This is a genomic window from Cryobacterium sp. Y29, from assembly GCF_002929825.1.
In the GTDB taxonomy this organism is placed as follows: Bacteria; Actinomycetota; Actinomycetes; order Actinomycetales; family Microbacteriaceae; genus Cryobacterium.
The window spans coordinates 57672-115342 of record NZ_PJJN01000027.1 but is presented as its reverse complement, the minus strand read 5'-3'; the positions used below and the strand labels follow the sequence as shown (position 1 = coordinate 115342).

At 64.9% G+C, this 57671-nt stretch carries 52 protein-coding genes (2 of these 52 cut by a window edge); 18 read left to right on the top strand and 34 right to left on the bottom strand.

Going from position 1 to position 57671, the window contains the following annotated elements; translation table 11 throughout:
- The 3 genes from CXY74_RS04040 to CXY74_RS04030 form a co-directional block, all read right to left on the bottom strand.
- A protein-coding gene (locus tag CXY74_RS04040; RefSeq protein WP_233193210.1) for an alpha/beta fold hydrolase crosses the window boundary here: on the bottom strand, positions 1-874 show its beginning. 1991 nt of this gene lie to the left of the window's left edge; only the first 874 of its 2865 coding nucleotides appear in the window; its start codon is at positions 872-874; its stop codon lies beyond the left edge, outside the window.
- A 2-nt stretch (positions 875-876) separates the two neighbouring features.
- On the bottom strand, positions 877-1839 hold the full coding sequence (locus CXY74_RS04035; protein WP_233193205.1) for a 3-oxoacyl-ACP synthase III: 963 nt from the start codon (positions 1837-1839) through the stop codon (positions 877-879).
- A gap of 180 nt (positions 1840-2019) precedes the next feature.
- Positions 2020-5601, bottom strand: a complete 3582-nt coding sequence (locus CXY74_RS04030; RefSeq protein WP_104199286.1) for a bifunctional proline dehydrogenase/L-glutamate gamma-semialdehyde dehydrogenase — start codon at positions 5599-5601, stop codon at positions 2020-2022.
- A 157-nt stretch (positions 5602-5758) separates the two neighbouring features.
- On the opposite strand from CXY74_RS04030, the gene CXY74_RS04025 reads away from it, so the two are divergent.
- Positions 5759-6718: a LysR family transcriptional regulator gene (locus CXY74_RS04025; protein WP_104199232.1), complete on the top strand. Its 960-nt coding sequence runs from the start codon at positions 5759-5761 to the stop codon at positions 6716-6718.
- Positions 6719-6782: 64 nt separating this feature from the next.
- Here CXY74_RS04025 and CXY74_RS04020 read toward each other — a convergent pair whose 3' ends face one another.
- Positions 6783-10499: a choice-of-anchor I family protein gene (locus tag CXY74_RS04020; protein ID WP_104199231.1), complete on the bottom strand. Its 3717-nt coding sequence runs from the start codon at positions 10497-10499 to the stop codon at positions 6783-6785.
- Between the two features lie 104 nt (positions 10500-10603).
- Between CXY74_RS04020 and CXY74_RS18170 the strand changes: the two genes are divergently transcribed.
- Entirely contained in the window at positions 10604-10729 is a 126-nt protein-coding gene (locus CXY74_RS18170) for a hypothetical protein (RefSeq protein ID WP_255409511.1), read from the top strand.
- Between the two features lie 71 nt (positions 10730-10800).
- Entirely contained in the window at positions 10801-11307 is a 507-nt protein-coding gene (locus CXY74_RS04015) for an SRPBCC domain-containing protein (protein ID WP_104199230.1), read from the top strand.
- A gap of 124 nt (positions 11308-11431) precedes the next feature.
- Here CXY74_RS04015 and CXY74_RS04010 read toward each other — a convergent pair whose 3' ends face one another.
- On the bottom strand, positions 11432-11854 hold the full coding sequence (locus tag CXY74_RS04010) for a YkvA family protein (RefSeq protein WP_104199229.1): 423 nt from the start codon (positions 11852-11854) through the stop codon (positions 11432-11434).
- Positions 11851-12162, bottom strand: a complete 312-nt coding sequence (locus CXY74_RS04005) for a hypothetical protein (protein ID WP_104199228.1) — start codon at positions 12160-12162, stop codon at positions 11851-11853. Before CXY74_RS04005 ends, CXY74_RS04010 begins: the two co-directional genes overlap by 4 nt.
- Before the next feature lie 225 nt (positions 12163-12387).
- On the opposite strand from CXY74_RS04005, the gene CXY74_RS18165 reads away from it, so the two are divergent.
- Positions 12388-12639 carry an SDR family oxidoreductase gene (locus CXY74_RS18165; protein ID WP_255409513.1) on the top strand — a complete coding sequence of 84 codons (252 nt, stop codon included), beginning with the start codon at positions 12388-12390 and terminating at the stop codon, positions 12637-12639.
- Positions 12640-12705: 66 nt separating this feature from the next.
- On the opposite strand, the gene cynR is transcribed toward CXY74_RS18165, so the two are convergent.
- Positions 12706-13581, bottom strand: a complete 876-nt coding sequence (gene cynR, locus CXY74_RS03995) for a transcriptional regulator CynR (protein WP_104199227.1) — start codon at positions 13579-13581, stop codon at positions 12706-12708.
- A gap of 112 nt (positions 13582-13693) precedes the next feature.
- Between cynR and CXY74_RS03990 the strand changes: the two genes are divergently transcribed.
- The gene (locus CXY74_RS03990; protein ID WP_104199226.1) at positions 13694-14353 is read left to right on the top strand and encodes a carbonic anhydrase; all 660 of its coding nucleotides are present in this window, start codon (positions 13694-13696) and stop codon (positions 14351-14353) included.
- Between the two features lie 34 nt (positions 14354-14387).
- The gene (gene cynS, locus CXY74_RS03985; RefSeq protein WP_104199225.1) at positions 14388-14858 is read left to right on the top strand and encodes a cyanase; all 471 of its coding nucleotides are present in this window, start codon (positions 14388-14390) and stop codon (positions 14856-14858) included.
- A 411-nt stretch (positions 14859-15269) separates the two neighbouring features.
- On the opposite strand, the gene CXY74_RS03980 is transcribed toward cynS, so the two are convergent.
- The 3 genes from CXY74_RS03980 to CXY74_RS03970 all read right to left on the bottom strand — a co-directional run bounded on the left by CXY74_RS03980 (position 15270) and on the right by CXY74_RS03970 (position 17683).
- Positions 15270-15827, bottom strand: coding sequence for a thioesterase family protein (locus tag CXY74_RS03980; protein ID WP_104199224.1), 558 nt, complete (start codon positions 15825-15827; stop codon positions 15270-15272).
- Between the two features lie 110 nt (positions 15828-15937).
- Positions 15938-17065 (bottom strand): alpha/beta hydrolase, encoded by a 1128-nt coding sequence (locus CXY74_RS03975; protein WP_233193204.1) that lies wholly within the window; start codon positions 17063-17065, stop codon positions 15938-15940.
- A 93-nt stretch (positions 17066-17158) separates the two neighbouring features.
- The gene (locus CXY74_RS03970; RefSeq protein WP_104199223.1) at positions 17159-17683 is read right to left on the bottom strand and encodes a YbhB/YbcL family Raf kinase inhibitor-like protein; all 525 of its coding nucleotides are present in this window, start codon (positions 17681-17683) and stop codon (positions 17159-17161) included.
- Between the two features lie 199 nt (positions 17684-17882).
- Here CXY74_RS03970 and CXY74_RS03965 point away from each other — a divergent pair, with 199 nt between their 5' ends.
- Positions 17883-18794, top strand: coding sequence for a rhodanese-related sulfurtransferase (locus CXY74_RS03965; RefSeq protein WP_104199222.1), 912 nt, complete (start codon positions 17883-17885; stop codon positions 18792-18794).
- 253 nt (positions 18795-19047) lie between these two features.
- Positions 19048-22992 (top strand): LamG-like jellyroll fold domain-containing protein, encoded by a 3945-nt coding sequence (locus CXY74_RS03960; protein WP_233193203.1) that lies wholly within the window; start codon positions 19048-19050, stop codon positions 22990-22992.
- 74 nt (positions 22993-23066) lie between these two features.
- Here CXY74_RS03960 and CXY74_RS03950 read toward each other — a convergent pair whose 3' ends face one another.
- From CXY74_RS03950 to hemE, 12 genes are all read right to left on the bottom strand, one after another.
- Complete coding sequence (locus CXY74_RS03950; protein WP_104128816.1) at positions 23067-23417, bottom strand: hypothetical protein; 351 nt, start codon at positions 23415-23417, stop codon at positions 23067-23069.
- Between the two features lie 129 nt (positions 23418-23546).
- Positions 23547-24920 (bottom strand): glutamate-1-semialdehyde 2,1-aminomutase, encoded by a 1374-nt coding sequence (hemL, locus tag CXY74_RS03945; RefSeq protein WP_233193202.1) that lies wholly within the window; start codon positions 24918-24920, stop codon positions 23547-23549.
- The gene (gene hemB, locus CXY74_RS03940; RefSeq protein WP_104199220.1) at positions 24917-25900 is read right to left on the bottom strand and encodes a porphobilinogen synthase; all 984 of its coding nucleotides are present in this window, start codon (positions 25898-25900) and stop codon (positions 24917-24919) included. The genes hemL and hemB overlap by 4 nt, the downstream gene beginning before the upstream one ends.
- A gap of 57 nt (positions 25901-25957) precedes the next feature.
- Positions 25958-26746, bottom strand: a complete 789-nt coding sequence (locus CXY74_RS03935; RefSeq protein WP_104199219.1) for a uroporphyrinogen-III synthase — start codon at positions 26744-26746, stop codon at positions 25958-25960.
- A gap of 4 nt (positions 26747-26750) precedes the next feature.
- Positions 26751-27704, bottom strand: coding sequence for a hydroxymethylbilane synthase (gene hemC, locus CXY74_RS03930; protein ID WP_104199218.1), 954 nt, complete (start codon positions 27702-27704; stop codon positions 26751-26753).
- Entirely contained in the window at positions 27701-28825 is a 1125-nt protein-coding gene (locus CXY74_RS03925) for a ferrochelatase (RefSeq protein WP_104199217.1), read from the bottom strand. The genes hemC and CXY74_RS03925 overlap by 4 nt, the downstream gene beginning before the upstream one ends.
- Positions 28825-29577 (bottom strand): hydrogen peroxide-dependent heme synthase, encoded by a 753-nt coding sequence (hemQ, locus tag CXY74_RS03920; protein WP_104199216.1) that lies wholly within the window; start codon positions 29575-29577, stop codon positions 28825-28827. The genes CXY74_RS03925 and hemQ overlap by 1 nt, the downstream gene beginning before the upstream one ends.
- 84 nt (positions 29578-29661) lie before the next feature.
- Positions 29662-29955 (bottom strand): DUF3618 domain-containing protein, encoded by a 294-nt coding sequence (locus CXY74_RS03915; RefSeq protein ID WP_233193201.1) that lies wholly within the window; start codon positions 29953-29955, stop codon positions 29662-29664.
- A complete protein-coding gene (locus CXY74_RS03910; protein ID WP_104197202.1) occupies positions 29942-30361 on the bottom strand; it encodes a phage holin family protein in 420 nt (139 codons plus the stop codon). Before CXY74_RS03910 ends, CXY74_RS03915 begins: the two co-directional genes overlap by 14 nt.
- A gap of 66 nt (positions 30362-30427) precedes the next feature.
- Positions 30428-30808, bottom strand: coding sequence for a hypothetical protein (locus tag CXY74_RS03905; RefSeq protein ID WP_104199215.1), 381 nt, complete (start codon positions 30806-30808; stop codon positions 30428-30430).
- A 114-nt stretch (positions 30809-30922) separates the two neighbouring features.
- Positions 30923-32512 (bottom strand): NAD(P)/FAD-dependent oxidoreductase, encoded by a 1590-nt coding sequence (locus tag CXY74_RS03900; protein ID WP_104199214.1) that lies wholly within the window; start codon positions 32510-32512, stop codon positions 30923-30925.
- Between the two features lie 10 nt (positions 32513-32522).
- Positions 32523-33644, bottom strand: coding sequence for a uroporphyrinogen decarboxylase (gene hemE / locus CXY74_RS03895; RefSeq protein WP_370446121.1), 1122 nt, complete (start codon positions 33642-33644; stop codon positions 32523-32525).
- Between the two features lie 72 nt (positions 33645-33716).
- Between hemE and CXY74_RS03890 the strand changes: the two genes are divergently transcribed.
- Complete coding sequence (locus tag CXY74_RS03890) at positions 33717-35090, top strand: glutamyl-tRNA reductase (RefSeq protein WP_104199213.1); 1374 nt, start codon at positions 33717-33719, stop codon at positions 35088-35090.
- Here the strand turns inward: CXY74_RS03890 and CXY74_RS03885 are convergent.
- Together CXY74_RS03885 and CXY74_RS03880 are read right to left on the bottom strand one after the other, a co-directional pair.
- Positions 35087-36127, bottom strand: coding sequence for an alcohol dehydrogenase catalytic domain-containing protein (locus tag CXY74_RS03885; protein ID WP_104199281.1), 1041 nt, complete (start codon positions 36125-36127; stop codon positions 35087-35089). The genes CXY74_RS03890 and CXY74_RS03885 overlap by 4 nt on opposite strands.
- A gap of 47 nt (positions 36128-36174) precedes the next feature.
- Positions 36175-37560 carry a glycine--tRNA ligase gene (locus CXY74_RS03880; RefSeq protein WP_104199212.1) on the bottom strand — a complete coding sequence of 462 codons (1386 nt, stop codon included), beginning with the start codon at positions 37558-37560 and terminating at the stop codon, positions 36175-36177.
- A 163-nt stretch (positions 37561-37723) separates the two neighbouring features.
- Here CXY74_RS03880 and CXY74_RS03875 point away from each other — a divergent pair, with 163 nt between their 5' ends.
- Genes CXY74_RS03875 through CXY74_RS17880 form a run of 4 tightly spaced genes read left to right on the top strand, consistent with a single transcriptional unit; the run spans position 37724 to position 41124 of the window.
- Positions 37724-40009 carry a carbon starvation CstA family protein gene (locus CXY74_RS03875; protein ID WP_233193199.1) on the top strand — a complete coding sequence of 762 codons (2286 nt, stop codon included), beginning with the start codon at positions 37724-37726 and terminating at the stop codon, positions 40007-40009.
- Positions 40009-40236: a YbdD/YjiX family protein gene (locus CXY74_RS03870; RefSeq protein ID WP_104199211.1), complete on the top strand. Its 228-nt coding sequence runs from the start codon at positions 40009-40011 to the stop codon at positions 40234-40236. The genes CXY74_RS03875 and CXY74_RS03870 overlap by 1 nt, the downstream gene beginning before the upstream one ends.
- Before the next feature lie 28 nt (positions 40237-40264).
- Complete coding sequence (locus tag CXY74_RS17885; RefSeq protein ID WP_233193198.1) at positions 40265-40651, top strand: hypothetical protein; 387 nt, start codon at positions 40265-40267, stop codon at positions 40649-40651.
- Positions 40648-41124 (top strand): hypothetical protein, encoded by a 477-nt coding sequence (locus CXY74_RS17880; protein ID WP_233193197.1) that lies wholly within the window; start codon positions 40648-40650, stop codon positions 41122-41124. The genes CXY74_RS17885 and CXY74_RS17880 overlap by 4 nt, the downstream gene beginning before the upstream one ends.
- Before the next feature lie 10 nt (positions 41125-41134).
- Here CXY74_RS17880 and xylB read toward each other — a convergent pair whose 3' ends face one another.
- From xylB to CXY74_RS03830, 7 genes are all read right to left on the bottom strand, one after another.
- Positions 41135-42544 carry a xylulokinase gene (xylB, locus tag CXY74_RS03860; protein ID WP_370446118.1) on the bottom strand — a complete coding sequence of 470 codons (1410 nt, stop codon included), beginning with the start codon at positions 42542-42544 and terminating at the stop codon, positions 41135-41137.
- Positions 42545-42634: 90 nt separating this feature from the next.
- Entirely contained in the window at positions 42635-43399 is a 765-nt protein-coding gene (locus CXY74_RS03855) for a hypothetical protein (protein WP_104199210.1), read from the bottom strand.
- Between the two features lie 28 nt (positions 43400-43427).
- Positions 43428-44282: a hypothetical protein gene (locus CXY74_RS03850; RefSeq protein ID WP_146070049.1), complete on the bottom strand. Its 855-nt coding sequence runs from the start codon at positions 44280-44282 to the stop codon at positions 43428-43430.
- Positions 44279-44623 (bottom strand): PadR family transcriptional regulator, encoded by a 345-nt coding sequence (locus CXY74_RS03845; protein ID WP_104199208.1) that lies wholly within the window; start codon positions 44621-44623, stop codon positions 44279-44281. Before CXY74_RS03845 ends, CXY74_RS03850 begins: the two co-directional genes overlap by 4 nt.
- 73 nt (positions 44624-44696) lie before the next feature.
- A complete protein-coding gene (mmsB, locus tag CXY74_RS03840) occupies positions 44697-45590 on the bottom strand; it encodes a 3-hydroxyisobutyrate dehydrogenase (protein ID WP_104199207.1) in 894 nt (297 codons plus the stop codon).
- Positions 45591-45661: 71 nt separating this feature from the next.
- A complete protein-coding gene (locus tag CXY74_RS03835; protein WP_233193196.1) occupies positions 45662-46609 on the bottom strand; it encodes a serine hydrolase in 948 nt (315 codons plus the stop codon).
- Between the two features lie 98 nt (positions 46610-46707).
- A complete protein-coding gene (locus CXY74_RS03830) occupies positions 46708-48672 on the bottom strand; it encodes a M13 family metallopeptidase (RefSeq protein ID WP_104199206.1) in 1965 nt (654 codons plus the stop codon).
- 439 nt (positions 48673-49111) lie between these two features.
- Here CXY74_RS03830 and CXY74_RS03825 point away from each other — a divergent pair, with 439 nt between their 5' ends.
- The 3 genes from CXY74_RS03825 (at position 49112) to CXY74_RS03815 (ending at position 53021) form a co-directional block, all read left to right on the top strand.
- On the top strand, positions 49112-50179 hold the full coding sequence (locus CXY74_RS03825) for an extracellular solute-binding protein (protein ID WP_104199205.1): 1068 nt from the start codon (positions 49112-49114) through the stop codon (positions 50177-50179).
- Positions 50180-50269: 90 nt separating this feature from the next.
- Entirely contained in the window at positions 50270-51283 is a 1014-nt protein-coding gene (locus CXY74_RS03820; protein WP_104199277.1) for an ABC transporter ATP-binding protein, read from the top strand.
- A 1-nt stretch (position 51284) separates the two neighbouring features.
- Positions 51285-53021 carry an iron ABC transporter permease gene (locus tag CXY74_RS03815; RefSeq protein WP_104199204.1) on the top strand — a complete coding sequence of 579 codons (1737 nt, stop codon included), beginning with the start codon at positions 51285-51287 and terminating at the stop codon, positions 53019-53021.
- A 191-nt stretch (positions 53022-53212) separates the two neighbouring features.
- On the opposite strand, the gene CXY74_RS03810 is transcribed toward CXY74_RS03815, so the two are convergent.
- The gene (locus tag CXY74_RS03810) at positions 53213-53569 is read right to left on the bottom strand and encodes a DsrE family protein (protein ID WP_104199203.1); all 357 of its coding nucleotides are present in this window, start codon (positions 53567-53569) and stop codon (positions 53213-53215) included.
- Positions 53570-53640: 71 nt separating this feature from the next.
- Between CXY74_RS03810 and CXY74_RS03805 the strand changes: the two genes are divergently transcribed.
- A complete protein-coding gene (locus CXY74_RS03805; RefSeq protein ID WP_104199202.1) occupies positions 53641-54270 on the top strand; it encodes a TetR/AcrR family transcriptional regulator in 630 nt (209 codons plus the stop codon).
- Positions 54271-54317: 47 nt separating this feature from the next.
- On the opposite strand, the gene CXY74_RS03800 is transcribed toward CXY74_RS03805, so the two are convergent.
- Positions 54318-55289, bottom strand: a complete 972-nt coding sequence (locus CXY74_RS03800; protein WP_104199201.1) for a bile acid:sodium symporter family protein — start codon at positions 55287-55289, stop codon at positions 54318-54320.
- Between the two features lie 242 nt (positions 55290-55531).
- Here CXY74_RS03800 and CXY74_RS03795 point away from each other — a divergent pair, with 242 nt between their 5' ends.
- Positions 55532-56854 (top strand): MATE family efflux transporter, encoded by a 1323-nt coding sequence (locus CXY74_RS03795; RefSeq protein ID WP_104199200.1) that lies wholly within the window; start codon positions 55532-55534, stop codon positions 56852-56854.
- Between the two features lie 56 nt (positions 56855-56910).
- Here the strand turns inward: CXY74_RS03795 and CXY74_RS03790 are convergent, their stop codons facing one another.
- A protein-coding gene (locus CXY74_RS03790) for an amino acid permease (RefSeq protein WP_104199199.1) crosses the window boundary here: on the bottom strand, positions 56911-57671 show its 3' portion. It continues 691 nt past the right edge of the window; 761 of the gene's 1452 nt are visible here — the last part of the coding sequence; its start codon lies beyond the right edge, outside the window; the stop codon is at positions 56911-56913.

Below are 57671 nucleotides of genomic sequence, written 5' to 3'. Positions count from 1 at the left end.
GTTCGACCAGGTCGTCGAGGTAGCGGTCGCTGAAAATCGGATCGCGCGGTCCCCACAGCAGCAGAGTGGGCACCGTGACCGAGCGCACGCCCTCGGCGATGCGGTCGAGTTCAGCCCGGCTCTCGTGCGCGAGGGCAACCGGGATATCGGCGACGAAACCGCCGATACCGCCGCGGCGGGCGCTGGTTCGGTACGGCGCGCGGTAGCCGCGCTTCACCGCGGCAGACAGCGGCGGATGCGCCAGGGCCAGCGTCGTGGCGAGGAAGGCGGGCGTGGCAATGGTTGCCGGGCCGAGGATGCCGCGCCCGAGCGCGAGCCGCAGCGGCGCCGGAATCGGATCGCCGGCCGGCTGGTGCACCGCGGTGTTCAGCAGCATGACGCCGGCCAGCAGCTCGGGGTGATCGACGGCCCAGCCGAGGGACACCACTCCGCCCCAGTCGTGGCCGAGAGTGATCACCGAACCAGCCAGTTCGAGGGCGTCTGTCAGGTCGGCGAGGTCCTGCACCCGGCGGGCGAGCGGGCGAAACCTTCCGGTGCGTGCCGAGAAGCCCATATCGAGCTGGTCGACGGCGATCACGCGCCAGGCTGGCGCGCCCGACGCCGCGGCCTCCGTTGCCGAAGCCAGCAGGGTGCGCCAGAGGTAGGACCAGGTCGGGTTGCCGTGCACACACAGAATTGTGCCGACCGGAATCACGCCGAGCGCGTCAAGCTCTGGGCCATTGTCGAGCAGGTGCCAGCCGTGGGTCACGCCGCCAGCGCTGCCGCTCTCCGTGACCTCGATCAGTCGCGACCACACCGGGTTCAGTCCGGGCAGGCCTAACGGTGGCAATGCGGCCGGGTCCGAGATGGCGACGGGAAGGCGCCGGGGGCCCACCCTCACCAAACGAGTTCCATCATGGCGGTGTTCAGGCCAGAGCCGACGCCCATGAGCAGCACCCGGTTGCCCGACTTCAGCGTTGACGCCTCCTGCGCGAGCGTGATCGGAATCGACGCCGGGCCGACGTTGCCGAGGGTGGGAAAGGTCAGCGGAATCTTGGTCTTGTCCATACCGGTGGCCTTGATGATGGCGTTGGTGTGCACGCTTGAGACCTGGTGCAGGATGTAGCGATCCATGTTTGACCAGCTCCAGTCCCGTTTGGCTTCGGTCCAGGCCGAAACGACGAGTTCCATACCGCCCCTGAGCAACGCTTTCGCGTCGGTGAACATGCCGTCGACACTGCCAACGCACAGGTCATTGAATTGGGTTGCCGCGCGGGTGACACCGCCGAGGATGCGGTGCCCGCCGGGGTGCGCATCCGCCGGGCCGAGCACTGCGGCGGCTGCGCCGGAGCCGAGGGTGAGGCTCGCGAACTCGCTCATAAAGTCTTTGCGCTTGATGCCCGGGCGGCCGAGGCGTTCGATCGTGTTGGACTGAATCTCGTCGGCGTCTTCGCCGTCGATGATCACTGCGTACTTGATCTGGCCGGAGTCGATGAGCTGCGCTGCGAGGGTCATGCCGTTGACGAAACCGAGGCAGGCGTTTGCAATGTCAAAGTTGATCGCCGACGACGGCAGGCCGAGTCCGTGGTGGATGCGCACGGCGACCGAGGGTTCAAGGTGTTTGCGGGTGACCGAAGTGTTGATCAGCAGGCCAACGTCGCTGGGCTTGATGCCGGCCTCTCTCAACGCGATTTCACCGGCCTTGACCGCGGCGTCGTCGAAGGTCTCGTTCGGGCCCCAGTTGCGTCGCTCGTAGACGCCGGCCACGCGCTGCAGCAACCCGGTGGGCAGCTTGAGACGCGTTAAAACAGGCTTCAACCGTCGGTCGATTTCTTCGGACGTCGTAATGAGGGGTGCCATGAGACTGGCTACCGACAACAAAGCGACGTTGCGATGCGTCGTCGTCGCATTTCCGTTCAAGCGTCAACCCCTGTCGAATTGTGGACAGCGGTAATTATACGTCCCCTACCAGTTTGCCCCACTAATCACTATGCCAATAGCTCCTAACCGGTGCGCCGAGGCGAGGCGCACCGGCTTTTTTTAGATCACGCCCTGCGAGAGCGTGCTCGGGTTGCCGAACCGATGCGCGGTGATCGAGATGGCCTGTTCGCGCAGGAACGGCAGCACCTCGATGCGGCCGGCCTGGGTGACAGCGTTGGAATACACGGCAATGTCCGGGCTGCCGTTCGTGGCCTCAGCAAGAGCGGATGCCGCCTCTGCCGCGCCCAGCACCGGGTCACTGCCGATGAGACGCACGCGGCTGGCCGTGATTTTGCCCGAGCGGGCCCGGTCGAGCCACTCCTCGTCACTCTCGATGACCACCAGGGTCTCGCGCTCGGCGAGGATATTGCGCACGGCGGGCGGCACCGGAATGGCGCTGGATACGTCGAAGCGCGATCTGGACAGGGTCGCGGCGGCGATCACGCGCAGCAGTTGGGCGAGCGTGCCGGTTTCGGTCAGGCGTACGGTGACCGGCAACGCGCGGTAGCGGAACAGGTTACGCTCCACGCCGAGGTCGGTCGCGTCGCGCACGACGTTGAACTCCTCGCGCCAGGCCAGCGCGTCACTCACCGCCGAGCGGCGCAGTACGTCGAAGTCGGTGTAGTCGAGAAAAGGCTGGCTGGCCTCGATGATATCGGTGACGCGCTGCTCGAGGCCGCGCAGGTGCAGCGTCGAGCTGTTGCGGCCCGGTTCGTTGACCCAGCTGCCGAGGCCAAGCAGGTAGTTCGGTCCGCCGGCCTTGGTTCCGGCCCCCACTGCGGAGCGCTTCCACCCGCCGAACGGCTGACGCTGCACGATGGCGCCGGTGATGCCGCGGTTGACGTAGAGGTTGCCGGCCTCAACAGAGTCAACCCAGAGGGCCAGTTCGTCGGCGTCGAGCGAGTGCAGCCCGGTGGTCAGGCCATAGTCGACGGCGTTTTGAAAGCGGATGGCTTCTTCCAGATTGCGCGCGTGCATCACTCCGAGAACCGGTCCGAAGAACTCGGTGAGGTGAAAGTATGATCCGGGCGCGACGCCGGTGCGGATGCCGGGTGACCAGAGTTTGCCGGTCTCATCGAGCTGCTTCGGCTCGACCAGCCACTTTTCTTCAGCGCCCAGGGTTGTCAGAGCGTGCAGTAGTTTGCCGTCGGCCGGCGACATGATCGGGCCCATCTGGGTGACCGGATCACTGGCCGGTCCGACCTTGATCGAGGTCGCGGCGTCGACCAGCTGGCCGAGGAACCTCTCCGACTTCGCGACCGATCCGACCAGGATCACCAGGCTCGCGGCCGAGCACTTCTGGCCGGCGTGGCCGAAAGCACTCTTGACAACGTCAGCGGCGGCCAGGTCGAAGTCGGCCGAGGGGGTGACGATGACGGCGTTCTTGCCGCTGGTTTCGGCGAGCAGCGGGAGGTCCGGGCGGAACGAGCGAAACAGCTCGGCCGTCTCGTAGCCGCCGGTGAGAATGACCCGGTCGACCGCGGGGTGCGCGATGAGCTTAGCGCCGAGCTCTCGGTCAGGCAGGTTGACGAGCGCAAGAAGTTCGCGCGGAATGCCTGCCTCCCACAGCGCCTCGACGACGACGGCACCGGTGCGTTGGGCTATGGTGGCGGGCTTGACGACGACGCCAGCACCGGAGGCGAGGGCGGCGAGCATGCCACCGGCCGGGATGGCGGTCGGGAAGTTCCACGGCGGGGTGACCACGATGAGTTTGGAGGGCACGAAGATGGCGCCCTGCACGCGGTCGAGGTCTTTGGCACGTTCGGCATAGTAGTTGGCGAAGTCGATGGCTTCGCTCACCTCAGCGTCACCCTCGGTGATCGTTTTGCCGCACTCGCTTGCCATGACCTCGATCAGGCGGTCGCGTCTGGAAGCGAGCGCCAGTCCGGCGCGATGCAGTACGGCGGCCCGCTCGGCGCCGGTCTTCTGGCCCCACGCGGCCCCGGCGGCTAGCACGCCGTCGATGATGGAATTGAGGGCGGCCTCATCGGGAACTGCGGCGGCCTCAATGGTGTCGGTGCCGAGAACGGATGCCTCGGCGCGGGCCAGGATGCCGCGGCCCCAGGCCCGGTTGGCCGGTAGTGACGGGTCGGTGTCGGGCTCATTGCGGAAGCTCGAGTGTGTGGGAACCGATCCGCGGGTGATGCCGAGCAGGGCTTCGGTCAGCTGCGGGTCGGAATCGGAGGCGGTCTCGACGCTCTGGCGGCGGGCATCCGGGCGGGCGGCGGCGAAGCGATCGAGGTCATAGCTGCTCGAGCGGTCCTGCACGCGCCTGGGGGCAGGAACCCGGTCATCGAGCGCGTCGAGGGAGGCCTGAAAACGGGCCTTCTCGCGGTTGAACAGCTCCGGGCTGCTGGTCAGCTCGAACACGGCCGACATGAAGTTCTCCTGGCTCGCGTTTTCTTCGAGGCGGCGAATGAGGTAGCTGATCGCCACGTCGAAGTGCGCGGGGTCGACGACCGGGGTATAGAGCAGCAGCTGCCCGACGTCCTGCCGCACGGCCTGGGCCTGCCCGGTGGCCATGCCCAGCAGCATCTCGAAATCGACCCGGTCATCAACGCCACGAGCGACGCTGAGCAGGTGCGCCCAGGCCACGTCGAACAGGTTGTGGCCAGCGATTCCGAGCTTGACGGCGTCGGTATTCTGCGGGGTCAGCGCCCAATTGAGCACCCGCTTGTAGTTGGTGTCGCTGTCCTGCTTGGTCGAGAACGTGGCGAGCGGCCAGTCGTGCACGGCGGCGTCGACGTGCTCCATGGCGAGGTTGGCGCCCTTAACGAGGCGCACCTTGATCGCAGCTCCCCCGGCCGCGCGGCGGTTCTGGGCCCAGTGGGTCAGGCCTTGGATGGCACTGAGGGCGTCGGGCAGGTAGGCCTGCAGCACAATGCCGGCCTCAAGCTGGGCGAGTTGCGGCTGGTCAAGCAGCCCTTCAAAGACCGCGATGGTGAGGTCGAGGTCGCGGTACTCTTCCATGTCGAGGTTGATGAATTTCGGAGTAGCGGATGCCGCGGCGAACTCAAACAACGGCGTCAGCCGTTCGACCACCCGGGTGACGGTCTCGTCAAAGGCCCACATCGACAGCTGGCTGGCGATCGAGGACACCTTGATCGAGACGTAGTCGACGTCTGGGCGTTCGAGGATGCGCTTGGTGCCCTCGAGCCGTTCGCGCGCTTCCTTCTCGCCGAGCACCGATTCGCCGAGCAGGTTGATGTTGAGGCGGTTGCCGCCCTCTTTCAGATGAGCCAGTGCGGGCCCCAGCTTGTCGGGGGTGGCGTCGACGACGAGGTGGCCGACCATCTGGCGAAGCACCGTGCGGGCTGCAGGAATGACTACCCAAGGCAGCACCGGACCGAGAATGCCGCCGAGTCCGATGGCCGCGCGCATGGGCACCGGCAGAAAGCCGGGTGCCTTCTTGGCGACCTTCGCGAGGCTGTAACCGGCAACCATCTTGTCTTCGGGGCGCATGACGCCGTCCACGAAGCCGACCGTGAAGTCCAGGCCGTTGGGGTCCTTCAGCACGCCGGCGAGCCGCTCGGCCGCGGCATCCGCTGGGATGGTGGCGCTTTCGTCGAGCCATTTCTTAACGAGCTTGACGACCTCCGCGCTGAAATCCTCGTTGGCGGGGCGGGTGGAGGCGTTGGTCATGGTCACGAGACTAGTCTTTCGTTCGCGGATGGGGTGCTTTGGTGTGTCAAGTCTGGGACCAGCTTATATTTAGCAAAAGCAATTGTTTATGCAGGGTATTCGTTATAATTTCTAATGGTTTGGTTTTCGGTGGGCTGATGGGTGTAGGGAGTAGCACATGCTGGATGTCAGGCGGTTGCGGCTGCTGCGTGAACTGAAGATTCGCGGCACCCTGGCCGGGGTCGCCGCGGCCCTCGCGTACAGCCCGTCCGCGGTGTCGCAACAGCTCGCGCTGCTCGAAAAAGAGGCCGGCGTCGTATTGCTCAAGAAAGTCGGTCGCCGGGTGCAGCTCACCCCGCAGGCCGAGATTCTGGTCGAGCACACCACGCATCTGCTGGAGCGGCTCGAGCTCGCCGAGGCCGACCTGCGTGCCAGCACAACGACCGTGTCTGGCACCGTGCGGGTGGCTGTGTTCCAGTCGGCGGCCCTGGCCGTGATTCCGCGGGCGCTCACTTTTCTCACCGAGGAATTTCCAGCCCTGCGGGTCGAAGTGACCGAGCGTGAGCCCGAGCGTGGCCTGTTCGACGTCGCGGCACGGGACTTCGACCTCGTGCTGGCCGAGCAATATCCCGGCCACACCCGCGCGCACTGGCCCGACCTCGACCGGGTCAACCTCGCAACGGATGCATTACGGCTCGCGGTGCCGCCCGCGGAGAACTCCCGCGTTGGCGCCGACAGGCTCGAGGACACTGCCGGCCTGCCCTGGGTGATGGAACCGGTCGGCACCGCCTCGCGCCAGTGGGCCACACAACTGTGCCGTTCGGCCGGGTTCGAACCCGACGTTCGGTTTGAAACCGCCGACCTGATCGCACACATCCGCTTGATTGAATCGGGCAATGCCGTCGGGATTCTGCCCGATTTGGTCTGGGCCGGTCGCATGCCGGCCGTGCAACTGCACGATCTGCCGGGCACACCACATCGCACCCTGTTTTCGGCCGCGCGTCGTTCGAGTGCCGGGCGTCCCGGCGTCGTCGCGGTGCGCGGCGCTCTCGACCGGGCAGTGAGCAAGGTGGCCACGCTCACCGAATCCGACCCGCTCGAGCCGCCACGCCCGTTCGAGCCCCTCGCGCCGGTGTGACACGCCCACGCGATAACAGACGGATGCCCCGGCCACGAAAGCCGGGGCATCCGTCTCTCTGACGCTAGGCCGCCAGGGCCTGGCGCTTGCGGCGGGCCAGGATCAGGCCGCCGCCGAGCAGCAGGAGCAGCGCGGCGAGGCCAGCCGGGGCGAGTGACGCACCGAGCGCCGGGAGGGCGCTCACGCCACTCGCACCCGCGCCCGCGGACCCGGGTGCAACGACGGCGACCGCGATGCTGATCGGCTCGAGACCGATGGAGGTGATCACGAGCGTATGCGCCCCGACCGGCGTGTTGGTCGGGATCATCGCCGAGAACGTGGCAATTCCAGCGGCGTTGGCCGCGAAGGTGCCGAGGTTCACCGGTGTGGAGTAGAGCGTGCCGGTGATCTCTTGCCCGGGGTTCAGCCCGGAGACCGTGACAGTGACCCGCTCGCCCGGGGTGAACACGGCGTCGCCGACCTCAACACTGGCCCAGTCGGTGCCCGCCAGCACGGCGCGGCCAAGCGGTGCCGGGGCGACGAGTGCGTGCTGCTCGAAGTACGAGACAGTGGCGGTGAGATCGACCTGGCCAGTATCCGTAGCGTTGATTCCGGCGGCGAAGGTCGTGAATTTATCACCGCCCGCGGCGAGGAACGAGTTCGTCGTGACGCGAAAAACTGCGGCCGGGGAGATCGCCACACCGTTCAGGGACATGCCGACGATGTGCTCGCCCGGTGCGGCGTCGGGCTCGTAGAGATAGCTGAAGCCCTCCGAGACACCCAGGTGCAGCTTGGAACGGCTGGGCTGCCACTGCTCCTCGAGCACCGCGCGCAACTGGGCTCCGGTGAGGTCCATCGTGACGAGGGTGTTGGCGAACGGCTGCACGGTGGCGACCTCTTTGTACGTCACCTTTCCGTCTTCGCCGAAGCTGAGGTCGGTACGCACACCGCCAGGGTTCATGAAGGCGATCTCGGCCGGCTCGCCGCCAAAGTCAGCGTTCGAGGTGGCCCAGAGCTGAATGTCGGCGACGAGGTTGCCGAGGGTCGATTCTGAACCGCGATCTTCTGCCACACCCTTGTAGGCCCGGGTGATGTCGGCGCTGATGGCCCCGACTTCGACCGACCCGACGATAGCAGCCTCGGTCGCCGCATCCGCTACGATCTGCGCCACGGTCTGGTCGGCCGGGAACAGGCCGGTCGTCCCGTCGTGCAGATCGACGAGGGAGCTGGTCAGCGAGACAACCGCCTTGCTGACCGGGTCGACCACGATGTTCACCCGGTCAAGGTTCATGCCGTACTGGCCGCTCTGCATCACCGGGCGTTCGAGCCCCTCGGTCCAGCCGTCGACCGGGTAAGAGCAGTTGTAGGTGGCGTGGGTGTGGCCGGAGAGGATCGCGTCGATATTCGCCGATGCGCCGCGAATGAGGTCGCCGTACAGGGTGTCGGCGGCCCCGATCGCGGCGCAGTCGGTTCCGACGCCACCCTCGTGGGTGAGCAGCACCAGGACATCGGCTTCACCGTTGCCCGTGTTGCCGTCCTGCAGCTGCGCGGCCACCCGGTTGGCGGCTTCGAGCTGGTCGCCGAACTCGACGTCGGCGATGCCGGCCGGGGAGACCATCGAAGCGGTCTGAGCGGTGACAGTGCCGATGAAACCGACCCGTATCCCGTCGACCTCTTTCACCCAGTACTCACTCAGGGCGGGAGTTTTCGTGCCCTTCAGGTAGACGTTGGCACCGAGCGCATAGCGCGGGTCGCCAAACGATGACCTGACCCGGTTCTCGAGGTCGTCCCAGCCGGCGTCGAACTCGTGGTTTCCGACAACGGATGCGTCCAGCCCGGCTGCGAGGAGGGCGTCGATGGTCGGTTCGTCCTGCTGCGAGAACGACGTGAAGGTGGAGGCGCCAATGTTGTCGCCCGCGGAGACGAACAGGGTGTTCGGGTTCTCGGTCTTCAGCTGGGCGACGGCTCCGGCGAGCACGGCAGCGCCGGCCTCCTGGTTTCTGGTGTTGGCTTCGAGGCGACCGTGAAAGTCGTTGATGCCGAGCACCTGGATCTCGGTGGTGACCGGAGCGACGATGGTGTTGATCGAGAAGATCGTGGTGGTTCCGGATACCTCGTTGCCGACGGCGAGCATAGGCTCACCGGTGGGTGACTTCTCGGCCGAGATGAACGTGACGCCCTCGGGGCCGAGGTCACCAGCCGCCGACAGGCCGGTGATGGCATCGGCGGTGAAGTCACGATTGTTGAGGTAGGTCACGAACTGCGCGTTGGTCGGGTCGGTGATGTCGTAGGCCATGATTCCGCCGACGCGTTCGAGGCCGATGAAGGCGTAGGTGCGGCCGTCGATGGCGCCGATGGCGAGGTTCTCCGGCTCGGGGCCCTTGTCGTCACTGCGACCCTCGAGGTTGGACTCGCTGTGGGTGGAGTTGAAGTACGCGGGGTTCGCCGCGGCGGTGATGCGTTCGAAGTCGTCTCCGGAGTCGAAGGCCTGCGTGCCGTTCGTGTTCCAGATGGAGAACGAGCGCGAGCCGAAGGAGTAGAGCTCGTCGTAGCAGCTGTTAGTGGCGTTGAAACCGTTTTCCATGGTCACATTCAGGCGCCCGAGGTCGGCGTCGGTGTTTTTGCCGAAGAGCGGGCTGTCGGCGCAGATCGTGAGAGTGCTGGCACGCGTACCCTCCACGTAGTCACCCCACTCGCGGGCATCACCCTCGTTGGCGGTGACCAGGTAGGTGGCGTCCGACCCGGTGGAAGCATCCGTCGCCGTGTACGCGTTCATGCCGTCGGGCATGTACACGCCGTTGAGTCCTTCGTAGTTCTGGATGTTGACCGTCGAGTCCCTGTCGGAAGCGTCGATTCCCTTGCCTTCGACTCCATGGTCTTGGAAGCCGAGCGGCCAGACATCGGTGATTTTCGCTGTGGCCAGGTCGACGACGGCGACGGCGTTGGCCTCCTGCAGGGCAACGTAGGCGGTGACTCCGTCAATCGCTACATATTCGGGTTCGAGGTTTGCCGAGATCGGGAACGCCGTGTTGACCGTCGGGCCGAAGACGCGCACGTCCTCGTGCAACGTCCTGCCGCCGTTGGCTTCGTAGGCGTGAAAATCGGCCGTCGTAACGGCAGACTGTGCCGGTGCGGCCAGCGTGCCGGGCAGTGTGACGACGCTCACGGAACCTTCGGGGTCGATCGTGTAGGCGTCGTTCGGCTCACCCTCGTTGGCCACGACGGCGTAGCTGCCGTCGGCCGAGATGCTGACCATGTCGGGCAGGGCTCCCACCGTGACGGCACCGAGAATTGTGGGCGCCGCGGCGGTGGCATCGAAGAAGACGAGCCAGCCGGTATCCGTTTTGGTGGGCGATTCGATGGCCATCGCGCCGAGGCCGTCGGTGCGCACGGCCACGGAGTTGGCGGTTGACCCGGCCGGGATGAGCTCACTGCCGCCATTGATCGGGGCACCCTCAGCGTTGAGGGCGAACAGCTTGGTCGGCGTGGTGGCATCGGTGATGCTCAGCACATCGACGGCGCCCTGTTCGGCATTCACCACGAAGAGTCGCTTACTGCCGGCGTGGTAGGTGACGATTTCGGCGGCTGACTTGTCGAACGTGCCGGTCTCGTAGCTGCCGAGCGGCGCCATCTCGAAGTAGGGGTCGGTTCCGTTCGCGGTAATAGGCGCCGTGACGATGGCAGCGGATGCCGTCGGCACCGCCGACACGAGGGGCGCGGCCGCGAGCGCGGCGCAGGCAACGACAGCCGCCATGGTGACTATGGGAACTCGGCGTCGGGCGGGGCGTCTCAAGGCGCTCATGCGGTGATCCTCCTGGGAACAGACATTGGATGCCTCTGTGTAGCGTTCCCAGGTGTCTGGCAGGTGAATACGAGGTGACTCCACGCCCTCGATAGGCTCTGGTCATGACGGATGCCGCCGGTCACCCCCGCATCGAAACCCAAATCGGTGGGGCCGGAGCCCGTCGCTGCCGCGGGGTCAGTGGACCGGGCGGCCACAACGCCGCCATGGCCGTTCCGGAGGGCCTCTGACATATAGCCGAGGGGCGCAAAGTGGCCTAGCCTGAGGTAAGACTCGCGTTTCACCCACAGTGGAGGTCACCATGTCAGCCAAGCCCACCGGACGCCTCGTTCACCGCGAGGACGGCCTGTATCTCATGCTGAATCGGTTGTTCAACGCGCCGATCGAAAAAGTGTGGGCGAGCCTGACCCGCCCGGCCGAGCTCGAGAAGTGGATCGGCACTTACACCGGTTCACCGGCCACCGGCGCCGTCAAGTTCAGGATGACGGCGGAGCCGGACGCCAAGTGGGAGTACGTGAGCATTCGCGAGTGCCAGGCGCCGCACCGCTTCAGCGGCGATTTCGGCGAGGGCGAGGATTCCTGGCGCGCGCTGTTCCACCTGGTCGAGGGCGACGGCATGACCAACCTCACGTTCGGGCAGCGCTTGCGTTCCCCCTCGGAGGTCGCCACGATGGGGCCGGGCTGGGACTTCTACCTCGATCGACTGGTCGCTTCCCGCGCCGGCCTGCCGTTGCCCGAGTGGGAGCACTACTATCCAGCGCACGCGCAGTTCTACAAGGACCTCATCGTTCCGGTGCGCACCGCCTGATCGGCCACTTCATGCTGCGGCAGCTTTTGGCAGTGGCGAGAAGCGCTCCGCAGAAGGTCCCTGAGGGGAACTGCCACTGGGACGCCTGCTCGGCGGGTTTCGGATCGTCCAGTGAACGCGAGCATTAGGCCGAGGGTTTCAAGCCAGCCAGTCGGAGCACGGCTGAGAGCCCTTCGGGGGTTCCCGGCCAATGTCGCTTGACCGCATCGCTGCCCGCCCGACGAGTCGCGAATCGTAGAGCGATCGCGACAACGATGGCGTCGTCGGCGTAACCGAGAACGGGTATGAAATCCGGAATTAGGTCGATCGGCGACAGCAGGTAGAGCAAAAGAACCGCGAGCCAGATTCGAACGCCGATCGACACGGTTCGATCGGCGGCCAGGCGTTTGAGTAGCCGGGCGACGTCGGGCGCGAGGCGCAGCAGATCACGAAGTGACGCTCCGCCAGGCTGCCGGCGTTGCTCAATCCAGAGAACGAGAACAAGAACCAGCCACAGCACCAGCAATCCGCCGAGCACGCTCAGGACAACGGTCCACCCGGTCGTCATGAGCTACCCCCGTTCAAACGAAAGATACTAAGGGCTTCGCGAGCCGCGTAATAGACGATGACACAACCCGCGAGAGGGTCGGCCCACCACCATCCGCGTGTCAGCTCGAGCACCAAGCCGAGGAGCACCGCGCTGGCGAGGAGACCGTCGATGAACGCCACCCGTCCTTCGGAGACCCGGGCCACCAAAGCCGCCACGGTCGCGAGGAAGGCCAGCACGATGACACCGATGGGGTTCCACCCCAGCGTGATCCAGTCGAGGGCCTTCCCCCGCCCAACGAGTCTCGCCGCACGATCGGTGGAAGTCATGCATTGATTCTCGCAGTCCGCGATCGGATTCGCCTGCTGACAAGACAGCCGCGGTTGCGCTGCAGTGAGGCATCACGGCCGTCAGAAAAACGACCGCGAGTGGAACCTTCCATCGAACTCGTAGGAAGTGGGAGATCACCTAGATATCGACACCCCGACTTGCGGACGAATGATTTTGTGGGTTGACAGAAACCACGTCTTACTCAGCCTCGCAATGCTCGTGCTCTGGTTGGCAAACGCAGTGATCCGAATAATCGTGATCGCGAACGCAGACGCGGGAACCAACGAAGGGCATGTTTTGGCCTCGTTCTCGCATTATCGAAAGAGGCCATGAACTTTTACAGTCGCTCTCTCGCCGCCGAAGTCGGGCCGAAAGGCGTGCGGGTGGTCAACGTCTTGCCTGGCTTGATCGCCACGGTCGGCGCCGCCGAGCACCACAGTGCGACGGCCGCCGAGCGCTGCGTTGGTTTTCTGTAAAACGAATCGGTGGTGTTGGACAGGTCCTTTGAGGGTGACTTCGTTGGCCGTGGCGGGGTCAGGCGGCTAGCTCCACATCGATATCAGCTCGGTAAAGGCCCTGCTGGCTGCGCTCATGTACGCACCCTGCCTTCTGAGCAGGGCTGCGGTGCGGTGTGGAATGGCAGGCAGTACGGCAACCGGGTTGAGCCCGTGCTGTTCGCGGGCAATAGCTTCGGGCAGCATGGTGGCGAGCTGGCCACGACGAATGATTTCCATGATCGCGCTGACGGAGTTGACTTCGATCGCGATGCGGGGGGCAACGCCGTGGTCCCGAAAATGCAGGTCGATGTGGCGCCGGGTCGCAAAGTCGCTACTGAGCAGCACAAGTTCCTCCTGTTCCAGCTCCCGCAGGGTCATGGGTGCCTGCTGTCCGGCGCGGGGGTGGTTGTTGCCGACAACCAAGCTGAGGGTTTCGACGAACAATGCCTGGGTCTCGATCTCGGACGAACGCACCTCGGCAAATGCGATACCCAGGTCGAGGGTGTCCTCGGCCAGTGCCGCCTCGATGCGGTCCTGGGTCATCTCCTGCAGGCTCAAGGTGATTCCGGGATAGCGGATGCCGAAGCGTTCGACCAGCGGACCGATCAGGTATGCGGTGAACGTGGGAGTCATCGCTAACCGGAGCGATCCACGGCTCAGGTCCTGCACGTCGTGGATAGCCCGGGTTCCGGCGTCAAGTTCGCGCAGGGCGCGGCGGGTGTAGCGCAGGAAGGTCTCGCCAGCGTCTGTCAGCCGCACGGTCCGTCCGGACCGATCCAAGAGCTGAACGTTTAACGAGTTCTCCAGTTGCTTGATCTGTTGCGACAGCGTCGGTTGAGAGACGTGGAGCGCCTCGGCCGCGCGAGTGAAGTTCTGGTGTTCCGCCACCGCGGCCAGGTAACGCATGTGGCGCAACGTCATGATTCTCCAACTATAGAAATTATCTATTGATTCCATCATAAAAAGGTCTTGGACACTATAGATAGTTTCCGTCATCCTTGAGGCATCCCCCAAAACATCGAGAGGACAGCCCATGCAAAACATCATTGAAGGCTTTCTGAAATTCCAACGAGAGGCCTTTCCGGCGCGTACTGAACTCTTCAAGGAGCTGGCCACCGCCCAGAACCCTGAGGCCCTGTTCATTGCCTGCTCGGACAGCCGGGTCGTGCCAGAGCTGCTGACCCAGCAGGAACCGGGTGACCTGTTCGTGATGCGCAACGCCGGCAACATCGTGCCCGCCTACGGCCCGGAGCCCGGCGGTGTCTCCGCGACAGTCGAGTACGCGGTCGCCGTCCTGGGCGTCACGGACATCATCATCTGTGGCCATTCCGACTGCGGAGCGATGACTGCCATCTCGACCGACATGAACCTGGACCACTTGCCGGCCGTGGCCAATTGGCTCGCCCACGCCGACGCAGCGAAGGCCGTCAATGCCGCCCGCACCCACGAATCGCCCCAGGAGTCGTTGAAGGCCATGGTCCGCGGGAACGTCATCGCCCAGCTGACCAACATCAGGACCCATCCCTCCGTCGCCTTGGCCCTGGATCAGAAGCGGCTGAACCTCCACGGCTGGGTCTACGACATCGAAACCGGCTCCATTGACACCCTGGACGGTGCCACCGGTCATTTTGTCCCACTCGCGGGCACTTCGCCGGACCATGCCACGCCGGCCGTATCCGGCCTGGCCGCCTAACCACCTCATATCGCCAAAAGAAAAGGAAAACACCATGATTCATTCCCAGAACACCCCAGCTCCGCGCGAGGAACTGACCGCCGCCATCATTGACGCCAAAATGCGCAAGGACCTCTCCTGGCAGGAACTGACCGATGGCACCGGTCTCAGCATTGTCTTCGTCACCGCCGCCCTGCTCGGTCAGCATCCATTGCCCGAAGCCGCTGCGGAACTCGTCGCTGAGCGGCTGGGTCTGGGCGAGGACGCCGCAATGCTGCTGCAGACCATTCCGCTGCGCGGCAGCATCCCCGGCGGCATCCCGACCGACCCCACCGTTTACCGGTTTTACGAAATGATGCAGGTCTACGGCTCCACTTTGAAGGCCCTGGTCCACGAACAGTTCGGCGATGGCATCATCAGCGCCATCAATTTCAAGCTAGACATCAAGAAAGTTGAAGACCCCGACGGCGGTTCACGTGCCGTGATCACCCTCGACGGAAAATACCTGCCCACCAAACCCTTCTGAACCCGGCCTGGCGGCGGCGCGATCGGGGGGCGCCTGCTGTCCCATGAAACACCCCCCAGGCACGGACAAATCACGGACTTCATCACTCGGTCAGAATGTCGCGTTTGTACTTGGCGGTGTAGGTCCGCCGCCGAGCACGCTCGGTGCCTGGGGATCGGGAACATCTTCCATCACTACGGCCTGCCTGGTCGAGTTGGTGGCCAAGAATTCACCACAACTGCACACCCGCACGCATTGGCCCGAAGGCTGCGCACGAGCCCGCACGCCGAACCCCTTACGAGCGGCGCCTTCTCCTCGGTAGCGCTCAAACTCAACTGACGTGCGGATGAAGAACGGCGCAGCAGTGGGGACACTCTCTGCCAACACCCCGAGCCTCAAACCACCGTGGCGCGGTTGGCGCAACCCGTTCAGCTAGTTCCAGATACTCGGCGCGGGGGCTCGCGTGGCGGGAGCGGCGGCATTGCGGCTCCACTCAAGCAGCCACTCGGGCACCGTCACATCGTCGGGGGCGACACCGATCGCCTCGAGCAACTCGTCGATCGTCACCACGCCGCCGGTGCGCTTGAGAAAGCGGCCGCGAATGTAGCCATGGGAGTAGATTTCGAGTGAGCCATCGGCATCCGGGCGCACGAAACGCTGCTCGACGTATACGGCCTTCTCGTCGAAGCCGAGAATGCGCGACTCCACCGTGAACTTCTGGCCGACCGTGAGCGACTTGCGAAAGCTGATCGTCTCAGAAACCACAACCGGGTACCAGCCACGCTCCTGGAAAATGGCCCAGACGCCGGTTCGGTGCAGCATATCGAAGCGGGCCACGTCCATGATCGACAGGTAGACCCCGTTATTCATGTGCCGCAAAATATCCAGGTCGGTCGGCATCGTCACGAAGTTGGTGCGAGCGACGTCGAAATGACCGAGCCGAGGGCCGAACTTCGACAGCAGCGCATGGAGGAGGGTTCTAAAGAACATGTGCACGACTCGATGCTAACGAAACCGGCGCTCAGGCAGTGCGGTACTGCCGTAGTTTGTGAACTATCGGGCCGGCCGGGTGATCGCGGCGACCCGTTTGTGGTCCTGATCTAGAGTGCAGCGGCCGTGCGCGGCGCGACAGCCCGCACGAATGCTCCGAGGCGGCGGTAGACCTCCTGCGATTCCGGATGCGTGTCGTCTTGCTGCCAGGTGTGCTTGGTGTTGACGCTCTGTCGGCCATAAATCAAGGTATCGACGCGAATCTTGCGCGCCCGCAGCGCCTCGATGAAGTTGAGGTTGGCGCGGTAAAAGTAATCGCGCTCCGATGTCGTGACAAAGACCGGCGGAAACCCGCGGTTGAGCCACTCGATCGGCGACATAAAACGTGCGGCCGTGCGCAGGTGCAGTCCCCGCCCCCGATCGGGCAACAGCATCCTGACGAAATTGAGGCTCAGTACAAACCCGCGGTCGAACAGCACCGAGAAATCGGCGATGCTGCAGTGCTGCACCAGGCCGCGCAGGTTTCGCGGGGCGACCGGCGGTGCGATGTCATAGTGTGTGGCGAGTTCTGGCTCGAACGCCGCCGCTGTGAGCAGCGCCGCTATGTGGCCACCGGCGGAATCACCACCGAGCACGATGCGTGTCGGGTCACCCCCGTAGGCGGCGATGTTGCGGGCCACCCAGTCGAGCACGGCGTTGCCGTCCTGCAACATGTGCTTGAGCTGAAACCGCGTCGCCATACGATAGTTGGCGTTGACGACGATCATGCCTTCGGCGGCCTGACTCGCGCAGTACTTGGTGAGCGGATCTTTGTCACCCGAGGTCCAGCCGCCGCCGTGAAAGTACACGTAGACGGGCAGCGGTTCCGCACCAACCGTGCGTTTGGGAGCGAGCACGTCGAGCCGGTGAATCTTCTGGCCGTCGCCGATGTAGTCCAGATCGAGGTCGTACTCGACGGAGTCGATCGGGTGCAGGTTGAATTTATGCACCGGAGTCGCCCGTCGCAGCATGAGCGCGCGCCACGCCCAGACCGGCAGGCGACGAATCCCGGTCTCCCGATGAGCCGACCGGTCGACAGTAACGCCATCAGTGTGTAGACGGATACCGTGCAGCCAGGCCGGTACCGGCATGCTGCGGTTTGGCGTGGTGCGGTCTGGCGTGGTGCGGTTTGGCAACGACGGGGAACGGTGCGAGGGGATGCAACGATCCCTGTCGAACGTGGTAGTGACCTGACTCATTGATTGAGGATAAGTCGACTCCCCCGAATCCTCGCTGGGAACGACCCCATTTGGGGTTGATTTCCGGTTTCACGTGGGTCGAACGCTGGGCAATCAGGCAGCGGATGCCCCACCCGCGACCCCGGTCGCCTCCAATACCGCACGCGCAAGCGTGTGAAAGTGCAGGTTGAAGCCGAGGACGCCCGGTGTGGACTGCGGGTCGAGGTCAAGCGTTGGCACGTCGAGCGCGTGAATGATGAACTGGTAGCGGTGGGTACCGGTTTCCGGGGGCGGTGCGGCGCCGGAGAATGACGTGAGTCGCAGCTCATTTGGCAGTACGAGCGAGCCGGCCGGCAACGATTCCACTCCCGCGGAAAGCTCAGTGACGGAGACCGGCAGGTTGGCTACAGCCCAGTGCCAAAACCCCGAACCGGTCGGCGCGTCGGGGTCGAACACGGTAAGCGCGAAACTCTGGGTCTCGGCTGGAAAACCCCGCCAGGAGAGCTGGGGGGAAACATCCGCTCCCCCGGCATCGGCAGCGTACTGCGCCGACTGCAACGGACTGCCATCGGTCATGTCGATGCTGGTGAGTGAAAACTGGGGCACCTCGCCGAAGCGGGCGAGCGGGTCGTTGGTCACAATGGCCTCCTGAATGCGCGTCTGGTTGTGGCGCTCCGTCAGCCTACGCCGCCGGTTCCTGTGCACGCTCAAGAATGCCGCTGGCGAGGGGCATGAAACCGTGGTAGCTTCCGAGCAGTCACCGTTGGAAACGACTCCAGCGAGGGGTGGCGCTTTGCCGTGCGCTCGAACGATGCGCGCACTCTCGTAAAATGAGCCCATGGCCATTCCGAAGATTCTGCTCTTTTACATCTTCACACCACTGGCCGACCCCGATGCGGTGCGTCTCTGGCAACGCGACCTGTGTGCCGGGCTCGGCCTGCGCGGGCGCATCCTCATTTCGAAGGATGGCCTGAACGGCACGGTCGGCGGCGACCTGCCCGCGATCAAGAAGTACATCCGCAAGACGCGCGGCTACCCCGCGTTCAAAAACATCGATTTCAAGTGGAGCGAGGGCACCGGCCTCGACGAGGACGGCCAGAGTCTGGACTTTCCAAAACTCGTGGTCAAGGTGCGCGACGAGATCGTGAGCTTTGGCGCGCCCGGCGAGTTGCGCGTCGACAAAGCGGGAGTCGTCGGGGGCGGCACCAAGCTGCAGCCGGCCGAACTGAACGCTCTGGTCGCCGAGCGCGGCGACGAGGTGGTCTTCTTCGACGGGCGTAACCGGTTCGAGGCTGAAATCGGCCACTTTCGCGACGCGGTCGTACCCGACGTGGTGAACACGCGCGAGTTCGTGGCCGAACTCGACAGCGGCAAGTACGACCATCTCAAGGGCAAGCCGGTGGTGACCTACTGCACCGGTGGCATCCGGTGTGAGGTACTCAGCGGCCTGATGAAGTCGCGCGGGTTCGACGAGGTCTACCAACTCGATGGCGGCATTGTGCGCTACGGGGAGGCCTTCGGCAACGACGGCCTGTGGTCTGGTTCGCTCTACGTCTTCGACCAGCGGATGTCCATCGACTTCGCTCCCGGCGCTGCCGTGCTGGGCGTCTGCCAAATCTGTGCAGCACCGACCACGAACATGCCTAATTGTGGGGATCCTGCCTGCCGGGAACAGCTTGTAATCTGCCTCGAGTGTGCTGCCCAGGCGGCGCCGGTCTGCGATGTACACGCCGGGTTGTCCCGGGTATAGAGGGTCGCCACGGCCAACGAGCTTTCCTTCACCGTTCTGCCGGGTCGGGTCATCGGGTTTCTCGACACCCGAGTCCGACCCTGATCGACTCTGCCGTGAGCTGCAAAAAAGACCTCACCTAGCCAAACTCCCTCATTCGGCGGGCGTTCCACCCCCGCATGGGGGAGTTTGCCCCTGAGAATCCCTCACTAAGCTCCGACCTGAGCGGTGGCTACCCGGCGGCTGCGAAGAAAGTCAAAGTGAGGCCTTTCTGGTGTACGCAATAACGAATACCCGCAATTGGCTCGTGGCCATGGTTGCTTCTGCGGCGTTCGTTGTGAGCGCTCTCGCAGTGCCACTAACCGCCGTCGCCGACAGTCGCCCCCCGGATGCCACTACTCCCGTGACGGTATCGGCCGACTCGCTCCCCACCGCGCAGATCAATGGAGTCGTCTGGGCACAACTTATTGTGGGCGACACCGTTTACGTCGGGGGGGAATTCACCCGCTCGCGACCCGCCGGCTCTGCCGTCGGCGTGAACGAGGTCGTACGCAACAACCTGTTGGCCTACAACCTCACCACCGGCGTTCTTGTGGCCTCCTTCAATCCCGACGTCAACGGCACGGTCCGCGCCCTGACCGTCTCTGACGACGGGTCGCGGCTGTTCGCCGGAGGCTCTTTCACGAACGTCGGTGGCGTCAACCGGTATCGCGTTGCCGCTTTCGATGTACAGAGTGGCACTCTTGTTCCCGGCTGGGCACCGGTTCTCAACGCGGGCGTCAAGGCGCTCACCTTCGCGGGCAATAGCGTATACGTCGGCGGCACGTTCACGTCGGCTAGCGGTCAGTCCCGCGCCAGGATGGCAGCCTTCAACGGCTCCACCGGCGATCTGCTGCCCTGGTCGGGCACGCCGGCCGGCGGCAGCATCAACGCCCTCGTCGCCTCACCCGACGGCAGCAAGGTCGTCATTGGCGGATCCTTCACGACCTATAACGATAGTTCCAACCCTGGATACGGCATGGCCGCAACCGATGCTACAACCGGCGCGTCACTGCCGTGGAAAGTCAACGGCCTGATTCGAAACGGCGGCAGCCAGGCGGCCATCCTCAGCCTGACCGGATCGGCCGAAGGGGTGTTCGGCACCGGCTACGTGTTCGGCGACGGCGGCAACCTCGAAGGAACATTCCGTGCCAGCTGGGAGGACGGCAGTGTGATCTGGGTCGAAGACTGCCATGGGGATACCTATTCCGCGGTGCCGGCTGGCGACAAGGTCTACACGACCGAGCATGCGCACTACTGCGGCAACATCGACGGCTTCGAACAAACCTCGCCGTGGACCTACCACCGCACCCTTGCCTTCAGCATGGATGTCGGCGGCGTCATCACTGCCGATACGCACGGCTACTACAACTTCGAGGGCACACCTCGACCCGACCTGCTGGCGTTTTATCCCGACATCAACACCGGTAGCTTCACCGGGCAAGGCCAGGGCCCGTGGCACGTGACGGCTGATACCCAGTATCTGCTCTACGGCGGAGAGTTCACGACCGTGAACAACAAACGTCAACAGGGCCTGGCCCGATTCGCCGTGCCGAGCATAGCCCCGAATAAAGAAGGACCGCGTCTTGCCAACGCCTCGTTCGCTCCATCGGCGTTCCTGCCCTCGGTCGTCTCGTTCGTGAGCGGAACAGCGCGTCTGAGCTGGAAGTCGGCCTACGATCGCGACAACGAGAGCCTCACCTATGAGGTGCTGCGCGACGGCGTCTCCGTCACCAGCGTTCAGGGACTCTCCTCCGACTGGGACCGGCCGACACTGTCCTTCTCCGACACCGGACTCACCCCGGGACAGAGTTACTCCTATCGAATTCGGGTCACCGACCCGTTCGGCAATACGAAAACGGGCGGTACCGTCAGTGTCACCATCACATCCGACACACTCAGCGACTATTCCGCGAGCGTTCTAGCAGACTCCCCCCAGTCGTATTGGCCGCTGAATGAGGCATCCGGTGCCCCGGCTTTCGACTGGACCGGCGGCGCAGACCTGACCCGAAACGCCGGGGTCAGCCCCGGCGTCCCCGGAGCAATCGTGGACGCTGCCATCACGGCAAGCCGTTTCGACGGAACGGCGTCCGGATTCGCCGCGACCGACAACGCCCAGAGCTCCTCGAATTCGTTCAGTGTCGAGACCTGGGTGAAAACCGAGACCACACAGGGCGGCAAGATTATCGGGTTCGGCAACAGTGATACCGGCCAAAGCACCAATTATGACCGGCATGTTTACATGGACGCTGGCGGTCGTGTCTGGTTCGGTGTCTACCCCGGCGGAGTGCAGACGATCGCATCGCCCGCTTCGTACAACGATGGCCAGTGGCATCACATAGTGGCCAGTCTCGGCAGCTCCGGCATGTCGCTGTTGATTGACGGCAAGAAGGTCGCGCAGCGCGCCAGCGTCACCTCGGGTCAGGACTACCAGGGCTTCTGGCGCGTAGGGGGCGACAATATCACTAGCTGGCCCAGCCAGCCCACGAGCGCGTTCATCGCCGCCGACATCGCCCAGGTCGCCGTCTACTCCGCTCCCCTCACGCAGAAGCAGGTCGTGGCACACTTTGTCGCCTCCGGCCGGACGAGTCCCGTCCCTTCGGCTCCTACCGACGCCTATGGCGCGGCCGTCTACAGCGCTGAACCTGATTTCTATTGGCGTCTGGGTGAAGACACTGGAACGAAAGCGAACGACTCATCGGCTTCCGACCAGCCCGGAACCTACTTCGACCCGGTCACCCTGGGCGCTGCCGCTCTGCTGAGCGGCACGAGCAACACCGCCGCGTCGTTCAGCGGCGGAATCGTCAGCAGTGACACCCTGATCGAGGCTCCCGGAATCTATGCGCTGGAGGCCTGGTTCAGCACGACGACAACGCAGGGTGGAAAGATCATCGGCTTCGGCAGCGCTTCGACTGGATTGTCGAACAGTTATGACCGGCACGTCTACCTGCAAGACGACGGTCGCCTTGTATTCGGCACCTGGACCGGGCAGGCCAACACCATCGTGACCGGGTTGTCCTATAACGATGGAGCCGCGCACCATGTGCTCGCGCAGCAGTCAGCTGATGGAATGGCGCTCTACGTTGATGGCGCTCTCATCGGCACGAATCCGCAGGTGGGCGCCCAGGGGTATTCCGGCTACTGGCGCATTGGCGGGGACAACACGTGGAGCTCGTCGAGCCCGTGGTTTGTCGGCACGATCGACGATGTCGCCGTTTATCCCCGTCCTCTCAGCGGCGACGTGATCTCGCAGCACTACTCACTGGGCTCCGCCACAAGCGTCCCGCAGAACGAGGCACCGACCGCTGCATTCACCGTCGCCACCGATCAGCTGGCGGTGTCAGCGGATGCTTCGCCATCGGCAGATTCCGATGGGACCGTCACCGGATTCGCCTGGTCCTGGGGTGACGATAGCGTCAGTGACGGCGCCACCGGGCAGCACACCTATGCCGAAGCCGGAACCTATTCGATCGCCTTGACCGTCACCGACAACGACGGCGCCACCGACACGACTACTCGATCCGTCACCGTCTCAGCCCCGATGCCGGTGCCAACGGGCATCGCGACGGATGTCTTCACTCGCGACGTCAGCCCTGGACTCGGCTCGGCCGATATCGGAGGCGCGTGGACCACGACCGGCACAGTCAGCAAGTATTCGGTGACCGCTGGCGCCGCTCAGATGCGCGTGGCCGCCGGAGGTACGGCGAACGGCTATCTGCTCGGCGTCTCGTCGGAGAGCACCGATGTCACGGTCACCACGTCATTGCAACAGGCGACGACGGGAGCCGGAACCTACGTTTCACTGATCGGCCGACGCGTTGGCACCGCCGACTACCGGGCGCGGGTCAAAGTTCTCGCAACGGGCGCCGTGCAGCTGCAGCTCATGCGCGGCGGCACCACCCTGCAAGCGAGCACCATCGCCGGGCTGAGCTACGCCACCAACGATCAGTTGCACGTGCGGTTGCAGGTTTTCGGTACGGCGCCGACGACGATTCGGGCCAAAGTGTGGGCTGCAGGCACCACGGAGCCTACGGCCTGGCCGCTGAGCCGGACAGACGCAACAACCGCGCTGCAGCAGGCCGGATCGATTGGGCTGGCTGCGTATAACAGCGGATCAGCCACGACACCGATGACGGTCTCCTTCGATGATCTTTCCGCAATCGCGGTGACGGAGCCGTAGCCGGAGCCGGAGCCGGAGCCGGAGCCGGAGCCGGAGCTGGAGCCGGAGCCGGAGCTGGAGCGTCGGCTGCCGAATCAGGCCGGCAGCTTGAGCGAGTCGATGAGATCGGTCGCGTGCTGGCTGGTGAGAATGACGCGGGCGAATTCTTCGTCGACGAGGTCGATCACCACGGCAGGGCGGTGACGTTTGATCGACACGAAGTCCTTGCCGCCATGAAATTTCCAGGTTCCCGCGGCCAGGACGAGCGGAACGATCGAACCGAGGGCACGAATTCCGCGGAGCCAGATCCAGGGATCTTCGGTGATTATCACCGAGCGGATATTCTCCCGCTGTACCACGATCGACTCCCTTCGCAGCGCGAGGGTTCTTTCCGCGCGCGTCAGGTGGATCTCGAGCCGGTCGGAATGCACGCTCAGGGAAGCCATTGTTCCAGTCTGCCCGGTTGGGGCCGCAAATCTGTTGTTTGAATCTCACAAAGCAATAACGTCCCAGCGCAGGATCTCTCCAACGACAGCGGATGGGCTTAGTCGGTCACGCTCATCCGCTCGCCCGGGTCAGCCCCGCGGCGTCGCGGCAGCGGCGGCCTTAGCCGCAGCGGGTAGTGCCTCGAAGATGCGTCCAATGGCGCTCTGGTCGTGCGCGTCGGAGACGAACCAGGCCTCGAACACACTCGGCGGCAGCGACACGCCACCATCGAGCATGGCGTGGAAGAACGGTGCGTAGCGAAAAACTTCCTGGCGTTGCACGTCGGCGTAGGTGCGCGGGGCCAACCCCTGTGCCTCGTCGCCGAACACGAAGCTGAACAGGTTGCCGGCTCGTTGCACCCGGTGGGCGACGCCCTCGGCGGTGAGCGAGGCGGAAACGGCCTCGGAGAGGATTGTGGCGGTGGCGTTGAGACGGTCATACACGCCCGCGTCGAGCAGGTTGAGGGTTGCGATGCCCGCCGCGACGGCGACCGGGTTCCCCGACAGTGTGCCGGCCTGGTAGACCGGGCCGGTCGGTGCGAGAAAGTCCATCACGTCGGCGCGGCCGCCGAGCGCGGCGACGGGCAGCCCGCCGCCGATGATCTTGCCGAAGGTGAGCAGGTCGGGCGTGTAGAACTCTTCACCGGCCGACTCCAGGCTTCTGGTCTCCAGCCCCCAGAAACCCGCGCGGCTCACCCGAAAACCGGTGAGCACCTCGTCGAGGATGAGCAGGGCGCCGTTCGCGTGCGCGATCGAGGCCAAGGCCGCGTTAAAGCCGGCATCCGGGGCGACAACTCCCATGTTGGCGGCCGCGGCCTCGGTGATGATGGCGGCGATACGGCCAGGGTGAGCCTCGAAGGCGGCCCGCACGGCCTCCAGATCGTTGTAGGGCAGCACGAGGGTTTGCGCGGCGGTGGCCGCGGTAACGCCGGCCGAACCGGGCAGGGCGAGCGTGGCGAGCCCGGAGCCAGCCTGGGCGAGCAGGCCGTCGGAGTGGCCGTGGTAGTGCCCGGCGAACTTGATCAGCAGGTCACGATTGGTGAAGCCGCGGGCCAGGCGGATGGCGGTCATGGTCGCCTCTGTACCGGTCGACACGAGGCGCAGCTTTTCGACCGCGCCGACCCGTTCGGCGACGAGTTCGGCCAGTTCGGTTTCGGCGGGAGTCGAGGCGCCAAAGGAGAGTCCGAGCGCGGCAGCATCCTGCACGGCCTTCACGACCTCGGGATGAGCGTGGCCCAGAATCGCCGGGCCCCAGGAATTGACGAGGTCGACATACTCTCGGCCGTCGGAGTCCGTGACATAGGCCCCAGCAGCCTTGACCAGAAACAGCGGAGTGCCGCCGACCGAGCCGAAGGCACGCACCGGCGAGTTGACTCCCCCGGGAATCACCCGGCGGGCACGGTCGAAGAGTTCGTCGTTGTGGGTGGCGACGTGCTCCACCGAAGTTGACATCGTGTTGATCATGCGCGCTCCTCCTTGAGCCAGGTGGCCAGTTCAACGGCCCAATAGGTTAGTACGGCATCGGCGCCGGCCCGGCGGATGCTCAACACCGACTCTTCGACGGCACGGCGACGGTCAATCCAGCCCTGCACGGCGGCGGCTTCGATCATGGCATATTCGCCGGATACTTGGTATGCCCAAACGGGAATATCACTCATGTCGGCAACTGCGGCGAGCACGTCGAGGTAGCCGCCGGCCGGCTTGACCATGACAATGTCGGCGCCCTCGTCGATATCGAGCTGCGCTTCACGCACGCCCTCACGTCGGTTGGCGGGGTCGAGCTGGTAGGTGCGGCGGTCGCCGACCAGGGTCGAGGCGACGGCTTCACGGAAAGGACCGTAGAACGCGGACGCGTATTTGGCCGAATAGGCGAGCACGGCGGTGTCTTCGAAACCGTTGACGTCGAGGGTTTCGCGCACGGCGGCGACCTGGCCGTCCATCATGCCTGAAAGACCAAGCAGCGCGGAACCGGCCGTGGCTTGGGCGAGGGCCATATCGCGGTAGCGTTCGAGGGTGGCGTCGTTGTCGACGTGGCCATCGGCTGCGAGCACGCCACAGTGGCCGTGGTCGGTGAATTCGTCGAGGCACAGGTCGGTCTGCACGACGAGCGCGTCGCCGATCTCGTCGACGAGAGCGCGAGTGGCAACGTTGAGAATGCCCGCGGGGTCGGTCGCTCCGGTTCCGATCGCATCACGCACCTCGGGTACCCCGAACAGCATGATGCCTCCGATGCCGGCCTCAGCCGCCTCCACGACGGCCCGGCGTGCACTGTCGATGCTGTGCTGCACAACGCCGGGCATCGACGTAATCGGGCGGGCATCATCGCCTTCCCGCACGAACATGGGGAGCACGAGCTCGGCCGGGTGGACACGGATTTCACTGGCCAGACGGCGAAGCGCGCCGCTAGTGCGCAAGCGTCGTGGGCGAATAACGGGGTTGGTCACTCCTGTACCCTACGCCGCTCGGCTGTGCGTTTCGTTATCCGCTCGTGACCTCCATGATCAGAGCGCCGGTGCGGCTCCGGCCAGCGCTGTATCGACGAGCGCCTCGATGAGGGACTCGGCGCTGCGCTCGGAGGCGACAACGTCAACGCGCAGTCCGAGAGCCCGGGAATCCTTGGCGGTCTGCGGACCGATGCACGCCACCAGGGTGCGTTCGGGAATGTCTCCAAACTGTTCGCGCACCTGACGTGCAACGCTGCCGCTGGTCACGAGTACGGCGTGTACGAGCCCGGCTTTGACGTCGGCGACAACCTGGTCGCTGACCGGAACGCCGATGGTGCGGTAGGCGACGACCGACTCCACGTTGTGGCCAATGCGGCGCAGTCCCTCACTGAGCAACGGCTTGGCGATCTCACTGCGTAGTGTGAGCACGCGCAGCGGGATGACGCCAGCGGTGGCCGTCTCCCATTCCTCCAGCAGGCCGCGGGCTGAATTGTCTTCGGAGGGAACGATGTCTACGGAGTAGCCGGCCGCGACGAGCGCGGCAGCGGTGGTTTCACCAACCGCGGCAATGCGGGTTCCCGGCGCCACCACAGCGCGGTGCGACGACAAAACGTCGACGGTCGTCGCGCTCGTGATGGTCATCCAGTCGAAATCGCCGGCGGCGAGACGAGCCAGCGCCGAGTCGAGGGCCGGGGCGTCGTCGGTTGCGGCGAAGTTGATCATGGGGGCAACGATTGGATGCGCACCCTTGGCGCGCAGGTTGGCTGCCACCTGGTCACCCCAGGGTCCGCCGCGCGGAACGAGAACCCGCCAGCCCGCGAGGGGCTTGGTCAGTCGATTGATCACGTGGTCACTCAGTCACTTTCAGGGGAGCGAACTCGGCCGCGCCACCGGCCAGAAGATCTATGGATACTCGTTCGGCCACGTCGAGCGCAGCTTGGGTGAGGTGGAGGGCAGAGTGGGAATCGGGCGTTGCCGCGTGCGAGCTGGTGATCCTGCGTGTGCCGTCCGGGCTGTACACGGTGGCGGTGAGAAAGAGCAAGCCATCGTCGATGACCGCGGTCGCACCGATCGGTGCGGCGCAGCCGGCCTCGAGGCGGGCCAGTACCGTGCGTTCGGCGGTGGTCGTCGCCTGGGTCGAGGAATGGTTCATGGTCGCCAGCGCCACGCCAAGCAGGCGATCGGGTTGGCCATCGCGCACTTCGATCGCGAGCGCGCCCTGGCCGGGTGCGGTCGGCCAACCGGACAGATCGAGAAATTCGGGCGCCAGGGAGTCGAGCCGGCCGAGGCGTCCGAGTCCAGCAGCAGCCAGCACGACGGCGTCGAGGTCCCCCTCGGCGACGCGACCGACGCGGGTGTCGATGTTGCCGCGAATGTCGACGACCGTGAAGTCGGGCCGACGCTCACGCAGTTGCGCGACCCGGCGAGGCGAACCGGTGCCGACTCGGGCACCCTCGGGCAGGGTGTCCAGAGTGAAGCCGGCTCGTGCCACCAGCACGTCCCGGGCATCCGCTCTTTTGGGCGTTGCACCGATGCGCAAGCCAGGGTGAGGCGCGGTAGGGAGGTCCTTGAAGGAGTGCACGATGACGTCGCACTCGTCGTTCAGCAGGGCTTCGCGCAGGGCGCTCGCGAAGACACCGGTGCCGCCGAGGCTTGAAAGCGGCTCGGTCGAGGTGTCGCCGTGCGTGGTGACGCGCACGATTTCCACCTCGACGCCAGCCGAGGCCGCGATGCGGTTGACGATCGTCTGGGTCTGCGCGAGCGCAAGGGCACTCGCGCGGGTACCCACGCGGATCACGGTCATGGCGCCATTCCCGCGACGGCTGGCTTGAAGCCCAGGCGCACGTTTTCGCAGCAGCCGGGGCGGCACACGTCGTACCAGGGGCCGAGCGCGGTCTTTGCCGGGCGATCTTCAACCGGGGTATCGTTCAGGCGTTCCTCGATCAGGTCGACGAGGCCGTTCACGAAATCGGGCGAGACCCCGGGGGTCGGCACCCGCACGGCGTGGATCCCGAACTTCTCGCTGGTCTCCATCGCCTCGTTGTCGAGGTCCCACATGACCTCCATGTGGTCGCTCACGAAACCGAGCGGCACGATGATGACGGCACGGATGCCGCGGGCCGGTAGCAGGGCGATCGCGTCGTTGATGTCAGGCTCGAGCCACGGCATGCTGGGCGGGCCGCTGCGGGACTGGTAGACGAGCTGCCACTGGGTCTTCACCGGCGCCTCGGTAGCGTCCGGTTCCACGAGGGAGTCCATGATGACCTGGGCGACGGCGCGGTGCTGCGCTTCATAGGCGCCACCCTCGCCGAAACCACGATCTGCCGGGCCACTCTTATTGGCATCCGTCATGGGGATCGAGTGGGTTGAGAACAGAATCTCGACCTCGGTGTCCACATCGATGCCGGGGATGGCTCGTTGAACGTCTTGCAGGCCCGTGGTCACACCGGTAATGAAGGGGGTGACGAAGCCGGGGTGGTCGAAGAACTGACGAACCTTGTCGATGTGCACCGTGTCGTTCAGGCCGGTGGCGGTCAGCGCCGCGGCGAAGTCCTCACGGTACTGGCGGCATCCGCTGTAGGAGCTGTAGGCGCTTGTCGCGATCGCGAGCAGGCGATTTTGGCCGGCGTTATGAGCATCCGAAATTGTATCTTTCAGGTACGGCGCCCAGTTGCGGTTGCCCCAGATCACCGGCAGGTCGATGCCGCGACGGGTGAGTTCGACCTGAAGCGCAGCTTTCAGCACGCGGTTCTGATCGTTGATCGGGCTGACGCCGCCGAAGTGGCGATAGTGGGTCGCGACCTCCTCGAGGCGTTCCTCGGGAATTCCGCGGCCTCCGGTCACGTTGCGCAGAAACGGAATCACGTCGTCCTGGCCCTCTGGTCCGCCGAAACCGGCCAGCAGAACGGCGTCATACTGTGCCATTACTGCAGCACCTCGACGACCTCGGCGGTCGAGATCCGGCGTCCGGTGTAGAACGGGATCTCCTCGCGCACGTGGCGTCGCGCTTCGGTCTCTCGCAGGCCCCGCATCAGGTCGACCAACTCGGTGAGTTCGTCACTCTCGATCGGCAGCAGCCACTCGTAGTCGCCGAGGGCGAAGGCCGAGACGGTGTTGGCGAGGGCTCCGCGGAAGGCGGCACCCTTGCGCCCGTGGTCGGCGAGCATCTTGCTGCGCTCGTCATCGGGCAGCAGGTACCACTCAAAACTGCGCACGAAGGGGTAAATCGTGAGCCAGGCCTTGGGGTCGACGCCGCGGAGGAATCCGGGCACGTGGCTCTTGTTGAACTCGGCGTCGCGGTGCACGCCCATGGCATTCCAGGTGGGCAGCAGGCTTTTGAGCAGGCGGCTGCGGCGCAATTCACGGTTGGCCCATTGCAGGGTCTCAGCCTCGTCGGCGTGGGTCCAGATCATGACATCGGCGTCGGCCTTCAGGCCGGAGACATCGTAGAAACCGCGCACGGTGACGCCCTCGGCTTCGATCAAGGCCACTACGTCATCGAGCTCATTAACCGCGTGCGGAACATCGCGGCCATCGAGGTCATCTGGGTTGTGCGGATCTTTTCGCAGAACGGTAAAGAGAGTGAAACCTTGCGGCGAGGCCGCGGGTACCTCGGAATCGATGGGAGTGGTGGGCTGAACGCTGGTTACTGCCTCTCCGGCAGCCGGGTGAGTCATGGCTCTAGTGTGCTCTTTATTGCGCCCGGCACCAAAATGAACCCTGTGGTTCCTGTGAACCGACCCGGCTCGGTTTGATCGGAACTAGCGGTTCTTAGCCACCGCGGACGCACCGAACCAGACGATAACGCCGACAACGGTCGCCGCACCCAGCGCAATTCCCACGAGGGCGCCCGGGCTGTCCTCGCCGAGCTGGCGCAGGGCATGGGTCAGGCGACGGCGATTGATGCGCAGTTGCTTGGGCACATTGAACTTGTACTCGATAGCATCGAGCGTCGAAGCGAGCTCGGCGCGCGCGTGCCGCGCTTCGGCGCGCAGATCACCGATGCCCCGCTTGTCGCCGCCAGCCCCGGTGAGCTCGAGGTTATTTGTGGTCATATTCGCCAACTCCCTTGAACGCATCAACGTCGTGACGGATGCTCGCGTGCACACCCTCCGGATCGGGTTTCGTGGCCGCCTTCACCCGGTTGACTCCGATGAGCAGAAGGATGACGGCGATGAGCACCAGCGCGACCGCCACGATGAGTGTGGCGAGCCACAGCGGCAACACCAGGGCCAGGGCGATCACGGCCAGGGCGACGAACACCCCGAGGGCGAAAAAGAGGATGGCAGCGGCCACGATGAAGAGGGCGGCACCGACTCCGAAGTTCTTGGCTTTGGCGGCGAACTCGGCCTTGAAGGCGTCCAGTTCGGCTTTGACGAGGGCGCTGATCTGACCGGGCAGCTCCCCGATCAGTGCGAGCAACGGGCGCTTGCTCTTCGGGTTGAATCCACTGCTAGTCACGGATTGCCTTCCCTGTGCTCGGGTATCGGTGTTTCAGATGTCTGAATTCTACGAGCTGTTGCGCGCTTACTGCGCCGTGAAATCGTCGCCCGCCGTGGGGGTCGCCTTGGGCTTGGGCTTGGGCTGCGCTGCGGTAGTGCGGCTCGTGGTCGTGCTGGTCTTTGCAGCCGGCGTGGCGGCGGTGGTATCCGTTTTGCGGGCGGCCTGCTTCTTCTTCGCCGCAGCCTGCGAGACAGCTTTTTTACCGACTTTGTACAGGTTGGCGGGAATGTCGCCGACCAGTTCGAGGGCGGCATCGCGCACTTCGGTCACCCGGCGCTGCACGGGCTTGGCGTTCCAGAGATCGTTGGCAGCGGCGGCGATCTGGTCATAGCGTTTACGGCCAGCGCGTGCACCGAGCACATAGCCGACGAGTCCGCCCGTGATGAACAGAAGCTTTCCGCGCATTGAGTCTCCACTTTCGTAAGGTCCCCCCAGAGTAACCCGGTTCGCCGTTTCGGTCTCAGGCTCTCGGGCATGTCTCCATACGATCGTACCAATACAGGAAGTGCACAGCTTCGGTTAGAGATCGGGAGCGGTGATGGTAAGGCCGAGGGCGGCGTGCCGAATACGGTCGCCGGCCTGGAGTGCATGCGGAATGACGGAGGCAAGGCCGGTTCCGGCCAACCAGGCTCCGGTGATCTCCAGCCCGGGGGTTGCGGCGACGGCCTCGCGCACCAGCCGGGTACGTTCGGGCGCACCGAGAGTGGCAGGCGACAGGGCGTCGCGCCACTCGGTGCGGGCAAAGGCTCGCACGCAGCTGGCTGGCAGAGGAACGCCGAGCAGCGTAGATGCGTCGTGCAGCGCGAGGGCCTGCAGTTCATCGTCGGTCAGGTCGTCGGTCGGGTTAGGCGCTCCTGCCCGCCCGTACGAGAGGCGCACGACATGGCGGCCGGGGCCGGCGGCTTCGGCGACCCAGGCCCATTTCGCTGTGACGTGGGTGAGCGCCTTCGCGGTGACGTCGGGGGCATCAATCGACACGAGCACACCGGTGCCGCGCGGGTGCACGTCGAGTGCGGGTGCGTCGAGCACGAGCGAGGTGAGGGTGACGGCGGTCGGGGCCGGCCAGTCGAGTTCGGCGAGCGCGTCGAACTGGGCGCCGAGCGAATTGACCAGTCGCAGGGCCTGCGCCCCCTGGGTCGCGACGATGACATACCGGGCGGTGACGGTGTCGGTCGTGGGCTCAGCCTGTGCAGCGTCTTGGCGGGCGGGAGTGGGGCCAGCGGGGTCGGGGCCGGCGGGGTCGGGGCCAGCGGGGTCGGCATCCGCTCGCCGGGTCACGGTGACGGCCCAGGTGGGCTCGTTGTCGGTGCCGGAATGAGCCAGGCTCCGGGCCGTGGTGCCGGTGACAATGGTCACGTTGTGGTGTTCGAGGGCGGCAACGATGGCGGCGGGCAGGCTGGCCATGCCGCCGAGCAGTCCGCCCACGTTGGAACCGGCGGGTGCGCCGGATCGCAGGGCCGAGACGGCCCCGGAGAGCGAGCCGGCCGTGGTGAGGGCTCGGTTGAGTCCGGGGGCGACAACGTCGATTTCGAGGTCGACGGCGCTCGTCGTGTAGACGCCGGAAGCGACGGGTTCGACGAGGCGGTCAAGCACACGCTGACCCATGCGCTTCTTCACGAGGTCGCCGAGGCTGTGCTCTCGGCCGATGGTGAGGACGGGCATGAGCCGGTCGAGGTAGGCGCGCAGCGACCCCTTCCAGCCGATGACGCGGCGCACGTCGTCGGCGAGCGGGGAGCCCGGAATTCCGAGCACTCCGGCCTTGGGCAGCGGAACGCTGACCGAGGCATCTCCTTCGCTGTGGGACTGGACTGGGGAACCCGGTTTGAGAGCGGGAAGGTGCAACCAGGCGCCGGCGACGTTCGGAGCGACGACCTGGTCGGTGAGGCCGAGGTCCTCGATGAATGAGGCCACGGTGCCGCCGCGGACGGCGAAGCTTTCGGCTCCGCTGTCGAGGCTGAGTCCGTCGAGAACGTGGCCGGCTACCGGGCCGCCGACGGCATCGGTGGCCTCAATGATGGTGACGCGCAGCCCTACCTGCGCACATTCGCGGGCGGCGACCAAACCGGCCACTCCGGCGCCAATCACGAGCACGTCGATCGGTGTGGTCATGTTGCTACTCCTACTCGGCTGCGCTCACGTCGTGCACGAGGCTGACCAGCCGGGTCAATACATCGGGGTCGGTGTCGGGCGGAACGCCGTGGCCGAGGTTGAGTACGTGCGACGGCGCGGTGCGTCCACGTTCGAGCACGTCGCGCACGTGCGCTTCGAGCACCGGCCACGGCGCCGCGAGCAGCGCGGGATCGACGTTGCCTTGCAGAGGGACGGCACCGCCCAGCCGGCGGTTGGCCTCGTCGAGCGGCACCCGGTAGTCCACGCCCACGACGTCGGCGCCGATGTTATGCATTTCTTTGAGCAGTTCGCCGGTTCCCACGCCGAAGTGCACGATGGGCACGTTACGGTCGGTCGGTTCTTCTCCTCGGCCCGGCACGGTGTAGGTCAGGTCGCGCACGTGGGCGATCGCCGCGATCGACGCTGGGGCGACGGATGCCGCATAGTCGACTAATGAGAGCGCTCCGGCCCACGAGTCGAACAGTTGGGCAGCACTCGCCCCGGCGAGCACCTGCGCGCGCAGGAACCGGCCGGTGACGTCGGCGGTCCAAGCCATGAGCTTGGCCCAAGCTTCCGGTTCGGCATGCATGAGGGTACGGGCGTGGATGTGATCCTTCGACGGACCGCCCTCGACCAGGTAGGCGGCGAGCGTAAAAGGAGCACCGGCGAAGCCGATCAGCGGGGTCGATCCAAGCTGGGAAACCGCCAGCCCCACGGCCGCACTGATCGGTGCGAGGGCCGTATCGAGCAGGGCCGGATCGAGGGCGGTGAGTTCGTCGACATCCGCTGGCGTGCGCACGGCCTTACCGAGAACGGGGCCCTTACCGGCCACGATCGACACGTCGACCCCGACGAGCTTCAACGGCACGACGATGTCGCTGAAGAAGATTCCGGCATCGACCTGGTGCCGACGCACCGGCTGCAGCGAGATTTCGCTCGCTAATTCGGGGTCGAGGCACACGTCGAGCATGCGCGTTCCGACGCGCAACTCGCGGTATTCGGGCAGCGATCGGCCGGCCTGACGCATGAACCACACCGGCGTCACGGCGGGCCGAGTGCCCTGATAGGCCTGGATCAGGCGGGAGTCGGCGGTGAGGCCGGAGGAGAGTGGATGCTGCGCGTCGAGGATCATCACGATCATTCTCTCAAACATCTCTGGCGTCCCGCGCCGGAATCGTACAGCATTGAGTCGTAGAATTGCGTAGTGCTAATTCTTTTGTCCGCAAGTCATAAAAACTCCACCTTCGATGTGCTGGAGAAATTGTCTGTGGGCGGGGGCTCTTCGGCTACCCGCATGGTGGCACAGCACGGGCCGCTCAGCGGTGCGGTCGTCGTTGCGACCTGCAACCGATTCGAGGCCTACCTCGACCTCAATGAGCCCTACGGCGTGTCGCCACTTCCCGCCGTCTACGCCGCCATTGAAGCCGTGAGCGCCAGCAGCGGCCTCGACGCAGACCTCCTGCGCGACAATCTCACCCTCGTACACGGCAACGGCGTCGCCGAACACCTGTTCGCCGTGACGAGCGGCCTCGAATCCGTCGTCGTCGGTGAGGTCGAAATTGCCGGCCAGGTGCGCCGCGCGCTCGAGCAGGCTCGCGCCAACGGCACCACGAGCCCCGAGCTCGAGCGCCTCTTTCAGCGGGCTTCCCAGACATCGCGCGGTGTGAAAAACCGCACCGGAATCGGCTCGGCCGGTCGGTCGATCGTGCGCCTTGCCCTCGAACTGGCCGAAAGCCGGGTCAGTGACTGGTCGACCGCACGCGTGCTCTTGGTCGGCACCGGCCGTTATGCCGGAGCCTCCCTCGCCGCCCTGCGTGACCGCGGAGCCGAGAACGTGCGGGTCTACTCGCCCTCCGGTCGCGCCGTCGGATTCGCAACGTCACACGGTATCGACGCCGTTCCCACCGAGGATTTCGCCGCCGAGGTCGCCCGCGCCGACGTGGTCGTCACCTGCACCCTGCGCGACGACCACGTCATCGATGCAGCCCTGATCACCCGCGGGCGCACCGAAACTGGTACGGACCCATTCGAGATCGCCGGCGCTACCGCCGATGCCCCGGCCCGCCTGTGCCCGGCCGATGCCGGCCCCGCAGCGCCGCCACAGCTCATCATCGACCTGGGCCTGCCCCGCAACGTGGCACCCGATGTCACCCTGGTACCCGGTGTCGAACTGCTCGACCTTGAGACGATCAGCATCCATGCGCCGCTCGAAGAGCTCAATGCCACATCCGATGCCCGCGAGATCGTGGGCAAGGCCGCCCGCAAGTTCTCCGACGTCGCCGAAGAGCAAAGCCTCACCCCGGCCGTCGTCGCTCTGCGTAGCTACGTATTTGAGCTGCGCGACGCCGAGATCGCCCGGGCTCGCAGCCGCGGCGACTCGAGCGAAGCCACCGAGGCAGCCTTGCGTCACCTGGCCGGTGTACTGCTGCACGCTCCCATGGTTCGTGCCCGCGAACTGGCCCGGGCCGGCGAGCAGGATGCCTACCTCACCGGGCTGGACGCCCTGTTCGGTATCGACGTGACGTTGCCGGCTGTCGGTGCGGCGGATGCCGCCGGCGCCGGTGCGATCGCCTCTTAACCCAGCTCGATCAGGGTGACGCCGGCGGGTGCGCCGGAAGTCGACATAGCGGCAAGGGCGGCGGGCGCTTCGGCCAGGGTGATGCGGCGGCTGATCAGGTCTTGCGGGCGCAGTCGACCGCTTCGCACCAGGTCGAGCAGGGCCGGATAGTCGTGAGCGGGCATGCCGTGGCTGCCGAGTACGGTCAGCTCCCGGGCGATCACCGTGCCCAGCGGCACCCGAGGGTCGTCGGCCAGCAAGCCAATCTGCACGTGCCGCCCACGGGTAGCCAGCGAGCGGATACCGATGGCCACCGTGTTCTCCCGGCCAAGCGCCTCGAGACTCACCTGGGCGCCGTCGGTTGTCAGGGCCCGAATGTGTTCGACCACCTCGGCATCGCCGAGCCCGGCCGAGTTGACCACGTGCGCCGCCCCGACGCGGGTCGCCGCATCGAGCGCGTCCGCGCTGATATCGACCGCGATGACCGTGGCGCCGAGCGCCTGCCCGATCATCACCGCGCTGAGGCCTACTCCGCCGCAGCCGACGACCACGAGGGTTTCGCCCGCCTGAAGGCCGGCTTGATGTACGAGCCCGCGATACGAGGTCGCGAAACGACAGCCGAGCAGCGCCGCGGCGCCCGCGTCGAGGTCGTCGCCGACGGCGATGAGGTTCACGTCGGCGTTGTGCAACGCGACCCGTTCGGCGTAGGAGCCCCAGTGAGTGAAGCCGGGCTGGGTCTGGTTGCGGCAGACCTGTCCGTTGCCGGCGTCACATTCCGGGCAGTCGCCACAGGCGCAGACAAACGGCACGGTCACCCGCTGGCCCACCCGAAACCGGCGAACCAGCGGCCCGACCACATCAATCACGCCGACCAGTTCGTGACCGGGAACGTGTGGCAGGGCGATGTCGGTGTCATGGCCCTGCCAGCCATGCCAGTCGCTGCGGCAGAGACCGGTGGCCTCCACCCGCACGATCACACCGGCCGCGCTGAGCTGCGGTTCGGGCACCTCGCGCAGCACCGGGAGAACACCGAACTCTTCGAAATAGACCGCTTTCATGGTCACAGTCTGCACGACGTGCGGCCCGGGCAGGCGCTTTTCTGCCGTTAGGCGCCGCGCAAGCGCACCGCGAGGTAGGCCTCGAGGTCGACGAGCGGCACACGCTCCTGCGCCATCGTGTCGCGGTCGCGCACGGTAACAGCCTGATCGTCGAGGGAGTCGAAGTCGACCGTGATGCAGAACGGGGTACCGATTTCGTCCTGGCGGCGGTAACGACGGCCGATGGCTCCGGCGTCATCGAAGTCGACGTTCCAGAGCTGGCGCAGGTTCGTAGCGAGCTCGCGCGCCATCGGGGAGAGCTTCTCGTTGCGGGAGAGGGGCAGGATCGCGGCCTTCACCGGTGACAGGCGCGGGTCGAGCTTGAGCACGGTGCGTTTGTCGACACCGCCCTTGGCGTTCGGAACTTCTTCTTCGACGTAGGCGTCGACCAGGAAGGCCATGAGCGAACGGGTCAGGCCGGCGGCGGGCTCGATCACCCAGGGCGTCCAGCGCTCGTTCTTGGTCTGGTCGAAATACGTCAGGTCTTTACCGGATGCCTTGGCGTGCGTTGACAGGTCAAAGTCACCACGGTTCGCCACACCCTCGAGCTCACCGAACTCGGTGCCGGTGAAGCCGAAGCGGTATTCGATGTCGACGGTGCGCTTGGAGTAGTGCGAGAGCTTTTCGGCCGGGTGCTCGAACAGGCGCAGGTTCTCCGGGTTGATACCGAGATCGGTGTACCACTTCATGCGGGTGTCGATCCAATACTGGTGCCAGGTCTCATCGGTGCCGGGCTCGACGAAGAATTCCATCTCCATCTGCTCGAACTCGCGGGTGCGAAAGATGAAATTACCCGGTGTGATCTCGTTGCGAAAGCTCTTGCCGATCTGGCCGATGCCGAACGGCGGCTTCGAGCGCGACGCCTGCAGCACGTTGGCGAAGTTGACGAAGATGCCCTGGGCGGTTTCGGGGCGCAGGTAATGCATGCCGGCCTCGTCATCGACCGGGCCGAGGTAGGTCTTGAGCAGGCCGGAGAAGGCGCGCGGCTCGGTCCAGATGTGACGGTTGCCGCAGTTAGGGCAGGCAATGTCGTCGAGTCCGTTCTCGGGCGGGCGGCCCTTCTTCTCCTCATACTGCTCTTCGAGGTGGTCGGCGCGAAAACGCTTATGGCAGCTCGTGCACTCGATCAGCGGGTCGCTGAAGACCTCGACGTGACCGGATGCCTCCCAGACCTGCCGCGGCAGAATCACGGACGAGTCGAGGCCGACGACGTCGTCGCGGCTCGTGACCATCGAACGCCACCACTGCTTCTTGATGTTCTCTTTAAGCTCGACGCCGAGGGGGCCATAGTCCCAGGCGGAGCGGGAGCCGCCGTAGATCTCACCGGCCTGAAACACAAAGCCACGGTGGCGGGCGAGGGCAATAACGGAATCAAGATGAGTGGGCGTCGCCACGGTGGCTCCAATGGTCGAGGGCGCAAAATTCGGGCGAGTGCCCGATTGTCTATTTTACGTGCTCGATCCGTGCCCCGTTCCCGCTCGGGGTTTGAGCCATTCTCGCGTCGCGGTAACGTACAGAAGCAGGTTCACAGCATCTGCCTTGGCTCAAGGAGGAGAAATGGGCGCCCCGTCCACCATGTCAGAAGGCACGACCCAAGAACCGACCGCTCTGAAACGGATTCCGCACGACCTCGCGGTCGCCCTGGATCCCGAGGCGCATGACGCCCACGATCGCCAGTGGACACCCCTCAAAATCATCATCTGGTCGGCCATTTCGCTGCTCGGTGGCCTCAGCTGGGTCATGCTCGCCGTGGTGCGCGGCGAGACCGTCAACGCCATCTGGTTCGTCTTCGCCGCGATTTGCACCTACCTCATCGGCTACCGCTTCTACTCAAAGTTCATCGAGAAGCACATCGTTCGCCCCGACGACCGCCGGGCCACGCCCGCCGAGTACAAGGCAGACGGCAAGGACTTTGCCGCCACCGATCGCCGCGTATTGTTCGGCCACCACTTCGCCGCCATTGCCGGCGCCGGTCCGCTGGTCGGCCCCGTGCTGGCCGCGCAGATGGGCTATCTGCCGGGCACGATCTGGATCATCGTCGGTGTCGTTCTCGCCGGCGCGGTGCAGGACTACCTCATTTTGCACTTCTCCATGCGCCGCGGCGGCCGCTCGCTCGGCCAGATGGCCCGTGACGAACTCGGCGTGATCGGCGGTACCGCTGCACTCATCGCAACCCTGGTAATCATGGTCATCATCGTGGCCATTCTCGCCCTCGTCGTCACGAACGCCCTCGCCGAAAGCCCGTGGGGCGTCTTCTCGGTCGGAATGACCATCCCGATCGCGCTATTCATGGGCTGCTACCTGCGCTTCTTCCGCCCGGGCAAGATCACCGAGATCTCCATCATCGGCTTCGTGCTGCTCATCGCCGCCATCGTCGGCGGCGGCATGGTCAACGGCACCGAATGGGGCCAGACCTACCTGCTGCTCGACAAGGTCACCATCGCCTGGGGCATCATCATCTACGGCTTCATCGCCGCAATCCTGCCCGTCTGGCTACTGCTCGCACCGCGCGACTACCTGTCGACCTTCATGAAGATCGGCACGATCGGCATGCTCGCCGTGGCGATCGTCATCATCCGCCCGGAGATCAACGTGCCGGCGGTCAGCGGCTTCGCCACCACCGGCACCGGCCCCGTCGTGGCCGGAACGCTCTTTCCGTTCCTGTTCGTCACGATCGCCTGCGGCGCCCTCAGCGGCTTCCACGCCCTCATCGCCTCGGGCACCACGCCCAAGCTCATCCAGAAGGAACGCCAGACCCGGTTCATCGGCTACGGCGGCATGCTGATGGAGTCGCTCGTGGCGATCATGGCCCTCGTCGCCGCGCTGTCGATTGACCGCGGTATCTATTTCGCCATGAACGCCTCGCCCGCCCTCACCGGTGGTACCGTGCAGGGCGCGGTCGCGTTCGTGAACGGCCTCGGCCTGACCGGCGTCAACCTCACGCCCAGCATGCTCACCGACATGGCGACCAACGTCGGTGAAGAGTCGATCGTCTCCCGCACCGGCGGCGCACCCACGCTGGCCGTCGGGCTCTCGCACATCATGCAGCAGCTCGTCGGCGGTACATCGATGATGAGCTTCTGGTATCACTTCGCCATCATGTTCGAGGCCCTGTTCATTCTCACCGCAGTGGATGCCGGCACCCGCGTCGCCCGCTTCATGCTGCAGGACAGCCTCGGCAACTTCTTCCCGAAGTTCAAGAACACCTCCTGGCGCCCCGGCGCCTGGGCTGCCACGGCCATCATGGTCGCCGCCTGGGGAGCCGTGCTGCTGATGGGAGTGACCGATCCGCTCGGGGGCATCAACACTCTGTTCCCGCTGTTCGGCATCGCCAACCAACTGCTCGCGGCCATCGCCCTGGCCGTGTGTATGGCCATTGTCGCCAAGCGTGGTCTGTTCAAATACCTCTGGGTGGTGGCGCTACCGCTGGGTTTCGCATCCGTGGTCACCATTTCGGCCTCGTTCCTGAAGATCTTCTCGACCACCCCTGGCATCGGCTACTTCGCTCAGAACCGCGCGTTCTCCGAGGCCCTCGCCGCGGGCGAGACGAGTTTCGGCACCGCGCCGAGCGTTCTAGCCATGGAGGCCGTCGTGCGCAACACGATGGTGCAGGGTGTGCTGTCGATCGTCTTCGTCGTGCTCGCGATCATCGTGATCCTCACGGCTATTCAGGCCACCTGGAACGCGTACCGCAAGAACTCGAGCGCGACGAGTGAAGATGACGCCGTGCAGTCGCAGACCTATGCCCCGGCCGGGTTCATCATGACCCCACCCGAGAAGGTGCTGCAGGCGCAGTGGGATGCCCTGCCGGCCGAGAAAAAAATCAAGGTCACGGGCCACTGATGACCCTGTGGGCGGGCGTCCGCGCGGGCGCCCGCGGCGTGATCTGGTACCTCAAAGGCCTCCTCGGCGAGGATGCCTACGAGAAGTACGTGGCGCACCACGCGGCCTCCTGCGAAACGGATACTGCCGGCCTCGACCGCGCGCCGCATCCGCTACTCACCGAGCGCGAATTCTGGCGGGACCAGACCGACCGCCAGGATAAGAACCCGCAGGGGCGCTGCTGCTAGCTCAGTCACGGGCAGCTAGTCTGGGGCGATGACGAACGGGGGCGGGGCGGAACGGTTGAGCGCGCTCCGCTCCCACCTCGGTCGCCTGCCGCCGTGGGGCCTGGTGCTGGTGATCTGGGCGGCGTCGCGACTGCTCACAACGACCCTGCTGGCGAGCCTGTTCATCGTCGCGACCCGACTCGACTGGAACTTTGCGAGCCACCGCAGCGACCCGAACTTCTTCACCTTCTCGGGATCGTGGGACAGCTCGTTCTACCGGCAGATCGCACTGCGAGGCTACCCGACCGAACTTCCAACAGACTTAGCTGGCAACACCCTGCCGAATGCCTGGGCCTTTCTGCCGGTGTTTCCGTGGCTTGTGCGCGGTGTGTCTGCCCTGACCGGCCTCGAATTCTACGTCGCTGGGCCATCGTGACCGCCGGGCTGGCCATTGCGGCGGCCGGTCTGGCCTGGCCGCTCGTGGCTGGCGCTGTCACGGGCGTTCACGACGCCTACCTGGCCACTGAGCTGTCCTGGTGGACCGGCTTCGTCGGTCGAGTTTCGTTCGTTCCGCTCGCCCCGTGGTTTCTGATGGCCGGAAAGTACCTGGGCCTGGCCGGCATCACTCTCGTGCTCGTGCTCGCGGCAGGTTTTGGGTGGTGGTTGTCGCGGCGAGCGCTGCATCCGCTTCGGCCGGAGGTGGTGGCCTACTCGGCAAGCTACGGACTCTATCTGGTCGCCGTGTTTCTTCCGCAGCAGAGCCTGTTTCGCTTGCTGCTGCCGCTCGCGCCGCTGCTCGGTGACCCGGCCATCGCGCGGTCGAAGCAGCTGCGCCGTGGGCTGCTCGCGGGATCGATCGCGTTGCAGCCGGTCGCCATTGTGCTGCTCTGGTTCATCGGATACCCCTGACGCGCGCCTGTCAGACCCCGTAGATGAGTCCGCGCTGCTCCGCGTAGCGTGCGCGCACGTCGATGGCCCAGTCTCTCGTGGCCGAGGGCTCGAGTTCGGTGGCGATCTCGCGCTTCCACAGCGGAAAGTTACCGTCAAGCGCCCAGGCGGCCTGCCGGGCAGCCCCGAGGGCGACGTATTCGCCGGGGGCTGGCAGCACGACCGGCACACCGAAAACATCCGCGGCAATCTTCTGCACGGCGGGCGACTGCGAGCCACCACCGATCAAAATGACCTGCCGCACGGGCACGCCCTGGCCGCGCAACGAGTCGAGCGCGTCAGCGAGGCTGCAGACCAGACCCAGAACGGATGCCTGGGCCAGGTTTTCGGGGCGCATATTGGCCCGGCGCATTCCGGTGAGCGAACCGGTGGCATCCGGCAGGTTCGGGGTGCGTTCGCCATCGAGGTAGGGCAGCAGGAGCAGGCCGTCGGCGTCGATCGGGGCGGCAAGGGCGAGCGCGCCGAACCGCGCGATGTCGACGCCGAGCAAGCCGGCCGTCGCCACGAGGGTGCGGGCACCGTTGATGGTCGCGAGCAGTGGAAGCTGGCCGCCGGCAGCGTCGGCGAACCCGGCGACCGAGCCGGAGGGATCCACTATGCGGGCAGCAGTGCTGGCGAATACGGTGCCGCTCGTACCGATCGATACAACAACGTCGCCCTCCTCGGCGCCGAGGCCGAGGGCTGCCGCTGCGTTGTCGCCGGCGCCGGCCGACACGATGACGCCGCTTTGAGTCAGTCCAGCTCGCTCCGACGGCTCGAGCACGCGCGGTACCCGGGTGGCACGGCCGAGGGCGGCCTCAAGCAGGTCGAGACGGTACTCATTGCTCTGCACCGAGAAATACCCGGTGCCGGAGGCGTCGCTGCGGTCGGTCGTGGCTTCGGCGGGCCGCCCGAGAATGTTCCAGGTGAGCCAGTCGTGCGGCAACATCACCTGCTCGACGCGCGCGGCGAGTTCGGGCCGGTGTTCGTGCAGCCAGGCCAGCTTCGTAATAGTGAACGAGGCGACCGGTACGACACCGACCTCCTCGGCCCACATCGAGGCGCCATACTTCTCGGTGAGCGCTGCAGCCTGCGGGGCGCTGCGCACATCGTTCCAGAGCAGGGCGTCATGAACGGGCGTGTCTTCGCGGTCGAGGGCGACCATGCCGTGCTGCTGCGCGCTCACGCCGAGGGCGAGCACATTGCCTGCACCCTCAGCGGCTGCGGTACCGCCGGCTTGCTCGAAGGCCTCCTGCCAGCGCTCGGGGTTGATGCTCGTGCCATCGGGGTGGGGTGCGCTGCGCAGCTGCAACAGCTCTCCGGTGTCGGCGTCGACGCTGACTACCTTGCAACTTTGGGTCGAGGAATCTACTCCGACAACCACGCGACGATTCAGAGCCAACGTATCTCCTTTGAAACTTACGTTTGATCAGCCTAATCGCCAGCAGCATCCTCGAGTACCGAAGTCGGCTACCCGCGCAACTCCATTCAACTAGCGCCCGAGCGGCTCACCAAACAGCGCGAACAGCCAGATCACAATCGACAGGATCACCATCGACCAGGTGATCGCGCCGAGGAACAGTCGGGTCGAGAGCGAGGTGCGTGCGTCTGGTGCGCCGCCCGGGGCGACGATCGGGTCGTCGCGCAGCGAGTGGCGCGCCTGGCTCCAGATCGCCGACACGAGCACGAGCAGGGCAGAGGCGATCACGATAGGCAACGCGGAAACGGTGAAGAGTACCGTCGCGAAGTCGGTCCATACATTCAAGCCGAGCGGGAGAGCGATGCCCAGCACAGCGGCGACCACGAACATCCAGGCACGCGGGCGCACCCTGGCGAGTGACCGCAGGAAGGTGGGCATCAGCACTGCGCCGACGATCACGACGACGAACAGGGAAATTGTGGGCAGGTCAACGCGCACCGCCGCGCCTTGCACGAGCGGCAGCGCTGACACCATGAACCCGATGAGACCGAGCAGTCCGAGACCGGCCCGCAAGCCCACGCCGTTCACGGCCGGTTGCGGAATAGTCGAGAGGCGGAGCTCGGCCGCGTAGCTCCTGGGGCTGCCGAAACACTCCTGTGCACTCGTGCCAGCGTCGGCGAGAAACTCCCGGGCGCTGGCCAGGGCATCGCCGATGTCACTACCGGGAACCGCGAGCAGTCGCAGCTCAATCGTGAATTCGTCGAACCAGGTGGCATCGTCCATTTTCGCCGAGCGGATGCCTGCGCTGCTGTCAGAATCAAACGGGTTGGTCGTCATGATTCGGCCCCGTCTGTTGGATCGGACATCAAGTGTTGGGGTAGAGGGCGAGGGTCAACACGAAGCTGACGGCACCGTAGACCACCATGATCCAGTTGCCGACCCCGGCCAGAAAGCGCGCGCCTTTAGGTGGGACCGGCTCGGCGCCGGTGCCCGGATCAACGATCGGGTCCTCGCCCAACGTGTGGCGCACCTGGTTCCAGATGGCTGGCGCGAGCAACAGGATGCCAGCCCCGATGGCGACCGGCAGTGCGGGAACATTGAACAGCACCGCCTGCCCCCACCACACGCTGAGCAGGACCGGGCCGAAACCGCCGAATGTTACTCCCGCCACGATCAGCCCCGCCGTTCGGGGGCGTGAGCGCGCGCGAAACAAGACCGGAATGACTTTGGGTATCAGGCCCAATAGAAGGACCGTCGCGCCCAGGGATACGACCATCCACACCCGCACGTCAAGGCCGTCGTCACCGCTCGCGAGGGAGTATGCCGTTTGGCCGAGCACGACCAGCCCGATAATCCCGATTCCACTGGTCAGCAAGACCTCGTTAATTGACTTCTTGGATTGGGGAAGGGCTGGCAGGTCGAGCTCTGCGGCGTAGCGCTGGGGACTGCCGAATGATTCGTCGGCTCGCGCACCCGAATCGGCAAGAAACTCCCGCGTGCTGGCGACGGCATCACCGATGTCGCTGCCACTGACATCGAGCAGGCGCAGTTCGACCGTGAGATCGTCGAGCCACACCGCATTTTCGGCGTCCCGAGCAGTTTCAGCCGCGCGGCCGCTGGCCCGGTCGTCGACCGAGTCGAGACTGCCGGCAATAGCGCCGCCCAAACCGGGCGTACGAGAATCGCTGGTGTCGTGATCATGCGGGTTGCTGGTCATCATGATTCGACCGGGCCTTTCTGTAAGTGGTCGTGCACGGTGATGGAAAAAAGTTGCCAGTGGGCGACCTGGTCAGCCAGTTCGCGTTGCCCATCGTCGGTGAGCGAGAAGTATTTGCGCCCCGGTCCCCCGGCGCCCGGTCGCCATTCGCCGGCGATCCAGCCGGCCGCCTCGAAGCGGGTGAGCAGCGGATAGAGCGTGCCACCCTTGATGGCACCCAAGCCCGCCGCCTCGAGCGTCGACGCGATCGCATAGCCGTAGGTCGGGCCCGGCGCGAGCGCGCGCAGCACGCACAGGCTCAGGGCCGCGCGCATCCAATCAGCTGGCCAGGGTTTTGATTGCATGACTACATAGTCACACTAGTTAGACAAACTGTCTACTCGGGATTTCATCCCGGTCTCGTCGAATCCAGCCGCGTCAGGCCAGGGTACCGTCGACCAGTTTCACGATCATGGAGCAGTCCTTACCGCCCTGGCCCTGGTCGATCAGACGCTGGAACAGCTGCTGCACGTGCTGGCCAATCTCCAGCGGCGTGTCGGTGGCAGCGGCAGCGGCGACCGCCAGGCCGATGTCCTTATTGGCGAGGTCGGTCGTAAAGGTCGGCGCGAAGTCGCGGTTCACGGCCGCCGATGGTACGACGCCCGCAATTGGATACCAGGTGCGCAGCGCCCAGCTATCGCCCGACGAAACGGATGCGATATCCCAGAACACCTGCGCGTCCAGCCCCAACCGAGCCGCCAGAACCGCCCCTTCGGCGGTCGCGGCGAGGCTGATGAACAGCATCAGGTTATTGCAGATCTTCGCGGCCTGGCCGGTCGTTGCACCACCGGTTGGAATGATATTCGCGGCCATCGGCTTGATGTATTCGGTGGCGTCGCCGACGGCATCCGCAGCGCCTCCGATCATGAAGGTGAGCGTGCCTTTCTCTGCACCGGTGATGCCGCCAGAGACCGGGGCGTCTACCAGGCGAAAGCCCGCCGCCGCCGCGGCATCGTGCAGGGCCTGGGACGATTCAATGTCGATCGTCGAGGACTCCACGAGCAGGGTTTTCGGGTCGGCGTGGGCGAACACTCCTTCGTCACCGAAGTACACCGCGCGGGCATGCTCACCCTTGGGCAGTATGGTGAAAACCACGTCGGCGCCTTCTACGGCCTCTTGGATGCTCGTCGCGCGCGTGACGCCGGCGGCCACCGCAGCGTCGAGGGCTTCGACGCTCAGGTCGAAGCCGCGCACGCTGTGCCCGGCTTTCACCAGGTTTGCCGTCATGGGCCCGCCCATGTGGCCCAGCCCAATCCATCCGATGACAGCCATGGCGTAGCTCCTTCGCGTCGGTGACGGGCGTCACTGCCCGTCACGTCCACGATGGCACAACTTACCGCCAGCTAGTGCACGTACTCCAGCAGGTCGGCCCCCACCGAGCGCATACCGTCGAGCACCGCGAGCCGGGTCATGAGCCGAGCATCGTCGAACAGCATCGACACCGCGTACGTCACGCCGGCCCGCGGACCGCGGAGGATGCCCACCTCGCTGCGAACGCCCGTAGTCGTTCCCGTCTTGTTGACCATGAGCAGACCGTGGTCGCTTTCCCGGTGCGCGAGCGGATCCAGGCCGAAGGCGCTGGCCACGAGCGACAGGTCGGTGTTGAGCGACAGCCAGCCGATCACCCGCGCGCTGGTCTCAGCATTCACGATCTCGCCGCGGGCGAGCGCCGTGAACAGCCAGGTGAGTTCCTTCGCGCTGCCCACCGAGAGCTGCGGCGCGTCGTCGGGGCCGCGTGTGTCGCGCACCAGATCGAGCAGCGCCGTGCGGCTGAGTCCGAGCTGCTCGGTACGGGCGCGCACCGAGTGCAGGCCTACGGCACGAATGAGCACGTTCGTAGCGAGGTTGTCACTCGTCGCGCCAACGAGGGCGGCAAGATCAGCGACACCGAGACGTGAAGTCTGCAGGTGCTGCCAGACACCAGAATCACTCACGGCATCCGCGCCGGACCGTTCGAGCATCGTGGCCAGCCCGAATTCGGCGTCGTTCAGGCGCGCTGCCACCTCGATCAGCAGCAGCACCTTGCCAACGCTTGCCGTTGGCATCGACACGTGGTCGTCGACCGAGAAGAGCACGCGTCCGGTCGAAAGATCGGTTGCCCGGGCCGAGACCTGCACACCGTTGAGGGCGAGTTCGCCGAGGCACGCAAAGCCACGGGCGAAATTCTCGGGCGAGTCCGCCACGCGGTGTTTGCCAGCGGGCAGCGCCGCGTGGCGGGAATGGCCGAAGGCGGCATCCGCTCGGCTGGAAGCAGCACTGGCGCCGTCGGCGCCGCGCCCGGAAACGATCACTCGGTTCGATCCTTTCCTCGGCTCACGCCCCGCGCCCGCCTCATCCCCAGCTCAGAAGAGCTTGTTCCTACAGTAACCCGGACGGGGGGACGATCGCGCTACCAGATGGTGACGCGCTGGTCGGGGGCGAGGTAGAGGGCATCCGCTTCGCCGACCTCGAACGCCTCATAGAACGCGGGAATGTTGCTGACGATCTGGTTGCAGCGAAACTCGTTCGGGGAGTGCGGGTCGATAGCCAGCAAGCGGATGGCCTCAGCGTCGCGCAATTTCATCTGCCAGGCCTGGGCCCAGGAGAGAAAGAATCGTTCGGCACCGGTGAGTCCGTCGATGACGGGGCTTTCTGCACCGTTCAGCGAGAGCAGATAGGCCTTCCAGGCGATGGAGAGCCCGCCGAGGTCACCGATGTTCTCGCCGATCGTGAGTGCGCCGTTGACGGTGTGGCCGGGGATGGCCTGCGGCGTAAGGCCCTCGAATTGCGCGATGAGCGCGGTCGTGCGCAGCTCGAACGCGGCCTTGTCCTCGGCGGTCCACCAGTCGGTGAGGCGGCCATCGCCATCGTACTTGGAGCCTTGGTCGTCGAAGCCGTGTCCGATCTCGTGGCCGATGACCGCACCGATCGCGCCGTAATTGGCGGCCGGGTCACGCGCATCGTCGAAGAACGGAAACTGCAAGATGGCGGCCGGAAAGACGATTTCGTTGAATCCGGGGTTGTAGTAGGCGTTGATGGTCTGCGGCGTCATGAACCATTCGTCGCGATCGAGCGGCTTGCCGATCTTGCCGAGCTCGCGCTGAAACTCGAACTCGCCAGCGGCCTTGACGTTGCTGATGAGGTCGTCAGCTGCGATCTCGAGGCTGGAATAGTCGCGCCACTTCACCGGGTAGCCGATCTTCGGTGTGAATTTGCACAGCTTTTCGAGGGCTCTCGTACGTGTCTCCTCGGTCATCCAGTCGAGGGTGCTGATGCTGTTTTCGTAGGCTTGCACGAGGTTGGCCACGAGCACGTCCATGCTCTCCTTGGCGCTCGGCTTGAAGTGACGCTCCACGTAGATGCGGCCGACGGCCTCGCCGAGAGCGCCCTCCACGAGTGAGACGCCGCGCTTCCAGCGGTCACGCAGCTGCGGCGTGCCACTCAGGGTGCGCCCGTAGAAGTCAAAGTTCGCCTCCACGAATTCACCCGACAGGTACGCAGCGCTCGAGCGGATGACCTGCCAGCGCAGCCAGTCCTGCCACGATTCGAGGCGGTCGTCTGACAGGGCGGTCGCGAGTCCTGCAATGAAGCTGGGTTCACGCACGACGACCTCCTCGAAGCCGCCGGCCGGGGCGTCGAGGCCCGCAAGCCAGAGGTCGACGTCGGCACCCGCTGCGAGCGCGGAGACCTGGCCCCAGGTGCGCAGGTTGTAGGTTTTCTCACTGTCGCGGGTGGCTACCTTGTCCCAGTGGTGCGAGGCGAGTTCGGTTTCGAGGTCGAAGACGCGCGCTGCGCGTTCGGCGGCGCCGTCGAAACCGGCGAGGGTGAACATCCGCTCGAGAAATCCCTGATACTTGGTGCGAATCTCGGCGAACTTTTCTTCGCGGTAATAGGACTCGTCTGGCAAGCCGATACCACCCTGCGCGATGAAGACCAGGTAGCGTTCGGGGTTGCCTGGGTCGTTGTCGACGTAGAGGTGGAAGGCTCCGGCGACGCCACCGCGCTCGAGACGGCCGAGGGTCGAGAGGAGTTCGGAGATGCTGGTGACCGCGTCGACCGCGGCGAGGTCGTCGCGCAGCGGGGTGGACCCGAGCGCTTCGATGCGCTCTTCGTCGAGAAAGCTCGTGTAGAGGTCGCCGAACTTGCGCTCCAGGCTACCCACTGGCGCGGCCTGCGCCTCGACGATGATCTCACGCACGGCCTTCTCGGCGTCTTCGGCAAGCATCGTGAAGGAACCCCAGCGGGCCTTGTCGGCGGGGATCTCGCTACGTGCGATCCATTTGCTGTTCACGTGCCGAAAGAGATCGTCTTGTGGGCGCACCTCCGGGTCAAGTTCGTTCTGGTTGATTCCGGATGCACTCGCCAGCTCAGTCATGGGACCAGCCTATCGGGGCGGAGTCGGTGGTAGCCGGGTGTGCGAATCAATATTCAATACTAAGAGCGCTGCCCGCCAACGCAGCATCACTTCGAATAAGCATCTGGATTCGAACGTTGCGAACGAAACGGCGAACCGCGTCTTGTATGTCACGTCGAGAAGATTTCGCATATTGACGATAGCCAAGGTGGCTATGTCTGGCCTCACCGGTACTGGATTCTCGCCGCGCCCTTACTATCCCGGCCCTTATTTCTGGGCCTATGAGCCGCCTACCGTGCTGCAGGTATATGCACATCGAGTGAACAGTGGGCCAAATTTGTGTCATAACGAGAGGGTCGGGTGAGTTCCAGCCGTAGCGTGGTGTCGTCAATGTCGAAATCACAGGTTTGGCTCGGGGGCGACTTTTTGGGTTGTACCGGGCCCGGAAAAGGACAACCAATTGCATAAGCGCACCATCACAGCGAGCTCCTTCGCGCTCGTCTTGTTGAGCACCGTGATACTGACCTCGTGTAGTGCCGCGACCGATACCGCCGCTTCCGGCGAAGCCACCGGAACGCTCATCGTCTATACGAACTCCAACTCCGATGGGCGTGGCGAGTGGATCACGGAGCAGGCCGACGCTGCCGGCCTCAATATCGAGATTGTGGGCCTCGGCGGCGCCGACCTCGCCAACCGGATCGTGGCTGAGAAGAATAACCCCGTGGGCGACGTGGTCTTCGGGCTGAACAACATGTTCTTCGAAACGCTCAAGGCCGAGGAGGCCGTCTCCGCTTACACGCCGGCCTGGTCCAGCGAGGTCGACAGCACCGCTGGCGACGCGGCGGACGGCGCATTTTGGCCGTTGGTGGAACAGGCCATCGTTACGGTCTACGACACCAACACGGTCAGCGCAGCGGATGCCCCCACCGAGATAGCTGACCTCTGGGACGGGGACCAGTACACCGGTAACTACGAAGTGAATATTGCCCTCGGCCAGGCGACACCGCAGCTGGTGCTTGCGGGCCTTCTCGCGCCCTACGCGGACGAGGACGGCGACCTGGGTATATCCGACGATGGCTGGGACCAGGTGCAGGCGTACTTCGAGCACGGTTCCCCCGCTGTCGAGGGCACCGACCTGTATGCCCGACTGACCCGTGGCGAGGTCGACTTCGGCGTGATTCCGAGCAGCGGAATCACGAGTCGTGATGCCGAGTACGGCACGGTCACCGGAGTCATCAGCCCCGAAGACGGTGTTCCGTACGTCACGGAGCAGATCGCCGTGATCAACGGCACACCGCGCCAAGACCAGGCCGAAGAGTTTATTGACTGGTTCGGTAGCTCCGCCGTGCAGGGCCAGTTCGCGGCCGAATTCGCCGCTTACCCGGTCAACACCGAGGCCCGCTCCCAGGCTCTGCCCGCGGTCGTCGAGCTGATCGAATCACTGCCCAAGCAAGACATTGACTGGGCACTGACCCGGGAGCACATCGGCGAGTGGGTCGAGAAGACCGAGCTGGAGTACCTGCCCTAACCGTCTTGCGCCGCAGGGTGCCGCCCACCATCATCCGCTACAAAACGCCGGGTGTGGCCTCAACAACGGCCGCGCCCGGTGGGAGTTCACATGATTAGGTTCGACCACATCGAAGTGCGTTTCGGCGAACACACCGCCATTCCCAAACTCAATTTGGAGGTGAAGCAGGGCGAGTTCTTCACCCTGCTCGGGCCGTCCGGATGCGGGAAAACCACCGCACTGCGCACACTTGCCGGCTTCATCGAACCGACGAAGGGCGAGATCTACATCGACGGCCAGGCCGCGACGAAGCTGCCGAGCGAGAAGCGCAGCGTGGGAATGGTGTTTCAGAACTACGCCCTGTTCCCGAGTATGAGCGTGTACGAAAACATCGCCTTCGGCCTGAAGGTACGCAAGACAAAGAAAATACAGACGGGTGCCCTCGTCGCGGAAATAGCCGGGCAGGTGGAGCTCACATCGGAGCAGCTCAGCAAGAACGTGTCCGAACTGTCCGGCGGCCAGCAGCAACGCGTAGCCATCGCACGCGCGCTCGTGCTCAAGCCGCGCATCCTGCTACTCGACGAACCCCTCTCCAACCTCGATGCCAAGTTGCGGGTGCAGCTGCGCGAACAGCTCAAGAACCTGCAGCGCGAGCTCGGCATCACGACGGTCTACGTGACCCACGACCAGGAGGAAGCCCTGACGATGAGCGATCGCATCGCCGTCTTCAATCATGGCGTGGTGGAACAGGTGGGAACCCCGGAGGAGATCTACAACCGCTCGAGCACAGAGTTCGTGTGCACCTTCGTCGGCGCCATGAACAAGTTGTCGAGCGAGTTGGTGCAGCGGCTGCAGCATGGTGGCGGCACCGCTCTGCACCCAAACAAGGCATCGTATCTGAGGCTCGAGAAGGTGTCGCTACAGCCTCCTACAAACGCTGCCGGCAGCATCCGTCTGGAGGGAATCGTCACTGAACGCTCATACCACGGTGCGCACAGCACCTACACGATCGACTGTTCCGGCAGCATGATCCGCGCGCTCGTACCCGAGGGCGGCGCGGCACCGCTACCACCCGGGTCACGGGCCGAGCTGCACATTGACCCCTCGTCGATCCTGCAGTACTAACATGCGCACCTCTTCCTGGCGCTCCATGCTGCGTTCGCCGCTCGTGGTGATCGTGGCCCTGGTAACGGTGTGGTTCATTGCCACGTTCCTAATCTTTCCCAACGCCACCCTTCTGATCGGCACGTTCTTCCCCGACGGCCAGCTCAGCTTTCGCGCGTTCGAGAAATTGGCCAGCTCAGAGCGGGCCATGAACAGCCTGTGGCACAGCTTCCTGCTGGCCGGCACGCTCGCCGTCACGGTGAACGTGGTGGGTATTTTCATCGTGCTCGTCACCGACTATTTCGCCATTCGAGGTGCCCGGGTACTGTGGCTCGGCTACGCGACGACCCTTATCTACGGCGGCATCGTGCTCGCCGCCGGGTACAACTTCATCTACGGTCGTTACGGCTTCGTCACGAACGCGGTGGGCAACTGGTTTCCCGACATTGACCGTGACTGGTTTTCGGGATATTTCGCTGTCGTGGTCGTGATGACCCTCGCCACGACCACCAACCACATGCTTTTTCTCGGTTCGTCCCTCGCCAAGATCGATTACCAGACGATCGAGGCGGCCCGGAATATGGGGGCGGGAACCCTGCGCATTCTGTGGAGGATCGTGCTGCCGGCCCTGCGCCCGATGATCTTCGCGGTGACGGTGCTCACGTTCCTCACTGGACTTGGCGCGCTGACCGCCCCGATCGTGCTGGGCGGTACCGACTTTCAGACGATTGCCCCGATGATTCTGACGTTCTCGAAGAGCAGCAGTTCGCAAGATCTGGCTGCGCTGCTCGCCATCATCCTGGGCCTGGCCACGATCGTGCTGCTGGCCATGATGAACCGGGCCGAGAAGTCCGGGGTGTATTTTTCTGTGGCCAAGGTGGCCACGCCTCTCCAGAAGCAGAAAATTCCCAATCAGGTCACCAACGGCGTCGTGCACGTGCTTGCCTATGCATTGTTCGTGGTCTACGCGACGCCGGTACTGCTCATCGTGCTGTTCTCATTTCTCGACTCGACCGCCATCCTGCGCGGCATGATCACCTGGGATGCGTTGACCCTCGACAATTACGCAACCGTTTTCGGCACCCCGTCGGTGCTGCGCCCGTTCGTGGTGAGCGTCGTCTACAGCGCGCTGGCTTCGGCGATCGTGGTAATCGGCATGTTGTTCGTCGCCAGGGTGTTACAGAAATATCGCAACCCGGTGACCGGATTGCTCGAATACCTGCTGCATATCCCGTGGATCCTACCCACGATCCTGATCGCGCTTGCGCTGGTCATGACGTTTGACCGGCCGCAAGCGCTCGTCGGCGGCCAGGTACTCACCGGCACCACCAGCCTGCTCTTGGTGGCCTACATCATTGTGAAGATCCCCTTCACCCTACGGCTGCTGAAAGCGGCATTCGCGTCGGTGCCGGAGTCGCTGGAAGACGCCGCACGCATTCTCGGAGCGGGATCAATGTTCACCCTGCGCAAGGTACTCTTTCCCCTCGTAATCCCGACCGCAGCCGCGATCACGGCGCTCAACTTCAACAGCCTGCTCGACGACTACGACGCGGCCGTGTTCTTGTACCACCCGCTATACCAACCACTGGGAATCGCCATCAAGGCCAGCACCGAGGGCGAAAACAACCTGGACTCGATGTCAATCACCTTCGTGTACACCGTGCTCCTGATGATCATCATGGGCCTAGCGATGTACCTCGTCTACGGGCGCAGCGGAGCCGCGACGCGCCGCGCCCGCCGCCGAGCAAGCCGCGGCTGATTCCATACAGAATAAGCCTCCAGTTGATTCCTCTGACCGAATCGGCACTGACTTCACCCGCTACTTCCGCGTCGACCGCGCAGCATGGCCGGCGCACCGAGAACGGCTTCCGGTTTCAAGCGAAGGTCACGAAGAACTGCCAGGGCCATGAAAACTCCAATTCATGCAAGGGAACGGGGCGGACGTGGTGTTTAGAAGTTGAGGATTTGATAGCCCTCGACAACGAGAGAACGGATACTCGCTTCGCCTTTGTACTCCGCAAGTAGCGGCCACCCGCCGGACTCGACAGCTTCGGTAACCCCGTGGGATGCGACGCAGAATGCGCAGGCGCCCCGGATGTTGTCGTGCAGGGCGACGGCGAGAGGGTTCATCTTGTGCTTAGGGTCTGAGATGGCGGCGAGGGATTCGACACCCGATCCATCGAAAACGACGACAACGTCATCGCCAGCATCCTTGAATTCGAGGGCGGTTTTGAGACCGCGATAGACGCGTGAGGTGTCGGAGCCAATGGGCTCATAAATAACGACGGCGATCTTAGATTCAGACATGAATATTTACCTCCTAGTTAGACCGATCTGGCCACCCCTAACTATACCGATCGGTCTGGTAATATCACAGTATGCATTCGTCGACCATCACCCCGATAGTGAGCGCCAAAGAGCGCCTACTCGCTTCCGCGGGCCGCCTGTTCCACGAACACGGCATCAATGCAACGGGAATCGACCTCGTCGTGCGTAACGCGGGCGTCGCCAAAGCCAGCCTCTATAACAACTTCGCTAACAAAGAAGCTCTCGTCGTGGCTTACCTGGAGCAGGAACTAGACGGCTGGATCCGAAACGCCCACGCACTGGACAACCCGCTCTCGCCACGCTGGCAGCGGATCGCCGCTCTATTCGAGGCCCTCGCCCGCTCAGTCGAATTGAACACGTTCCACGGCTGCCCATTCACCAACGCCGTGATTGAACTGCCGGAATGCGCGGCAGTACGCACGGTCGCGCAAGACTACCGCGCCGTCGTTCGCACACACCTGGCCAGCCTCCTCGGTGCAGACACTACTTCCACGGCAGTATCCCGCCTGGTCTTGCTCTACGACGCGGCCATCACCGAAGCGAAAGTCGGCCGCGACGCTGCTCTCGTTCGCGAAGCAAGCACCATGGCACAAGAACTCGTCGACGCTCACAAACTGGAGGAAACGCACCCGCCCGCCACCAGAGGAGAACTAACGAAACGTGACACAGCTGCCCGTTAGCCGGGAGTGGTCAGCGCGTGGTCACTGCATTCTGACTACCGGTCAGATCAGCCCCGGGTGGTGACCGGCACAGATTCGGAAACCTCATCGGACGGTAGATCTTTGCGCGCCCAATAGCCGGCGAGCACAGAACCCGATACGTTGTGCCAGACCGAGAAAATCGCCGCTGGCAGCGCAGCCACCGGGTTGAAATGCGCCACGGCCAGGGCGGCGGCCAGGCCGGAGTTCTGCATGCCCACCTCAAAGCTGAGAGCTCGGCGACTAGCGACGGGAAGCCCGAACAGGCGCCCGATGTAATACCCCAGCGTCAGCCCGAGGGAGTTGTGCAAGATCACGGCGACGACCACAAGCACGCCAATCGATAACAGCGTAGAGGCACTCGCGGCGATGACGGCCGCAACCACGACGGTGATGCCGGCCACCGACAGCAGCGGCAAAACATCGAGGAAACGCTCCACTAGGCGCGGCACGATCATGCGCAGCACGAGCCCGAGCACCACCGGAACCAGCACGATCTGCACAATCGACACGAACAAGGCGCCAGCATTAACGGGCAAGGACTCTCCCACGAGCACCAAGACCAGCAACGGCGTCAGCACAGGCGCCAACAACGTCGAAACGGATGTCATCGCCACAGACAACGCGGTATCGCCCTTAGAGAGGTAAACCATCACGTTGGACGCTGTACCTCCAGGCACCGAACCGACCAAGATCATGCCGGCCGTCAGCATCGGCGAAAGCCCGAGCGCGACGGCAATCCCAAAGCCCAGCAACGGCATCACAAAAAACTGGACCGCAACGCCGAGCAGAAGCGCCCACGGCCGCCTGGCAATAATCGCGAAGTCAACGGGACGCAGCGTCATACCCATTCCCAGCATGATCACGGCCAGTAACCACGGGATCGCCACGGTCAGGCCTGAAAATGCGTCGGGGACAGCAAGCGCCAACGCCCCCGCAGCCAAAACAATAACGGCAAACCAACGACCGACGAACGCGCTGACAATTCTGATGCGGTACATAATGAAACCCTACTCACAATGAACAGAAACCTCATGGCCGGCACCTGCTGGTTAGGCGGCATCTCCGAGGTACCGCCACCGATTCTCCGGATTCAACACCCCCAAATCCACCAACTCCCGGAATCGGCGCGAACGCACAGGAACGCTGCCAGTCTCCGGCTCAACGCAACGCTGAATAAGTCAGGCAGCAGCACGGCTCAAAACTGACCAGCGGCCCCCCGTAGAGTCAAACCATCAATATTTTGCGCACACAGCCCATCGACCGCGACATTCTGCGGCTTGCCGTGCCCGCGCTCGGCGCCCTCATGGCCGAACCGCTGTTTCTGCTGGCGGATTCGGCCATGGTCGGCCACCTCGGCACCACCCCTCTGGCCGGACTCGGCCTGGCGAGCGCAGTGCTGCAAACCATCATCGGCCTCATGGTGTTCCTCGCCTACAGCACCACCCCGGCAGTAGCCCGCCGGCTCGGCGCCGGCGATACGCGCAAGGCAGTCTCCGTCGGCATTGACGGGCTCTGGCTCGCCGTCGGCCTCGGAATCGTTCTCGCGGCCGGCGGCCTGCTCGCCGTCCCGGTGCTCGTCGGCGCGTTCGGCGCCGAACCGGCCGTGACAGCGGATGCCGCCACCTACCTCAGCATCTCAATGCTCGGCCTGCCCGCCATGCTGCTGGTGTTCGCCGCCACCGGACTGCTGCGCGGCCTGCAAGACACCCGTACCCCGCTCTACGTCGCCGGAATCGGCTTCGGCGCGAACATTGCGCTCAACTATGTCTTCATCTACCTGCTCGGCTGGGGCATTGCCGGATCGGCCGTCGGCACGGTCGTGGCGCAGTGGGGCATGGCCCTGGTCTACCTCGTGGTGGTCGCCATACATGCCAGGCGCCAGAGCGCTCCGCTGCGCCCGCACCGAGCCGGATTACTACTCGGCGCCCGCAGCGGCGGCTGGCTGTTTGTGCGCACGCTCAGCCTGCGCGCTGCCATGCTCCTCGCCGTGTTCGTGGCAGCCCAGCTCGGCTCCCCCGAACTCGCGGCCTTTCAGATTGCCATGACCCTGTTCGCGACGCTCGCCTTTGCCCTCGACGCCCTCGCGATCGCCGCCCAGGCTCTCGTCGGTCGCGGCCTCGGTGCCGGAGACGTGGCGCACGTGCGCGCCGTGCTGCGCCGCTGCCTGGAGTGGGGCGTACTGGCCGGCCTCGTGCTCGCCGTGGTCGTGATCGGCACGAGCGGCGTGCTCGGGCAAGCGTTCACGAACTCTGACGCGGTGACCTCACTGCTGCCGCTGACGGTGATCGTGCTGGGGGCATCCGTCCCCCTCGGCGCGGTGGTGTTCGTCCTCGACGGCGTGCTCATCGGCGCGGGCGACGCTCGCTACCTGGCCCTGACCGGGCTGCTCAACTTCGCAGCCTTTGTGCCGCTGGCCGCTGCCGTGTTGGTCTTTGCTCCGGCGGGCCCCGTTGGTCTCGCACTGCTCATGGCGGCGTTCGCCCTCGGCTACCTCGGCGCCCGCGCGCTGACGCTGAGCGTGCGCGCCCGCAGTTTGGCCTGGATGATCGTCGGCGCGCGCTGACTTCGCGCCGCAGATGCAGGACAGGCCGCGCACCGGCATCCACTGCCTGAACGGCACTAGTGCGGATCGACCGGATGCTCGATGTAGCGGGGGCTTTTCGGGTTCATGATGGAGTTGCGACGACCATAGAAGAAGTAGATGACCAGGCCGATGACGAGCCAGATGCCGAAACGCAGCCAGGTCTCCCAGTGCAGCTGCGTGATGAGAAAGGCAGAAGACAGCACCCCGAACACGGGCACCCAGGGCATGAAGGGCAGCTTGAAGGTGCGGGGAACATCGGGGCGGGTGCGTCGCAACACAATCACGGCGACGCACACCACGACGAAGGCGGCGAGGATTCCGATATTGGTGAGGTCGGCAATCAGCCGGATCGGGAAGACCCCGGCCAGTAGCGCCGCGGCAAGGCCGGCAATCCATGTGACCCGGGCGGGAGTTCCCCTCCGGTCGGTGCCGGAGAACCACTTGGGAAGCAGACCGTCGCGGCTCATCGAGAACCAGACCCGGCTGACGCCGAGGAGGAAGGTCAGCATAACGGTGAGGATCGAGATAACGGCGAAGGCCGAGAGCACGGTCGCGACGATCGGAAGCCCGACGGACTGGAATGCGACGGCGAAGGCGGCGGTCGGGTCGATATCCTGCCAATTCTGCATGCCGGTGAGCACGAGAGTGGCCAGCACGTAGAGCACCATGGCGATGGCGAGCGAGAGCAAAATCGCCTTCGGCATGTGTTTCTTGCCATCTTTGGCCTCTTCGGCGGCGGTGCTCATAGCGTCATAACCAAAGACGGCGAAGAAGACCGTGGCCGCGCCGGTGAAGA

Excerpts from the sequence above, each read along its gene's own strand:
- CXY74_RS04020 (WP_104199231.1), bottom strand. The coding sequence starts at position 10,499 with ATGAGCGCCTTGAGACGCCCCGCCCGACGCCGAGTTCCCATAGTCACC.
- CXY74_RS03990 (WP_104199226.1), top strand. The coding sequence starts at position 13,694 with ATGCAAAACATCATTGAAGGCTTTCTGAAATTCCAACGAGAGGCCTTT.
- CXY74_RS03845 (WP_104199208.1), bottom strand. The coding sequence starts at position 44,623 with ATGCAATCAAAACCCTGGCCAGCTGATTGGATGCGCGCGGCCCTGAGC.
- CXY74_RS03800 (WP_104199201.1), bottom strand. The coding sequence starts at position 55,289 with ATGTACCGCATCAGAATTGTCAGCGCGTTCGTCGGTCGTTGGTTTGCC.
- CXY74_RS03820 (WP_104199277.1), top strand. The coding sequence starts at position 50,270 with ATGATTAGGTTCGACCACATCGAAGTGCGTTTCGGCGAACACACCGCC.
- CXY74_RS03815 (WP_104199204.1), top strand. The coding sequence starts at position 51,285 with ATGCGCACCTCTTCCTGGCGCTCCATGCTGCGTTCGCCGCTCGTGGTG.
- CXY74_RS04005 (WP_104199228.1), bottom strand. The coding sequence starts at position 12,162 with ATGACTTCCACCGATCGTGCGGCGAGACTCGTTGGGCGGGGGAAGGCC.
- CXY74_RS03925 (WP_104199217.1), bottom strand. The coding sequence starts at position 28,825 with ATGGCACAGTATGACGCCGTTCTGCTGGCCGGTTTCGGCGGACCAGAG.
- CXY74_RS03855 (WP_104199210.1), bottom strand. The coding sequence starts at position 43,399 with ATGACGACCAACCCGTTTGATTCTGACAGCAGCGCAGGCATCCGCTCG.
- CXY74_RS04010 (WP_104199229.1), bottom strand. The coding sequence starts at position 11,854 with ATGACGACCGGGTGGACCGTTGTCCTGAGCGTGCTCGGCGGATTGCTG.
- CXY74_RS03975 (WP_233193204.1), bottom strand. The coding sequence starts at position 17,065 with ATGAGTCAGGTCACTACCACGTTCGACAGGGATCGTTGCATCCCCTCG.
- CXY74_RS03875 (WP_233193199.1), top strand. The coding sequence starts at position 37,724 with ATGGGCGCCCCGTCCACCATGTCAGAAGGCACGACCCAAGAACCGACC.
- hemC (WP_104199218.1), bottom strand. The coding sequence starts at position 27,704 with ATGACCGTGATCCGCGTGGGTACCCGCGCGAGTGCCCTTGCGCTCGCG.
- CXY74_RS17885 (WP_233193198.1), top strand. The coding sequence starts at position 40,265 with ATGACGAACGGGGGCGGGGCGGAACGGTTGAGCGCGCTCCGCTCCCAC.
- hemQ (WP_104199216.1), bottom strand. The coding sequence starts at position 29,577 with ATGACTCACCCGGCTGCCGGAGAGGCAGTAACCAGCGTTCAGCCCACC.
- CXY74_RS03900 (WP_104199214.1), bottom strand. The coding sequence starts at position 32,512 with ATGACCACACCGATCGACGTGCTCGTGATTGGCGCCGGAGTGGCCGGT.
- CXY74_RS03915 (WP_233193201.1), bottom strand. The coding sequence starts at position 29,955 with ATGACCACAAATAACCTCGAGCTCACCGGGGCTGGCGGCGACAAGCGG.
- CXY74_RS04035 (WP_233193205.1), bottom strand. The coding sequence starts at position 1,839 with ATGGCACCCCTCATTACGACGTCCGAAGAAATCGACCGACGGTTGAAG.
- CXY74_RS04030 (WP_104199286.1), bottom strand. The coding sequence starts at position 5,601 with ATGACCAACGCCTCCACCCGCCCCGCCAACGAGGATTTCAGCGCGGAG.
- CXY74_RS03980 (WP_104199224.1), bottom strand. The coding sequence starts at position 15,827 with ATGTTCTTTAGAACCCTCCTCCATGCGCTGCTGTCGAAGTTCGGCCCT.
- CXY74_RS03805 (WP_104199202.1), top strand. The coding sequence starts at position 53,641 with ATGCATTCGTCGACCATCACCCCGATAGTGAGCGCCAAAGAGCGCCTA.
- mmsB (WP_104199207.1), bottom strand. The coding sequence starts at position 45,590 with ATGGCTGTCATCGGATGGATTGGGCTGGGCCACATGGGCGGGCCCATG.
- cynR (WP_104199227.1), bottom strand. The coding sequence starts at position 13,581 with ATGACGTTGCGCCACATGCGTTACCTGGCCGCGGTGGCGGAACACCAG.
- CXY74_RS03830 (WP_104199206.1), bottom strand. The coding sequence starts at position 48,672 with ATGACTGAGCTGGCGAGTGCATCCGGAATCAACCAGAACGAACTTGAC.
- CXY74_RS03950 (WP_104128816.1), bottom strand. The coding sequence starts at position 23,417 with ATGGCTTCCCTGAGCGTGCATTCCGACCGGCTCGAGATCCACCTGACG.
- CXY74_RS03870 (WP_104199211.1), top strand. The coding sequence starts at position 40,009 with ATGACCCTGTGGGCGGGCGTCCGCGCGGGCGCCCGCGGCGTGATCTGG.
- CXY74_RS03850 (WP_146070049.1), bottom strand. The coding sequence starts at position 44,282 with ATGATGACCAGCAACCCGCATGATCACGACACCAGCGATTCTCGTACG.
- CXY74_RS03905 (WP_104199215.1), bottom strand. The coding sequence starts at position 30,808 with ATGCGCGGAAAGCTTCTGTTCATCACGGGCGGACTCGTCGGCTATGTG.
- CXY74_RS04015 (WP_104199230.1), top strand. The coding sequence starts at position 10,801 with ATGTCAGCCAAGCCCACCGGACGCCTCGTTCACCGCGAGGACGGCCTG.
- hemL (WP_233193202.1), bottom strand. The coding sequence starts at position 24,920 with ATGATCAACACGATGTCAACTTCGGTGGAGCACGTCGCCACCCACAAC.
- CXY74_RS03810 (WP_104199203.1), bottom strand. The coding sequence starts at position 53,569 with ATGTCTGAATCTAAGATCGCCGTCGTTATTTATGAGCCCATTGGCTCC.
- cynS (WP_104199225.1), top strand. The coding sequence starts at position 14,388 with ATGATTCATTCCCAGAACACCCCAGCTCCGCGCGAGGAACTGACCGCC.
- hemE (WP_370446121.1), bottom strand. The coding sequence starts at position 33,644 with ATGATCCTCGACGCGCAGCATCCACTCTCCTCCGGCCTCACCGCCGAC.
- CXY74_RS03965 (WP_104199222.1), top strand. The coding sequence starts at position 17,883 with ATGGCCATTCCGAAGATTCTGCTCTTTTACATCTTCACACCACTGGCC.
- CXY74_RS18170 (WP_255409511.1), top strand. The coding sequence starts at position 10,604 with ATGACGGATGCCGCCGGTCACCCCCGCATCGAAACCCAAATCGGTGGG.
- CXY74_RS04025 (WP_104199232.1), top strand. The coding sequence starts at position 5,759 with ATGCTGGATGTCAGGCGGTTGCGGCTGCTGCGTGAACTGAAGATTCGC.
- CXY74_RS03885 (WP_104199281.1), bottom strand. The coding sequence starts at position 36,127 with ATGAAAGCGGTCTATTTCGAAGAGTTCGGTGTTCTCCCGGTGCTGCGC.